The 54,646-nt window shown below is 65.4% G+C and carries 51 protein-coding genes and 1 riboswitch (1 of these 52 running past the window's edge); of the genes, 28 read left to right on the top strand and 23 right to left on the bottom strand.

Features of this window, described 5'->3' with window-relative positions; genetic code table 11:
• Window positions 1–39 precede the first annotated feature (39 nt).
• On the top strand, window positions 40–510 hold the full coding sequence (locus WCE05_RS02120) for a hypothetical protein (RefSeq protein ID WP_225788522.1): 471 nt from the start codon (window positions 40–42) through the stop codon (window positions 508–510).
• A 70-nt stretch (window positions 511–580) separates the two neighbouring features.
• Complete coding sequence (locus tag WCE05_RS02115; RefSeq protein ID WP_225788523.1) at window positions 581–871, top strand: PA4642 family protein; 291 nt, start codon at window positions 581–583, stop codon at window positions 869–871.
• 106 nt (window positions 872–977) lie between these two features.
• On the opposite strand, the gene mqo is transcribed toward WCE05_RS02115, so the two are convergent.
• Together mqo and WCE05_RS02105 are read right to left on the bottom strand one after the other, a co-directional pair.
• Window positions 978–2,483 (bottom strand): malate dehydrogenase (quinone), encoded by a 1,506-nt coding sequence (mqo, locus tag WCE05_RS02110; RefSeq protein ID WP_225788524.1) that lies wholly within the window; start codon window positions 2,481–2,483, stop codon window positions 978–980.
• 605 nt (window positions 2,484–3,088) lie between these two features.
• Window positions 3,089–3,322, bottom strand: coding sequence for a hypothetical protein (locus tag WCE05_RS02105; RefSeq protein ID WP_225788525.1), 234 nt, complete (start codon window positions 3,320–3,322; stop codon window positions 3,089–3,091).
• A gap of 173 nt (window positions 3,323–3,495) precedes the next feature.
• On the opposite strand from WCE05_RS02105, the gene WCE05_RS02100 reads away from it, so the two are divergent.
• Entirely contained in the window at window positions 3,496–4,080 is a 585-nt protein-coding gene (locus WCE05_RS02100) for a YajG family lipoprotein (protein ID WP_225788526.1), read from the top strand.
• 73 nt (window positions 4,081–4,153) lie between these two features.
• On the opposite strand, the gene WCE05_RS02095 is transcribed toward WCE05_RS02100, so the two are convergent.
• Window positions 4,154–4,360, bottom strand: a complete 207-nt coding sequence (locus WCE05_RS02095; protein ID WP_225788527.1) for a hypothetical protein — start codon at window positions 4,358–4,360, stop codon at window positions 4,154–4,156.
• Between the two features lie 159 nt (window positions 4,361–4,519).
• On the opposite strand from WCE05_RS02095, the gene WCE05_RS02090 reads away from it, so the two are divergent.
• Complete coding sequence (locus tag WCE05_RS02090) at window positions 4,520–4,780, top strand: hypothetical protein (protein ID WP_225788528.1); 261 nt, start codon at window positions 4,520–4,522, stop codon at window positions 4,778–4,780.
• 194 nt (window positions 4,781–4,974) lie between these two features.
• Here the strand turns inward: WCE05_RS02090 and WCE05_RS02085 are convergent, their stop codons facing one another.
• Window positions 4,975–6,144 carry a 1-acyl-sn-glycerol-3-phosphate acyltransferase gene (locus tag WCE05_RS02085; RefSeq protein ID WP_225788529.1) on the bottom strand — a complete coding sequence of 390 codons (1,170 nt, stop codon included), beginning with the start codon at window positions 6,142–6,144 and terminating at the stop codon, window positions 4,975–4,977.
• A 122-nt stretch (window positions 6,145–6,266) separates the two neighbouring features.
• Between WCE05_RS02085 and WCE05_RS02080 the strand changes: the two genes are divergently transcribed.
• The 4 genes from WCE05_RS02080 (at window position 6,267) to WCE05_RS02065 (ending at window position 8,267) form a co-directional block, all read left to right on the top strand.
• Window positions 6,267–6,452, top strand: a complete 186-nt coding sequence (locus WCE05_RS02080; RefSeq protein WP_225788530.1) for a CPXCG motif-containing cysteine-rich protein — start codon at window positions 6,267–6,269, stop codon at window positions 6,450–6,452.
• Window positions 6,452–6,712, top strand: a complete 261-nt coding sequence (locus WCE05_RS02075; RefSeq protein ID WP_225788531.1) for a DUF2007 domain-containing protein — start codon at window positions 6,452–6,454, stop codon at window positions 6,710–6,712. Before WCE05_RS02080 ends, WCE05_RS02075 begins: the two co-directional genes overlap by 1 nt.
• Before the next feature lie 12 nt (window positions 6,713–6,724).
• On the top strand, window positions 6,725–7,345 hold the full coding sequence (locus WCE05_RS02070; protein ID WP_225788532.1) for an SOS response-associated peptidase: 621 nt from the start codon (window positions 6,725–6,727) through the stop codon (window positions 7,343–7,345).
• A 106-nt stretch (window positions 7,346–7,451) separates the two neighbouring features.
• Window positions 7,452–8,267, top strand: coding sequence for a M48 family metallopeptidase (locus WCE05_RS02065; RefSeq protein ID WP_225788533.1), 816 nt, complete (start codon window positions 7,452–7,454; stop codon window positions 8,265–8,267).
• Between the two features lie 11 nt (window positions 8,268–8,278).
• Here WCE05_RS02065 and WCE05_RS02060 read toward each other — a convergent pair whose 3' ends face one another.
• The 3 genes from WCE05_RS02060 to WCE05_RS02050 form a co-directional block, all read right to left on the bottom strand.
• Complete coding sequence (locus tag WCE05_RS02060) at window positions 8,279–8,863, bottom strand: TMEM165/GDT1 family protein (RefSeq protein ID WP_225788661.1); 585 nt, start codon at window positions 8,861–8,863, stop codon at window positions 8,279–8,281.
• A gap of 24 nt (window positions 8,864–8,887) precedes the next feature.
• Window positions 8,888–9,074, bottom strand: a riboswitch (yybP-ykoY riboswitch).
• A 39-nt stretch (window positions 9,075–9,113) separates the two neighbouring features.
• Window positions 9,114–10,112, bottom strand: a complete 999-nt coding sequence (locus WCE05_RS02055; protein ID WP_368815368.1) for a methyltransferase — start codon at window positions 10,110–10,112, stop codon at window positions 9,114–9,116.
• A gap of 50 nt (window positions 10,113–10,162) precedes the next feature.
• A complete protein-coding gene (locus WCE05_RS02050; protein WP_368815367.1) occupies window positions 10,163–11,128 on the bottom strand; it encodes a 2-hydroxyacid dehydrogenase in 966 nt (321 codons plus the stop codon).
• A gap of 192 nt (window positions 11,129–11,320) precedes the next feature.
• Here WCE05_RS02050 and WCE05_RS02045 point away from each other — a divergent pair, with 192 nt between their 5' ends.
• The 6 genes from WCE05_RS02045 (at window position 11,321) to WCE05_RS02020 (ending at window position 22,234) form a co-directional block, all read left to right on the top strand.
• Window positions 11,321–13,003: a fatty acid--CoA ligase gene (locus WCE05_RS02045; RefSeq protein ID WP_253081208.1), complete on the top strand. Its 1,683-nt coding sequence runs from the start codon at window positions 11,321–11,323 to the stop codon at window positions 13,001–13,003.
• Between the two features lie 325 nt (window positions 13,004–13,328).
• Entirely contained in the window at window positions 13,329–15,248 is a 1,920-nt protein-coding gene (locus tag WCE05_RS02040; RefSeq protein WP_225788537.1) for a DUF1302 domain-containing protein, read from the top strand.
• A 25-nt stretch (window positions 15,249–15,273) separates the two neighbouring features.
• The gene (locus WCE05_RS02035) at window positions 15,274–16,638 is read left to right on the top strand and encodes a DUF1329 domain-containing protein (RefSeq protein WP_225788538.1); all 1,365 of its coding nucleotides are present in this window, start codon (window positions 15,274–15,276) and stop codon (window positions 16,636–16,638) included.
• A 430-nt stretch (window positions 16,639–17,068) separates the two neighbouring features.
• Complete coding sequence (locus tag WCE05_RS02030; RefSeq protein ID WP_368815366.1) at window positions 17,069–19,780, top strand: LuxR C-terminal-related transcriptional regulator; 2,712 nt, start codon at window positions 17,069–17,071, stop codon at window positions 19,778–19,780.
• A 157-nt stretch (window positions 19,781–19,937) separates the two neighbouring features.
• Complete coding sequence (locus WCE05_RS02025; RefSeq protein WP_225788540.1) at window positions 19,938–21,545, top strand: tetratricopeptide repeat-containing response regulator; 1,608 nt, start codon at window positions 19,938–19,940, stop codon at window positions 21,543–21,545.
• Complete coding sequence (locus WCE05_RS02020; RefSeq protein WP_225788541.1) at window positions 21,542–22,234, top strand: sensor histidine kinase KdpD; 693 nt, start codon at window positions 21,542–21,544, stop codon at window positions 22,232–22,234. Before WCE05_RS02025 ends, WCE05_RS02020 begins: the two co-directional genes overlap by 4 nt.
• A 19-nt stretch (window positions 22,235–22,253) precedes the next feature.
• Here WCE05_RS02020 and dctM read toward each other — a convergent pair whose 3' ends face one another.
• The 3 genes from dctM to dctP all read right to left on the bottom strand — a co-directional run bounded on the left by dctM (window position 22,254) and on the right by dctP (window position 25,225).
• Window positions 22,254–23,537, bottom strand: a complete 1,284-nt coding sequence (gene dctM, locus WCE05_RS02015) for a C4-dicarboxylate TRAP transporter large permease protein DctM (RefSeq protein ID WP_225788542.1) — start codon at window positions 23,535–23,537, stop codon at window positions 22,254–22,256.
• Window positions 23,534–24,166 (bottom strand): TRAP transporter small permease, encoded by a 633-nt coding sequence (locus WCE05_RS02010; RefSeq protein ID WP_225788543.1) that lies wholly within the window; start codon window positions 24,164–24,166, stop codon window positions 23,534–23,536. The genes dctM and WCE05_RS02010 overlap by 4 nt, the downstream gene beginning before the upstream one ends.
• 63 nt (window positions 24,167–24,229) lie before the next feature.
• On the bottom strand, window positions 24,230–25,225 hold the full coding sequence (gene dctP / locus WCE05_RS02005; RefSeq protein WP_225788544.1) for a C4-dicarboxylate TRAP substrate-binding protein DctP: 996 nt from the start codon (window positions 25,223–25,225) through the stop codon (window positions 24,230–24,232).
• A gap of 176 nt (window positions 25,226–25,401) precedes the next feature.
• On the opposite strand from dctP, the gene WCE05_RS02000 reads away from it, so the two are divergent.
• Together WCE05_RS02000 and WCE05_RS01995 are read left to right on the top strand one after the other, a co-directional pair.
• A complete protein-coding gene (locus WCE05_RS02000; protein WP_253101328.1) occupies window positions 25,402–26,046 on the top strand; it encodes an MBL fold metallo-hydrolase in 645 nt (214 codons plus the stop codon).
• 94 nt (window positions 26,047–26,140) lie between these two features.
• The gene (locus WCE05_RS01995; protein WP_368815365.1) at window positions 26,141–26,860 is read left to right on the top strand and encodes an OmpA family protein; all 720 of its coding nucleotides are present in this window, start codon (window positions 26,141–26,143) and stop codon (window positions 26,858–26,860) included.
• Window positions 26,861–26,987: 127 nt separating this feature from the next.
• Here WCE05_RS01995 and pta read toward each other — a convergent pair whose 3' ends face one another.
• The gene (gene pta / locus WCE05_RS01990; RefSeq protein WP_225788547.1) at window positions 26,988–29,078 is read right to left on the bottom strand and encodes a phosphate acetyltransferase; all 2,091 of its coding nucleotides are present in this window, start codon (window positions 29,076–29,078) and stop codon (window positions 26,988–26,990) included.
• A gap of 31 nt (window positions 29,079–29,109) precedes the next feature.
• Complete coding sequence (locus WCE05_RS01985; RefSeq protein WP_225788662.1) at window positions 29,110–29,412, bottom strand: DUF3565 domain-containing protein; 303 nt, start codon at window positions 29,410–29,412, stop codon at window positions 29,110–29,112.
• Between WCE05_RS01985 and WCE05_RS01980 the strand changes: the two genes are divergently transcribed.
• From WCE05_RS01980 to WCE05_RS01970, 3 genes are all read left to right on the top strand, one after another.
• Window positions 29,411–29,896 carry a peptidylprolyl isomerase gene (locus tag WCE05_RS01980; protein WP_225788548.1) on the top strand — a complete coding sequence of 162 codons (486 nt, stop codon included), beginning with the start codon at window positions 29,411–29,413 and terminating at the stop codon, window positions 29,894–29,896. The genes WCE05_RS01985 and WCE05_RS01980 overlap by 2 nt on opposite strands.
• 144 nt (window positions 29,897–30,040) lie before the next feature.
• Window positions 30,041–30,523, top strand: a complete 483-nt coding sequence (locus WCE05_RS01975) for a glutathione peroxidase (protein ID WP_225788549.1) — start codon at window positions 30,041–30,043, stop codon at window positions 30,521–30,523.
• A 197-nt stretch (window positions 30,524–30,720) separates the two neighbouring features.
• Entirely contained in the window at window positions 30,721–31,824 is a 1,104-nt protein-coding gene (locus tag WCE05_RS01970; protein WP_368815364.1) for an NADH:flavin oxidoreductase, read from the top strand.
• Here the strand turns inward: WCE05_RS01970 and WCE05_RS01965 are convergent.
• The gene (locus WCE05_RS01965) at window positions 31,793–33,010 is read right to left on the bottom strand and encodes a glycosyltransferase family 1 protein (protein ID WP_253167672.1); all 1,218 of its coding nucleotides are present in this window, start codon (window positions 33,008–33,010) and stop codon (window positions 31,793–31,795) included. The genes WCE05_RS01970 and WCE05_RS01965 overlap by 32 nt on opposite strands.
• Before the next feature lie 151 nt (window positions 33,011–33,161).
• Window positions 33,162–33,890 carry a sulfate transporter CysZ gene (cysZ, locus tag WCE05_RS01960; RefSeq protein ID WP_225788552.1) on the bottom strand — a complete coding sequence of 243 codons (729 nt, stop codon included), beginning with the start codon at window positions 33,888–33,890 and terminating at the stop codon, window positions 33,162–33,164.
• Between the two features lie 329 nt (window positions 33,891–34,219).
• Between cysZ and trxB the strand changes: the two genes are divergently transcribed.
• Window positions 34,220–35,182 (top strand): thioredoxin-disulfide reductase, encoded by a 963-nt coding sequence (gene trxB, locus WCE05_RS01955; protein WP_225788553.1) that lies wholly within the window; start codon window positions 34,220–34,222, stop codon window positions 35,180–35,182.
• 161 nt (window positions 35,183–35,343) lie between these two features.
• On the opposite strand, the gene nadC is transcribed toward trxB, so the two are convergent.
• Complete coding sequence (nadC, locus tag WCE05_RS01950; RefSeq protein ID WP_225788554.1) at window positions 35,344–36,192, bottom strand: carboxylating nicotinate-nucleotide diphosphorylase; 849 nt, start codon at window positions 36,190–36,192, stop codon at window positions 35,344–35,346.
• A 244-nt stretch (window positions 36,193–36,436) separates the two neighbouring features.
• On the opposite strand from nadC, the gene WCE05_RS01945 reads away from it, so the two are divergent.
• From WCE05_RS01945 to WCE05_RS01930, 4 genes are all read left to right on the top strand, one after another.
• Complete coding sequence (locus WCE05_RS01945) at window positions 36,437–38,611, top strand: DUF1631 domain-containing protein (protein ID WP_368815363.1); 2,175 nt, start codon at window positions 36,437–36,439, stop codon at window positions 38,609–38,611.
• 190 nt (window positions 38,612–38,801) lie between these two features.
• Window positions 38,802–39,368 (top strand): 1,6-anhydro-N-acetylmuramyl-L-alanine amidase AmpD, encoded by a 567-nt coding sequence (gene ampD, locus WCE05_RS01940; protein WP_225788556.1) that lies wholly within the window; start codon window positions 38,802–38,804, stop codon window positions 39,366–39,368.
• Entirely contained in the window at window positions 39,365–40,195 is an 831-nt protein-coding gene (gene ampE / locus WCE05_RS01935) for a regulatory signaling modulator protein AmpE (protein WP_225788557.1), read from the top strand. The genes ampD and ampE overlap by 4 nt, the downstream gene beginning before the upstream one ends.
• A 125-nt stretch (window positions 40,196–40,320) precedes the next feature.
• Window positions 40,321–42,333: a methyl-accepting chemotaxis protein gene (locus WCE05_RS01930; RefSeq protein WP_368815362.1), complete on the top strand. Its 2,013-nt coding sequence runs from the start codon at window positions 40,321–40,323 to the stop codon at window positions 42,331–42,333.
• Window positions 42,334–42,411: 78 nt separating this feature from the next.
• Here the strand turns inward: WCE05_RS01930 and WCE05_RS01925 are convergent, their stop codons facing one another.
• A complete protein-coding gene (locus WCE05_RS01925) occupies window positions 42,412–43,197 on the bottom strand; it encodes a TatD family hydrolase (RefSeq protein ID WP_225788559.1) in 786 nt (261 codons plus the stop codon).
• A 2-nt stretch (window positions 43,198–43,199) separates the two neighbouring features.
• The gene (cra, locus tag WCE05_RS01920; protein ID WP_225788560.1) at window positions 43,200–44,195 is read right to left on the bottom strand and encodes a catabolite repressor/activator; all 996 of its coding nucleotides are present in this window, start codon (window positions 44,193–44,195) and stop codon (window positions 43,200–43,202) included.
• Window positions 44,196–44,483: 288 nt separating this feature from the next.
• On the opposite strand from cra, the gene ptsP reads away from it, so the two are divergent.
• Genes ptsP through WCE05_RS01905 form a run of 3 tightly spaced genes read left to right on the top strand, consistent with a single transcriptional unit; the run spans window position 44,484 to window position 50,006 of the window.
• Window positions 44,484–47,333 carry a phosphoenolpyruvate--protein phosphotransferase gene (gene ptsP, locus WCE05_RS01915; protein ID WP_368815361.1) on the top strand — a complete coding sequence of 950 codons (2,850 nt, stop codon included), beginning with the start codon at window positions 44,484–44,486 and terminating at the stop codon, window positions 47,331–47,333.
• A 1-nt stretch (window position 47,334) separates the two neighbouring features.
• Entirely contained in the window at window positions 47,335–48,282 is a 948-nt protein-coding gene (gene pfkB, locus WCE05_RS01910) for a 1-phosphofructokinase (RefSeq protein ID WP_253081397.1), read from the top strand.
• On the top strand, window positions 48,279–50,006 hold the full coding sequence (locus tag WCE05_RS01905) for a PTS fructose-like transporter subunit IIB (protein ID WP_253081396.1): 1,728 nt from the start codon (window positions 48,279–48,281) through the stop codon (window positions 50,004–50,006). Before pfkB ends, WCE05_RS01905 begins: the two co-directional genes overlap by 4 nt.
• A gap of 52 nt (window positions 50,007–50,058) precedes the next feature.
• Here WCE05_RS01905 and WCE05_RS01900 read toward each other — a convergent pair whose 3' ends face one another.
• Window positions 50,059–50,295 carry a DUF3820 family protein gene (locus WCE05_RS01900; protein WP_253101337.1) on the bottom strand — a complete coding sequence of 79 codons (237 nt, stop codon included), beginning with the start codon at window positions 50,293–50,295 and terminating at the stop codon, window positions 50,059–50,061.
• The gene (locus WCE05_RS01895; protein ID WP_225788565.1) at window positions 50,292–50,429 is read right to left on the bottom strand and encodes a hypothetical protein; all 138 of its coding nucleotides are present in this window, start codon (window positions 50,427–50,429) and stop codon (window positions 50,292–50,294) included. Before WCE05_RS01895 ends, WCE05_RS01900 begins: the two co-directional genes overlap by 4 nt.
• 66 nt (window positions 50,430–50,495) lie before the next feature.
• Between WCE05_RS01895 and WCE05_RS01890 the strand changes: the two genes are divergently transcribed.
• Entirely contained in the window at window positions 50,496–50,972 is a 477-nt protein-coding gene (locus WCE05_RS01890) for a PA2169 family four-helix-bundle protein (RefSeq protein ID WP_225788566.1), read from the top strand.
• 75 nt (window positions 50,973–51,047) lie between these two features.
• On the opposite strand, the gene WCE05_RS01885 is transcribed toward WCE05_RS01890, so the two are convergent.
• From WCE05_RS01885 to WCE05_RS01870, 4 genes are all read right to left on the bottom strand, one after another.
• Window positions 51,048–52,544 (bottom strand): diguanylate cyclase, encoded by a 1,497-nt coding sequence (locus WCE05_RS01885; RefSeq protein WP_253090646.1) that lies wholly within the window; start codon window positions 52,542–52,544, stop codon window positions 51,048–51,050.
• Between the two features lie 180 nt (window positions 52,545–52,724).
• Entirely contained in the window at window positions 52,725–54,053 is a 1,329-nt protein-coding gene (locus tag WCE05_RS01880; protein WP_368815360.1) for an OprD family porin, read from the bottom strand.
• Window positions 54,054–54,258: 205 nt separating this feature from the next.
• Window positions 54,259–54,483, bottom strand: coding sequence for a hypothetical protein (locus WCE05_RS01875; RefSeq protein WP_253167681.1), 225 nt, complete (start codon window positions 54,481–54,483; stop codon window positions 54,259–54,261).
• A 129-nt stretch (window positions 54,484–54,612) separates the two neighbouring features.
• Window positions 54,613–54,646, bottom strand: partial view of a heavy metal sensor histidine kinase gene (locus tag WCE05_RS01870; RefSeq protein WP_225788569.1) — the final stretch only. Its footprint extends 1,379 nt past the window's final position; the window shows 34 of its 1,413 coding nt (coding positions 1,380–1,413); its start codon lies off the right edge, out of view; its stop codon occupies window positions 54,613–54,615.

The following is a 54,646-nucleotide window of genomic DNA, read 5'->3' as shown; positions in this document are numbered from 1 at the left end:
GGGCATGCTAGAGTGCCTCCTCATGCCAAGGAGCCTCACATGCGTGCGATTTTCCCCCTCTTGCTGGCGGTGAGCCTGCCGCTGTCCGCTGCACCGTTGCACAGCCAGTTCCTCCCGCCTGACGACCTGTCCCTGCGCCAGGAAGCGCCGACAGCCCAGCAGCTGCTGCAGGTCACCGACTATTCGGTGGTGGCCGGCATCCAGCGCCAGTCCGACCAGCAACCGATTCCGATCACCTCCTCGTTGCTGCTACGCCTCAAAGGCAAGCCGCTGAGCAAGGGCGCGACCATCGCCCAGGTGCTGGTCAACTTCGACGGCGAAGGCGGCAAGAGCCTGAAGAAGCCGGTCTACGATCCGAAGAAGCGGACCCTGACCCTGAACTACCCCCTTGCCGATTACCGGGTGATCATGGACCTTTTGCGCAACGAGACGTTGTACGTGCAGTTCCTCAGCTACCCCAATGGCCATGTCTGGGCCGACCTGCATACCGGTACCGTACGTACGCGTTGAGGCACGTGGGCCGTGGGGGGTACACTGCCGGCCTTCGAAATGTCCGTGATGGTCCAGTTGGGAGTCGGCGATGCGTAAAGACAAGAAACAGGTGATTGGTGACGAGATCAGCGACGAGTACGTCAAGACGTTCCTGCGGTTCGAGCCGGCCGACGGGGTGACCTCGCCGTCGCTGCACAAGCTGGTCAAGGCCTACCGTGGCCTGCGTGTCGATGACTTCGAGCGGTTCGTGGGTTTCTTCGTCGAGGCCGGCCTGGACCTGGACGGCAAGGACGAGCACGGCAAGACCTTCGTCGAGCTGATCGCCGACCAGCGTAACGCTGCCGAGTACATCGCGATCATCGACAACGCCCGCGGTTGATGTAGCCAGCATTCAGCAGGGCGGCTTTGCAGCCCCGGATGTGACTGAACACCGGACCGCCAGGCATGAAAAAACGCCCCGAGGGGCGTTTTTTCATGGGCCGGTATCAGGCGTAGTGCTGGGCCGGGCTGCTCTCGACCAGTTCCAGTACTTCGTCGTTGTAGGCGCTGATCTTGCGGTACAGGGCTGCGTCGGTGGCGAGCACCTTCTCGCGGGCCGGGAAGATTTCCTTGAGCTTGGCGGCCCAGGCGCCCTTGGCCTGCTCGGGGAAGCAGCGCTCGATCAGCTCGAGCATGATCGATACGGTCACCGAGGCGCCCGGCGAGGCACCGAGCAGGGCGGCCAGGCTGCCGTCCTGGGCCGAGACCAGCTCGGTGCCGAACTGCAGGATGCCGCCTTTCTTCGGATCCTTCTTGATGATCTGCACGCGCTGGCCGGCCACTTCCAAGCGCCAGTCCTCGGCCTTGGCCTCGGGGTAGAAGCGGCGCAGGGCTTCCAGGCGCTGCTCCATCGACTGCATCACTTCGCTGACCAGGTACTTGGTCAGGTCCATGTTGTCGCGGGCCACGGCCAGCATCGGGCCGATGTTGCCCATGCGCACCGACAGCGGCAGGTCGAGCAGCGAGCCGTGCTTGAGGAACTTGGTGGTGAAGCCGGCATACGGGCCGAACAGCAGCGACTTCTTGCCGTCCACCACGCGGGTGTCCAGGTGTGGTACCGACATGGGGGGCGCACCGACCGCAGCCTGGCTGTAGACCTTGGCCTGGTGCAGCTTGACGATCTCGGGGTTGTCGCAGCGCAGCCACTGGCCGCTGACCGGGAAGCCGCCAAAGCCCTTGCTCTCCGGGATGCCGGACATCTGCAGCAGCGGCAGGGCCGCGCCACCGGCGCCGAGGAACACGAAGCGGGCGTCGACCTCACGGCTGCCGCCGCTGTTGACGTCCTTGATGCTGACGGTCCAGCCGCTGCCGTTACGGCGCAGGCCGACGACCTTCTTGCTGTACTTGACCTGGGTCTCGGGGCTGTCGCCCAGCAGTTTGAGCAGCTTGTTGGTCAGGGCGCCGAAGTTGACGTCGGTGCCCTTGAGCACGCGGGTGGCGGCGATGTGCTGGTCGGCCGGGCGGCCCGGCATCATCAGCGGCATCCACTCGTTCATCACGGCCTTGTCTTCGGTGTATTCCATCTCGGCGAAGGCGTGGTGCTGCTTGAGCAGTTCGAAGCGCTTCTTGAGGAAGGCGACACCTTTGTCACCCTCGACATAGCTCAGGTGCGGCACCGGGTTGATGAAGCCGCGCGGCGAGCCGAAGCTGCCTTTCTTGCTCAGGTAGGCCCAGAACTGGCGGGACACCTCGAACTGGGTATTGATGTGCACGGCCTTCTTGATGTCGATGCTGCCATCGGCGGCCTGGGGCGTATAGTTCAGCTCGCACAGGCCGGCGTGGCCGGTCCCGGCGTTGTTCCAGGGGTTGGAACTTTCCGCGGCACCGGAGTCCATCGCCTCGACGACCTCCAGCTTGAGCGTCGGGTCGAGTTCCTTGAGCAGTACGGCCAGGGTGGCACTCATGATGCCCGCGCCTACCAGTACCACATCAACCGATTCGTTCTGCGCCATTAACGCGTCTCCACAATCTACAGCACCTAATTGACAGCATAGGATTCCTGGGGTCGCCAGGATCGCCATGTCCGACTCTTCGCAGTTCTTGCAACTTCCGCGGACACCGCCAACCGGTCTTGGGGTTCGCCTATTGAACGCCCGGAACTGCCGGTGCGGCAATTCGACTTATGGTCAAGGTATCCGTCGTGCGTGATGGACCGGTTTCAGATACCCATCCAGGATGAGCACTGTTGCCGTCTGTTCGGAGCTGTTCGGGACGTATCTTGCGCTTTTGCACATGCCAGACTGTTCATTTGCTCGCCACACTCTTGTGAAGTTGTGAAAAACCCGTTTTTTCACGCTCTTTTGGAGACGTGAACCTCAAAAGGGACTGCGCGATGGCAACCCACAGGTTCATGCAAAGCGGAAGGCCGGGAAACAGCAGGCACGACAGCCGATGCAAGACCTGAGTGGAAGGCTCTCTGTGGGCGAAGCGGTAAAGGTGCCGGGGTCAAGCGGCGGGTGCGGGGCCCGATCAGGAGACGTCCTTATAATCGGGGGGAGATTATAACGAGGTCGCGGGCAGAAAGGTCGTTCTTCGTGGCTTTTTATTGCGGCATTTGTCAGGCCGGCAGGGTGCGTCGCTGCCAGCGATGGCTTGCGCGGGCGCAAACCCGGGCGTTGGCCGGCAGCGACTGGCCCAGCCAGACCAGCCGGGCTTCGCTGACCTGCACCCAGCCGCTGCCGAGCGGTGGCTGGCTGCACTGCTTGAAGGCCAGGCACTTGCCCTCGGCGTCGAGGCGCGCATAGGTGTTGTGGCGTGGGCGATGGAAAAGCAGGGTCCAGAGCGAGGCCATGGCGGGCGTCCTGTCAGGTCGGGTCTGGGGCAAGGATAGGGCTGGGGTATGAAACCCTTGTGACAGCGGCGGGGTGCGCCTTTTGGCGTGCCTGCTTTTTCTTGCCGCTTATCGCTTGCCGCCCGCCGCTGGGTATACTGTGGGCCTTTGCCGCATTTTCTGGAGAAACGCGCATGTTGCAACGTCTGTTGTTCGGTTTGATCGCGGTGGCCAGCCTCAGCCTGGTCGGTTGTGCCCACAGCCCGCAACAACTCAGCCCGCAACCCAAGCTCACCGCCCAGCTCAACCCGGTCGGCCATGGCCAGCCGGTGGTGGTCAAGGTGGTCGACGGGCGTGCCTCCCAGGCCCTGGGGACCCGCGGTGGCATGTATCCGGAGACCAGCACCATCAGCGTCAATGGCAACGACATCGTACCCAAGCTGCAGGCCCAGGCCGAGGCGGCGGTGCGCCTGCTCGGCTTCACCCCGACGCCGAACGCCTACAACGCCCCGCAGTTGACCGTGACCCTGGCCGAGCTGAAGTACCAGTCGCCCAAGGACAACCTGTACGTGACCGAGGCCACCATCGGCGCCACCTTCCGCGCCGATGTGTCCAACGCCAACCGTCGCTACAGCGGCCGCTACGGCGCGACCCTGGACCAGCGCTTCGGCATGGCGCCGAACCAGGAGACCAACACCAAGCTGGTGAGCGACGTGCTCAGCGATGCCCTGACTCGCCTGTTCAAGGACCCGACCATCGGCCAGGTGCTCGGCGAATAAACCTTTCGTCCCTCGTTATGAAAAAGCCCGCTGTCCGGATGGCTGGACAGCGGGCTTTTTCATGTAGGGTGCGTCAGGCGGCTTCGGTGTAGAAATCCAGCAGGCTGATGCCGGTCTGCACGTCGATTTCCGGGAGGTCCTGGTGGGCGTGGCCGCCGAGGGCGCAGTAGACCAGCCACTGGCGATCCTGGACATTGATGGCGAAGCCGTCGATCAGTGCCTGCTGTTCTTCGCTCTGGGCAACGAGGTAGAGGCGGTCCTGGTTTTCGGCGTGCAGCATGACAAGCTCCGGTGAGGGGAAAAGGCCGACAGGGTGGCTTGCCTGGATGACGAGCGTGTTACAGACAAAATTTAGTGACAGTTGGTCGCAAAAAACGGGCGCGCTAGTCGGGCTTGGGTAGAATGCCGGCTTTCGCTGTCGTTATTCCGAGGTTGCGTGATGTCCTTGCAAATGCTCTGGGGGTTCCTGGCCGCCCATCCGACCAAGCTGATCAACCTGCTGGCGCTGTTGATGACCTGCCCTGGCGGATTGCTGCTGCACAGTGCCCGTCGCCGCGAGATCGTGAGCCGTGAGAGCCTGGCCGCCGACGAAGGCGTGGTCGATGCCTTCGACCAGCGCGTGCCACGCTACTACTACATCCTCGGCTTTTCCTGCCTGGCCATGGCGTTGCTGTTGTCCTGGTTCAGCACCTGGGTCTGAGGGCGCGAGTAGGCGCTCCCTGGGCAAACGTAACGCCTTTGATTTAGCGGGAAACCTGCGGGGGCGGGGGCCGGTTAAGAATCTCACCCGCCATTTGGGGCCGTTTCAAGCCCCATCGCCGGCAAGCCGGCTCCCACAGGGGCCCTGCAAGCCGCATCATGTGGGGTCCACTTGCATGCTGTGGGAGCACCGTGTCAAGCCACAGGGCTCTGCAACCTGACCTGGTACTGGTTGCGCACCGGCGTCGCATACTGCTGGATCAGGTAGGGCCGGTGCTCCACCGGGCAGGCATCCAGGCGGCGCTGCCATTCTTCCTTGGCCCGGGCCAGCTCCTCGGCGGGGAACAGCTTCTGCGCCGTCGGCACCTGCAGTGCAGGGTCCGCTGCATCCCACATCCCATAGGCCAGGTAGTGCACCGGGAACAACCGGTAGCCGCCGAGGATCTGCCGGTCGATTTCCTGGGCCAGTTGCTTGGTGTCCTCGTAATACTCGGTCACCGGCGGCGCGAAGTTGATGTGCACCCGCCCCTTGTAGCCGGTGATGCCCAGGGCGATGCTGTTGTCGTCCTCGCCAGGCGCCTTGGTGTAGCCGCCGGTGGTGGCGCGGATGTACAGCTCGCGGGCCTTGGCCAGGTCGCACGGGTCGTATTCGTAGCTGATCGACACCGGGATCAGGTTCAGGCCCTGGATCACCGCGCCGAACGGCTCGTCCTTGCGGCTCATGTGGAACATCTTGAGGATCGCCGAATCGGTACGGTCGTCGCCGTCCTTGGCCCGGCCTTCGGCCTGGGCGATCCAGATCGACACGCAGTCGTTGCGGATCGAGTGATTGATGTAGGCCGACAGCAATTGGTAGGCCGCCAGCTTTTCCCGGCGACCGCTCAGCGAGCGGTGGACGATGAAGCTCTTGTTCAGCCGCATCATGTCGCTGACGAAGGGCTTTTGCAGCAGGTTGTCGCCGATGGCGATGCGTGGCGTCGGCAGGCCGGCGTGATACACCGCGTAGTTGACGAAGGCCGGGTCCATCACGATGTCGCGATGGTTGGCCAGGAACAGGTAGGCCTCGCCCGACTTGAGCTGCTCGACGCCCGAGTAGGTGACGCCGTCGGTGGCGCGTTCGATGGTCTGGTCGACGTAGTACTCGACTTTGTCCTGCAGGGTCGAAACGCATTCGACGCCCGCGAATTCCTTGCGCAGGCGGCGGGCGATCAGCGGTTTGAGCAGCCAGCCGAAGGCGCCCGCCATGCGCGGGAAGCGGAAGTGGGTGAGGATATCGAGGAATGCCGGGTCGCTGAGCAGGCGTGCCAGAACGGCAGGGACCTCAGCGTCGTCGTACGGTCGGATGGCATCGAATTCGCCCATCATGCTCTCTTGTTGGAAACGGCTAGGGTAGTAAGGTAGGGACGGGTCCGAAAAAACGGCTCGGACACACACAGGCCCTGTAAACAGACCGGCAATTATACGCACAAGTCACCGCGGAGGCCGCGATGCTGGAAACCGACTTCTATCGTTGCCCGTATTGCGGCGAATCGGTGGAGACCACCGTCGACCTTTCCGGCGGGGACCAGGTCTATACCGAGGACTGCCAGGTCTGTTGCCAGCCCATCGTGTTCATTCTGCAGGTGCATGGTGACGAATGGATGCTCGAGGTCAGACGCGAGGACGATGCCTGATGCGACGGATCTACGAACCGGAAAGCCTGATGGAGGCCGAACTGCTGCTGGGCATGCTCGTCAGCGAGGGGGTCGATGCGCACCTGGTGGGCCGCGACCTGGTCGGTGCTGCCGGCGAGTTGCCGATGCACGGGTTGCTGGGCCTGGCGGTGGCGGACGAGCAGGCCGGCTACGCACGGCAGCTGATCGATGCGTACAATGCCGCCCAGCCACTTGCCGGCGACGAACCGGAGAGTTTCCCCGGAATCCTGATTTGCTAGGTTTTTATCGCCATGTGTGGACGCTACGCCTTGTTTCGCTGGTCTGCGGCCTTTGCCGCCTTGCCGGGGTATCCCACCGACCAGCGGGCGCAATGGAACATCGCCCCGGGCGGCTCGGTGCTGATCCAGCGCCTGGTCGACGGCCAGTTGCAACTGGCGCGGGCGCGCTGGGGGCTGACCCCGGCCTGGCTCACCGACCTTTCCCGCACGCCTGCCCAGGCCCGCGCCGAGACCCTCGTCGAGCAGCCGATGTTCCGTGAGGCGTTTCGCCGGCGCCGCTGCCTGATGCCGGCCAATGGTTTCTACGAATGGCGTGGCAACGTGCGCAAACGGCCGTACTGGTTGACGCCGGGGGAGGGTTCGTCACTGTTCTTCGCTGCGCTGTGGGAGGCCTACCCGGTGCAGGAGCAGGTGTGGCTGAGCTGCGCGGTGGTGACCCAGGCGGCGATGAACCAGCGTCGGCCGTTGATCCTGGATGAAGCGGGGCAGGCGGCCTGGCTCGACCCCGACACGCCATTGCCGCGCCTGCACGAGCTGCTGGCCAGCCCGCCGGCCGCCCTGCGCGAGCGGGCGCTGGCGCCTTTCGTCAATGATCCGAAGCTCGATGCGCCGGAGTGCCTGACCCCGGCCTGATGCCGTCGTGAGAACGCATGGGGCTGGCGAGAAATCTTCCCTGCGGCTCTGGCGGGGGCTGGCGTCTCGGCCTAGGATACGCCGCATGTACAGAGGGAGTGTTTCCATGCGTAGATCGTTTGTTGTCAGCATGCTGGGCGCCAGCATCCTGCTGGCGGGCTGCCAGGCGGTGAACACCACCAGCGGTGGTGCGGTGGGTGTCGAGCGCAAGCAGTACATGTTCAGCATGCTCTCGACCGATGAGGTCAACCAGATGTATGCCCAGTCGTACCAGCAGACCCTCAGCGAGGCGTCGAGCAAGGGCGTGCTGGACAAGACCAGTGCCAAGGCCAAGCGCGTCCAGGCCATCGCCGACCGCCTGATCGCCCAGGCACCGAAATTCCGCCCGGATGCCGCGCAGTGGAAGTGGGAGGTCAACCTGATCCAGAGCGACGAGCTCAATGCCAACTGTGGCCCCGGTGGCAAAATCATCTTCTATACCGGCCTGATCGATAAGCTCCAGCTCACCGATGCCGAGATCGCTGCGGTCATGGGCCACGAGATCGCCCACGCCCTGCGCGAGCATGGCCGTGAGGCGATGTCCAAGGCCTATGGCGTGGAAATGGCCCGCCAGGGTGCCGGTGCATTGTTCGGCCTGGGCCAGGACAGCATGGCCCTGGCCGACACCGTGGTGAACTACGCCATGACCTTGCCCAACAGCCGCGCGAACGAGAACGAAGCCGACCTGATCGGCCTGGAGCTGGCGGCCCGCGCCGGCTATGACCCGAATGCCGCGATCACCCTGTGGGACAAGATGAGCAAGGCTTCGGAGGGCGCGCCGCCCGAGTTCATGAGCACCCACCCGGCGTCCAGCAGCCGCATTGCCGCACTGCAGGCGGCCATTCCCAAGGTGATGCCGCTGTACCAGGCCGCCCGGAAATAAGCTGCAAGCGGTCAGCCAATCCAGCCACTGGCCCGCATCGCCGAATATACCGCCACTGCGGCGAGGACGAAGAACGCTGTGGCGGCCAGGCGGCGGATCAGGGTCAGTGGCAGTTTCTCGGCGGCGAAGTTGCCCGCCAGCACCACCGGCACGTTGGCGATCAGCATGCCCACGGTGGTGCCGATGATGACCATGATCAGATGAGGGTACTGGGCCGCCAGCATGACCGTGGCGACCTGGGTCTTGTCGCCGATCTCGGCCAGGAAGAAGGCGATCAGCGTGGTGACGAACGGCCCGAAGCGACGCGCGGCGCTATTCTCGTCATCGTCCATCTTGTCTGGAACCAGGGTCCACAGCGCGGTGGCGGCAAAACTGGCGGCGAGTATCCAGTGCAGCACGGTCTCGCTGAAGAAGCCGCTGACCCAGGCGCCCACGGCACCTGCGGCGGCATGGTTGGCCAGGGTGGCGGCGACGATGCCGGCAATGATCGGCCAAGGCTTGCGAAAGCGGGCGGCGAGAATGAGCGCGAGCAACTGCGTCTTGTCACCGATCTCGGCGAGGGCGACGATCGCGGTGGGGACGAGCAGGGATTCCAACATCAGGGTTCCTACGGGGGCGGGCCGACACGGCTATGACACGTACAGCCTCCCCGCCCCGGGTAAGGTGTGCGTGTCATAGGTCTTGTCAAACCCCTTGAGCCGTCTGTGCGGCGATCGGGTCGCACGCGCCATGGCCTGTGGGCCAAGTGTGTTGACGCGTGCCGGGCGAGCGGGGGCTCGCGGGAGACTACTCCCCTAGGACGGTGCGGATTCTGCCTAGGAGAATCCTTTTCGGCAAGCCTTGTTTTTATCCACGTGTTGCCTGGTAGATGCGAAAACCGTCTGCCTCGGCGCGTACCCGGCAATTGCCCAGGGCCCCTTCGATGAGCGGCTGGTAGCGCAGGAAGCTGTTGGCTACCAGGCGCATTTCGCCGCCTTTTTCCAGGTGTTCGCTGGATTTTCTCAGGAGATCTTCCGATGCCTGGTAATCGGTATGGACACCGGTATGGAAGGGCGGATTGCTCAGGATCAGGGCCAGCCCCTTGGGCGCGGCATCGATGCCGTCACCACTGATCACTTCGCCCTCCAGACCGTTGGCCGCCAAGGTCAGGCGGCTGCTGGCCACGGCGAAGGCATCCACGTCGAGCAGGGTCACGTGGCTCTGCGGGTAGCGGCGTTTGACCGTGGCGCCCAGCACGCCGGCGCCGCAGCCGAAGTCCAGCACATGGCCGACCGGCAGCGCGTCCAGGTGCTGGAGCAGCAGGGCAGTGCCACGATCCAGCCGGCCATGGCTGAACACGCCGGGCAGGCTGACCACCTGCAACGGGCCGTCCTCCAGGGCCAGTTCGAAACGTTCGGCCAGGCTCTCCAGCGGCAGGGCCTGTGGCGCCTCTTCCACGGTCACCTGCCAGAGCTGGCAGTGCCGGGCGCTGTCGAGCTTGCGGGGCTTGCCGAAGGCTCGCAATTGCTTGGCCGCGCCTTCGATGCCGCCGCGTTTCTCGCCGACCAGGTACAGCTCGCGCCCCGCCAGGCGAGCCGCCAGGGCGTTGAGCAGGTAGGCCGTCAGTTCGCGGGACTTGGGCAGGAACAGCACGGCGGCCTCGAAGGGCACGTCCGGCACCGTCACCCCATAATGGCTGCGGCCGGCGAAACGGCCATCGAGCAAGGCCTGGTCTCCGGCATGCCAGGCCCAGCCGTTGGCCTGCGGCAACTGGCCGAGCAGGTCGTCGGCGGGCAGCCCGGCGAGCAGCAGCGGGCCCTGGAACAGTTCGGCCTGGCGAAGCAACACTTCACTGCGCGGGTCCATGGACGACGTCTCCTGAAAAAATGGCGCAGTGTACCAGAGCCTCCTGGGCGTCAGCCGACCACTCGCCGTGGTTGGCCGGCGAAGAAGGCCTGGGCGTTCTCGCTCAGCTGGCCGACGATGCGCTGGCGTGACTCCACCGCGCCCCAGGCGCTGTGCGGGGTCACGATCAGGCGTGGTACGTCCGGTTCGAGCAACGGGTTGCCATTGGTTGGCGGCTCGACGCTCAGCACATCGGTGGCAGCGCCGCCCAGGTGACCGCTGCGCAGGGCATCGGCCAGCGCCTGCTCGTCGATCAGGCCGCCACGGGCGGTGTTGACCACCAGGGCGCCGGGCTTGAGCAGGGCCAGTTCGCGGACGCCGATCATATGCCGGGTGTGTTCGTTGAGTGGACAGTGCAGGGTCAGGGCGTCGACCTGGGGAAGCAGCTCGTCCAGGGGCAGGCGCTCTGCACGGGCCGGGCGCCCGGGGATCTGCCCGCTGAGCACGCGCATGCCGAAGGCCTCGGCCAGCCGCGCCACGGCACCGCCCAGTTCGCCGTGCCCGAGCAGGCCAAGGGTCTTGCCTTGCAGCTCGACGATGGGGAAGTCCAGCAGGCAGAACTGGCTGGCCGTCGCCCAGCGTCCCTCGGCCACGGCCTGGTTGTAGTCGCACAGGCGGGTCGCCAGGGCCAGCAGCAGGGCCAGGGTGTGCTGTGCCACCGATGGCGTGCCGTAGCCCTGGCAGTTGCACACCGTGATGCCTTGGGCGCGTGCGGCCTGCAGGTCGACATTGTTGGTGCCGGTGGCCGCGATCAGGATCAGTTTCAGCTGCGGGTTGGCCGCCAGGGCAGCGGCGTCGAGCATCACCTTGTTGCTGATCACCGCCGTGGCGCCTTGCAGGCGTTCGGCGACCTGCTCCGATGTGGTCGCGGCGTGCAATTGCAGGCTGTCGAACTGTTGTGCCAGGGGCGAGAGGTCGAGGTCGCCGAGGTCCAGGGATTGATGGTCGAGAAAGACGGCGTGGCGCGGGCTGGGCATCCGGGGGCTCCGAGGGCTGGGGTCATGGGGCGATGCTGATGCCCCAACCTGAAGCCGGGCTCTCGAAGTGTCAAGTCGGCCACTCATACCTTGGGCGGCGCAAATCATTCCTTCGGCTGATTTGACCGGCGCGTCACCGATCTAGAGTAACCCCCTGACTTGTCCGGCCCGCATTGCAGAAAAGGGATCCCCATGTTGCAGACGCGTATCATCGAGCCCGCCGAGGGCGCCTACACCTTCCCGTTGCTGATCAAGCGCCTGCTGATGTCTGGCAGCCGCTACGAGAAGACTCGCGAGATCGTCTACCGCGACCAGTTGCGCCTGACCTACCCACAACTGGTCGAGCGGGTCGCCCGCCTGGCCAACGTGCTGACCGAGGCCGGGGTCAAGGCCGGTGACACGGTGGCTGTGATGGACTGGGACAGCCACCGCTACCTGGAGTGCATGTTCGCCATCCCGATGATCGGTGCGGTGGTGCACACCATCAATGTGCGCCTGTCGCCGGAGCAGATCCTCTACACCATGAACCACGCTGAAGACCGTCTCGTGCTGGTCAACAGCGATTTCGTCGGCCTCTACCAGGCCATCGCCGGGCAGTTGACCACGGTGGAAAAGACCCTGCTGCTGACCGATGGCCAGGACAAGACCGCCGACCTGCCCGACCTGGTCGGCGAATACGAGCAACTGCTCGCCGCCGCCAGCCCACACCATGACTTCCCCGACTTCGACGAGAACTCGGTGGCCACCACCTTCTACACCACGGGCACCACCGGCAACCCCAAGGGCGTGTTCTTCACCCATCGCCAACTGGTGCTGCACACCCTGGCCGAGGCCTCGGTGACCGGCAGCATCGACAGCGTGCGCCTGCTTGGCAGCAACGATGTGTACATGCCCATCACGCCGATGTTCCATGTGCATGCCTGGGGCATTCCCTATGCTGCGACCATGCTCGGCATGAAGCAGGTCTACCCGGGGCGCTACGAGCCGGACATGCTGGTCAAGCTGTGGCGCGAGGAGAAGGTGACCTTCTCCCACTGCGTGCCGACCATCCTGCAGATGCTGCTCAACTGCCCATCGGCCCAGGGCCAGGACTTCGCCGGCTGGAAGATCATCATCGGCGGCAGTGCGCTCAACCGTGCGTTGTACGAAGCGGCCCTGGCCCGTGGCATCCAACTGACTGCGGCGTACGGCATGTCCGAGACCTGCCCGCTGATTTCCTGCGCGCACCTGAACGACGAACTGCAGGCCGGTAGCGAGGACGAGCGCATCTCCTACCGGATCAAGGCCGGTGTGCCGGTGCCGCTGGTGGAAGCGGCGATCGTCGACGAACAGGGCAACTTCCTCCCCGCCGATGGCGAGACCCAGGGCGAACTGGTACTGCGTGCGCCCTGGCTGTCGATGGGCTACTTCAAGGAGCCGCAGAAAAGCGAGGAGCTGTGGCAGGGTGGCTGGCTGCATACCGGTGACGTCGCCACCCTCGACGGCATGGGCTACATCGATATCCGCGATCGCATCAAGGATGTGATCAAGACCGGTGGCGAGTGGATCTCGTCCCTCGACCTGGAAGACCTGATCAGCCGTCATCCGGCCGTGCGTGAAGTGGCGGTGGTCGGGGTCGCCGACCCGCAATGGGGCGAGCGGCCATTCGCCTTGCTGGTGGTGCGCGAGGGGCAGAGCATCGACGCGCGCAGCCTCAAGGATCACCTCAAGCCTTTCGTCGAGCAAGGTCACATCAACAAGTGGGCGATTCCCAGCCAGATCGCCGTTGTTACTGAAATTCCCAAGACCAGTGTCGGCAAGCTCGACAAGAAGCGTATCCGCGTGGATATCAGCCAGTGGCAGGCCAGTAACAGCGCCTTCCTGTCGACCCTGTAACACCTGCGCGGGGCGCGACCGTCCAGGCGCGTCCCGCATTCCAGAGCGGCTGCGGCCTTGTCAAACGGCAAATATGCGCCATGCTTCTTTCCTGTCGGCAGGCAGGCGCCTGCGGGGTGGGCGCTGGCAGGGTGCGCAAATCACACTTTAGAGGGATCAAGCGCCTGTGCCTGCTGGCTATAGTCGGGGTCAGGGGATTTTCAGGAATGGGGAGGGCGAGGCGCACAAGCCGCTTCGCCGCGGGCGCAAGCCTGCTGCACCGGTCTCGGGGCCGTTTCTGAAAAGGACTCACTGCCATAACAAAAAAGTACATGGAGTAGCGTCGATGACATCTGCAAACCAGTTCTGGCGCCGGGCGAAGCTGCCCTTGGCCGTCAGCCTCGCTTCCACGCTCGCAAGTCCCGCATTCGGTGTCAGCTTCAACATCGGGGAAATCGAAGGCCAGTTCGATTCGTCGCTCTCCGTCGGGGCCAGTTGGTCGACAGCCAAGCCGAACAAGAACCTCATCGGGGTCAACAACGGTGGCCGGGGCCTTTCGCAGACTTCCGACGACGGCCACCTGAACTTCAAGCGCGGTGAAACCTTCTCGAAGATCTTCAAGGGTATCCACGACCTCGAACTCAAGTACGGCGACACCGGGGTGTTCGTCCGCGGCAAGTACTGGTACGACTTCGAGCTCAAGGACGAAAATCGCCCGTTCAAGGACATCAGCGACTCCAACCGCAAGGAAGGCGCCAAGTCTTCCGGTGCCGAGCTGCTCGATGCCTTCATCTACCACAACTACAGCCTCGGCGACCTGCCGGGCACGGTGCGCCTGGGCAAGCAGGTGGTCAGCTGGGGGGAGAGTACCTTCATCGGCAGCGGCATCAACGCCGTCAACCCGATCGACGTCTCGGCGTTCCGCCGGCCCGGTGCCGAGATCAAGGAAGGCCTGATCCCGGTCAACATGTTCTACCTGTCCCAGAGCGTCTCCGACAACCTGTCGTTCGAGGGCTTCTACCAACTGGAATGGGACCAGACCGTCGTCGATAACTGCGGCACCTTCTTCTCCCAGCCGGATGTGATCGCCGATGGTTGCGACAACAACCTGGCGGTACTGGCCACCCAGTCCACGCTGGCCGGCAGGCTCGGCCCGCTGGCCGCTCCGGTGGGGGCCACGCTGGCGGGGCAGGGCGTGAACTGGGGCTCGCCCGACGAAGGGGTGATCGTGCGTCGTGGGCCCGACCGCGATGCACGGGACAGCGGTCAGTTCGGCGTGGCCCTGCGCTACATGTACGAGCCGTTGAACACCGAGTTCGGCGGTTACTTCATGAACTACCACAGCCGTGCGCCGATCTTCAGTGGCCGCGGCGCCGATGCCCAGTACTACGACCCGAACAGGCTGGGCGCCGCCTTGATCGGTGCGGGCGTGCCTGCTGGTGCGCTGGGTGCGCTACTGCCTTCGTTGATGCCGCTGGTGGTCGCGGGCAATTCCAGCTACTACGTGGAATACCCGGAAGATATCCGCCTCTACGGTCTGAGCTTCTCCACCACGCTGCCCAGCGGCACGGCGTGGAGCGGTGAAATCAGCTATCGCCCGAACGCACCGGTGCAGTTGAACACGACCGATATCCTCTATTCGGGCCTGACGCCGCTCGACCCTGACGCTTCGGTGTTGCAGGGTAGGCCGGGCACGGACCAGCCGGGCTATCGCCGTAAGGAAATCACCCAGCTGCAAACCACCTTCACGCACTTCTTCGACCAGGTGATGGGCGCCGAGCGCCTGACCATGGTGGGTGAAATCGGCTGGACCCACGTCGGTGGCCTGGAAAGCACGTCCAAGGCTCGCTACGGGCGTGATCCGGTCTACGGCCCGGGGCCGCTGCCCAATGGCCGTTGCCAGTCGTTGAACGCCAGCACCGTGGGCACCGGGCCGCAGAACAACGTGTCGCGCTACTGCGAGAACGACGGCTACACCACCAGCGATTCCTGGGGTTACCGCGTTCGGGCCATCTGGGACTACAACAACGTCTTCGCCGGCGTGAACCTGCGCCCGAGCGTGGCCTGGTCCCATGACGTCGATGGCTACTCGCCGGGCCCGGGCGGCAACTTCGAGGAAGGGCGCAAGGCGATCAGCCTGGGCCTGGATGCCGAGTACCAGCAGACCTACACGGCCAGCCTGTCATACACCAACTTCTTCGATGGCAAGTACACCACCGTGGATGATCGCGATTTCATCGCCCTCAGCTTCGGCGTGAACTTCTAAGAACACTGATCCAGGACGACACAGAATGAACAAGACCAGAAGTCTGCTGCAAGCCGGTGTGCTGGGCCTGTCCCTGCTGGCGACCAGCGTCATGGCTGCGGTTTCCGCCGACGAGGCGGCCAAGTTGGGCACCACCCTGACCCCGATGGGGGCGGAGAAGGCGGGCAATGCCGATGGTTCCATCGGCCCGTGGGAGCCGTTGTCCAAGACCGCGGGCAGCGCCGATGCCAAGGGGTTCCTGTCTGACCCATACGCCAGCGACAAGCCGCTGTTCACCATCACCGCGCAGAACGTCGACCAGTACAAGGACAAGCTGTCCCCAGGCCAGGTGGCGATGTTCAAGCGCTATCCGCAGACCTACAAGATCCCAGTGTACAAGACCCATCGCGGCTCGACGGTGCCCGATGAAGTCTTCGCCGCCATCAAGGAGAACGCCACCAAGACCACCCTGGTCGAGGGCGGCAACGGCCTGAACAACTTCCGTACCGCCATCCCGTTCCCGATTCCCAAGAGCGGCATCGAGGTGATCTGGAACCACATCACCCGCTACCGGGGCGGCAGCGTGACCCGCCTGGTGACCCAGGCCACGCCGCAGCAGAATGGCTCCTACAGCCTGGTGTACTTCCAGGACCAGTTCGTCTTCCGTGACCGGATGAAGGACTACGACCCGAACAACCCAGGCAACGTGCTGTTCTACTTCAAGCAGAAGGTGACGGCGCCGGCGCGCCTGGCCGGGACCGTGCTGCTCGTCCACGAGACCCTGGACCAGGTCAAGGAGCCTCGCAAGGCGTGGATCTACAACGCCGGCCAGCGCCGCGTGCGCCAGGCGCCGCAGGTGTCCTACGACGGGCCAGGTACTGCCGCCGACGGCCTGCGGACGTCCGACAACCTGGACATGTACAACGGCGCACCGGACCGCTACGACTGGAAGCTGGAAGGCAAGAAGGAGATGTACATCGCCTCCAACAGCTACAAGCTCGACGATCCGAAGCTCAAGTATGCCGACATCCTCAAACCGGGCCACATCAACCAGGACCTGTCTCGCTACGAGCTGCGCCGTGTGTGGCATGTGGTCGCCACCCTCAAGCCGGGGCAGCGGCACATCTATGCCAAGCGTGACTTCTACATCGACGAGGACACCTGGCAGGCCGCGGTGATCGACCAGTACGACGGGCGCGGGCAGCTGTGGCGCGTGTCCGAGGCCCATGCGCAGGACTACTACAACGTGCAGGTGCCGTGGTACACCCTGGAAGCCATCTACGACCTGCAATCGGGGCGCTACCTGGCGCTGGGCATGAAGAACGAAGAGAAGCGTGCCTACGACTTCGGCTTCAGTGCCAGCAAGAGCGACTTCCAGCCAGCTGCGCTGCGCCAGGAGGGGGTGCGTTGAGGCGGGTGTGATGAACCTTGTGTGATCTCCCGAAAACGCCCCGGCTTGCCGGTAATGCTGTTCACTTAAGCCATTGGGGCCGCCTTGCGGCCCTTCGCGGGCAAGCCCGCTCCCACAAGTACGCTGCAAACCTCAAGGAATGCACGCTCCTGTGGGAGCGGGCTCGCCCGCGAAGGGCTGCAAGGCAGCCCCTATCGATGTCACATCAGACTTAAGTGAACAGCATTACGGCTTGCCGGGGCGTTTTCGTCATGTGCCTTGGTCGGCTATGGGAAGCAGCTCCTATCCTAAAGAACTGTAAGCACTGTTTCTTTTTGTCGTAGTCTTTTTCAGCGCAAACCCACCCCATCATCTTCAAATGCGCTGCGTTACCCGCTAGTCTCGCAACCATCCATACCGCCGAAATTCTTCCAATCAGAACGAGCCGGCCATGACAGATCTGTCCCGTACGCATGGATTCGCCAGTCAGGCCATGGGCCTGCTGGACGGGCGTTTCTTCCGGCCGCCCCTGCCTGATGGCCATGTGCCCAGGGCGCGGTTGTGCCAACGCCTCCAGTCCGGCCTGAGTGGCCGTCTGCTGCTGGTCAACGCCCCGGCGGGTTTCGGTAAGAGTTCGCTGGCCATCGAGTTCTGCCAGGCGTTGCCTGGCCACTGGCGCAGCCTCTGGCTCGGCCTGAGCCAACGCGATGCCGACCCCGGCCGTTTCCTCGAGCGCCTGCTCGAAGGCCTGCAGCAGTTCTGTCCGGCCCTGGGTGGCCAGGCCATGGGCTTGCTGAAGATGCGCCAACGCCACCAGCCGTTCGCCTTCGAGGAGTGGCTCGATGGCCTGCTCGACGAGCTCGCCCTCTACCTGCAAGCCGATACCCCCCTCTTGCTGGTGCTGGATGACTATCACCTGGCCCAGGGGCCGGTCCTCGACCGCTGCCTGCAGTTCTTCCTCAATCACCTGCCAGGCGGGCTGGTCCTGCTGGTCACCAGCCGCCAGCGGCCGGACTGGCACCTGGCGCGGTTGCGCCTGTCGCGTCAACTGGTGGAGCTGAACGAACAGGACCTGCGCCTGACCCCCGAGGAGGCCCTGGCCGTGATCGGCCGCCAGCCCACCGGCCTGCGTGGGCAAGCGCTGGACAACCTGATCCAGCGCAGCGACGGCTGGGTCGCCGGGCTGCGTTTCTGGCAACTGGCGGCCAGCGAGTCCGGCGACGACAATGCCTTGCCCCAGGCCCTGCACGGCGGTGAAGGGCTGATCCGTGACTACCTGCTCGAGGAAGTCATCGAGATCCTGCCCACGGATGTGCAGGCCTTTCTCTACGACACGGCCTGCCAGGAGCGCTTCTGCGCCGAGCTGTGCGACGCCCTGCGCGAGCGCCAGGACAGCGCCAGCATCCTGCGTTACCTGCAGGCCCACCAAGTGTTCCTGGTGCCGCTGGACGAGCATGGCCACTGGTTCCGCTACCATCACCTGTTCTCCGACCTGCTGCGCAGCCGGCAGGCCAGCGAACCCCTGGCGGCCTTGCACCTACGCGCCTGCCGTTGGTTCCAGGCGCAGGGGCTGCTCGACGAGGCGGTGGAACAGGCATTGCGCGCCGGCCACCTGGATGTGGCTGCCGACTTGGTGCAGAGCCTGTCGGAGGAGCAACTGCTGGCCGAGCAGAATGTCGGCATGCTGCTGCGCTGGAAGATGGACCTGCCCGACAGCCTGCTGATCAGCACCCCTCGGTTGATCGTCCTGTACAGCTGGGCACTGGGGTTGGCCTGCCAACTGGACGCGGCCGAGGAGCTGGCGGCCTACCTCAGCCGCTTCCTGCCAGCCCCGTCGGCCACGGCACAGAAATCCATGCTCGCCCAGTGGCTGGCCCTGAGCGGGGTCATCGCCCGTGGCCGTGGCGATCGCCAGCGGACCCTGGCCTATTGCGGCGAGGCGCTGCAGAGCCTGCCATACAAGCGCTATGGCCAACGCCTGGTGTGCCTGTCGACGCTGTCCAACCTGGCGATCGCCGATGCCGACTTCTGGCGGGCGCGAGGCTGGAACCGCGAGGCCCTGGAGCTCGCCCAGCGGGTCGGCAACCCGCTGTTCGAAGCCCTGGCCCACTATGACCGGGCGCGGGTCCTGCATGCCCGGGGCGAGGTATTGCGTGCCCTGGACGAGGTGCGCCAAGGGCTGCAACGCCTGCAGGGGTTGTCGGCGCAGCGCCTGTATGCGGTACGCGCCAGGCTCACCTTGTACGAGGGCTACCTGCTGGTGGCGCGGCTGCAACCGGCCCAGGGCCGCACACGGCTCCGCGCCGGGCTCAGCGAGGCACGTGCCTGCCGCGACATCAGCGTGTTGATCGGCCATTGCGTGATCGCCTCGCTCGATGGGCGTGAAGGCTGTTTCGCCGAGGCCTTCGCCGAGCTGGCCGAGGCCGAGCGGTTGATGCATATCTGGGACGTGCCACCGATCTTCTACCTGGCCATGATCACCCTGGTGAAATGCGAGCTGTGGCTGGCCCAGGGGCGTACGGATCTTGCCGAGTCCTGGCTGTTGCGCCTGGGCCAGACCTACGGCGGCGAGCAGCCTGCGGCCGCACCGGAGTTCCACCCCCTGCTGCCGTTGCACATCGAGTTGCAGCAGGCCCTGCTGGAGCGTGTCCTGGGGCGTCCGGACGCGGCCGCCGAACGCCTGCAGGCGCTGGTCGAGCGTGGCCTGGCCAGTGGCGGGATGATGCTGGCGGTCAGTGCCTTGTGCCAGTGGACCGCCCTGTCGCTGGGCGAGGGGCGCGAGCAAGAAGCCGCCAGCGTGCTGCCCAGGGCACTGGAGGCGGCCCAGGGCGGCGCGTTGCAGCCGTTCCAGCGCTTGATCGAAGACCATCCCCACTGGTTGCGCGAACAACTGGTCGCGCGCCCGGCCTGCCTGGTCCAGGCTGAGCTGCTGGCGCGCCTGCCGCGGCCCCAGGCCAGCGACGCGGCCGAGGCCCTGAGCGGCCGGGAGCTGGCCGTGCTGGAACTGATTGCCCAAGGATGCTCGAACCAGCAGATCAGCGAGCGCCTGTTCATTTCCTTGCACACCGTCAAGACCCACGCCAGCCACATCAACAGCAAGCTCGGTGTAGAGCGGCGAACCCAAGCGGTGGCCAAGGCCAAGTCCCTGGGCCTGTTGGCCTAGCTCCCGGAGCGTGGGGGCGGTAAAATAGTGGCATTAAGCCATTGCTGCTGGCGCCGTCTATTCCGGGCTCATCTTTCCCGACCCGCTGCCGATACGCTGTTCGGCGGTACGCATCGCCACGCGCCATTTTCCACCCACTCCACTACAGGTCGTGTTGATGCTGCAGTACGGGCAAAAAAGCTTTCTGATCGTCGACGACTTCACCGACTTCCGTACGTCGACCCGTTCGATGCTCCGTGAGCTGGGCGTGCGTGATGTGGACACCGCCGACAGTGGAGAGCAGGCCCTGCGCATGTGTGCGCAGAAGCGCTACGACTTCATCCTCCAGGACTTTCACCTGGGCGATGGCAAGAAGAATGGCCAGCAGGTGCTCGAGGACCTGATCCTCGACAAGCTGGTCAGCCATGAGTGCGTGTTCATCATGGTCACTGCCGAGAGCAGCCAGTCCATCGTCCTCAGCGCCATCGAACATGAACCCGATGCCTACCTGACCAAGCCGTTCAACCGCGTCGGCCTGGCCCAGCGCCTGGAGAAGCTGGTGCAACGCAAGACCTTGCTCAAGCCCATCCTGCAGGCCCTGGACCGTGAGCGTCCGGCCGAGGTGCTGGCGGCCTGTGCCGAGCTGTGCCGGAAGGACCCGCGCTTCGCCCCGTTGTGCCTGCGCTACCGGGCTGACGCCTTGCGCAACCTCAATCGTTTCGACGAGCTGGAGAAGTTCCTCAAGGCCATTCTCGCCAGCCGGCCCCAGCCCTGGGCGTATTCGGCGCTGGGCAGCCTGCTGCACAAGCGTGGCCAGCATGCTCAGGCCCAGGGGGTGTACGAACAGGCGCTCAAGGCATTCCCGATCATGCCGGGGCTGTACGATGGCATGGCCGAAGTGCTGGTGGCCCAGGGCGAGACCCGGCGAGCCCAGCACATGCTCGAAGAGGCGGTACGCCTTTCGCCCCTGGCGGTGCGCCGCCAGGCGGCGCTGGGCAAGCTGGCGCTGGACAACCAGGACTTCGAGAGCGCCTCGAAGGCCTATCGCCACGCGGTGAACCAGGGCCAGAGCTCACGCTACAAGAACCCGGAAAGCAACCTGGGCCTGGTCCAGGCATTGATGAGCAAGAACATCGGCAATGGCCTGGATGCGCGAACCCGCGTCGAGATCAACACGGTGCTCAGCGAGGTGGCCAAGGAGCATGTCGAAGACCAGGGGTTGCAGGTCCGTGCGCGCTTGATGAAGGCCGCCAGCCTGCAGCAGGCTGGCGACCCGGAGACGGCCGCCAAGCTTACCGACCAGGCCATGCAGCGGCTGGAGAAGATGGACCAGTTCTTCTCCGTCGAGGCGGCGCTCACCGTGGCCAAGCAGTTGCAGGCGCTCGGCCAGCCGTCGGCGGGCACCACGATCCTCAAGGGCTGCGTGGAAACCTATGGCGACGATCCCAAGGTCATGCAGAGTGTCGCCAAGCTTACCAGCGACCCGGTGGTGCTCGGTGCCGTCACCGAGGCGGTCGACCTCAACCGCCAGGGCGTGCGCAGCTACCAGGCCGGTCAGCTCACCGAGGCCCTGGAGATGTTCCGCCGGGCATTGTCGTTGCAACCGAAGAACATCAGCATCGCTCTCAACACCACCCAGGCGCTGTTGCGCATTGCTGGCCAGAGCCCATCGCCTGCGATCATGCAGGAGTGCCGCGACTGCCTGCAGAGTGTCGCTGGGATTCCCGCTAGCGACAGCCGCTACGAGCGCTACCGCAAACTGCATATCCGGGTCTTCGGCGCATGAACCACAACGACCAGGGGCTGGATTTCTCCACGGTGATCGCCTCCACCGTGCACGACATGAAAAACTCGCTCTCGGCCCTGATCCAGGCCCACGACCAGTGGCTGGCGCGCTTGCCCGAGGCCCTGCGGGGGGGCAGCGAGCAGGGGGTGATGGAGCACGAGTTCCGCCATTTGAACGGCATGCTGGTGCAACTGCTGGGCCTGTACAAGCTGGGGATCAACCAGTTGCCGATCTGCCCTGACTACCACGAGTTGGACGACTTCATCGAAGCCCAGCTCGCTGTCCACCAGGAGGTGCTCGAGCACCGCGATATCCTTGCCACCTGGCGTGTCGACAGCGATAACCCGCTGGGCTTCTTCGACCGTGAGCTGGTCGCCTCGGCGGTGTCCAACGTACTCACCAATGCCATCCGCTACGCCAGCCATGCCCTGTTGATCAGCATCGAGGAAGAGGGGGAGCAACTGGTGATCAGCATCAACGATGACGGCGCAGGGTATCCCGCGCGCATGCTCGAGCCTGAGCAGGAGCATGCCCTGGGTATCGACTCGCGCACAGGCAGCACCGGCCTGGGGCTGTACTTCGCCGCACGCATCGCCGCGCTGCATGAGCGCGACGGCATGCGGGGGCGGATCGAGATCGCCAACGGCGGGCCGCTTGGCGGTGGGTTGTTCAGGCTGTACCTGCCATAGCGTCCCGACGCGATAGCCTTCAGCCCATGCCCAGCGCGTTGGGCAGCACCAGCGAGATCCACGGCACATAGGTGACCAGGATCAGGAACAGCAGGAGCAGGAGCAGCCAGGGCGCCGCTGCGCGTACCGTCGCCGTCAGGGGCATGCCCGTCACCGCTGAGGTGACGAACAGGTTCAGCCCAACCGGTGGGGTAACCAGGCCGATCTCCAGGTTGACCACCATGATGATGCCCAGGTGGATCGGGTCGATGCCCAGTTGCATGGCGATCGGGAACAGGATCGGCGCCAGGATCAGGATGATCGCCGAGGGTTCCATGAAGGCCCCCGCCACCAATAGCACCAGGTTCACCACCAGCAGGAAGGTCACCGGCGTCAGGCCTGCATCGAGAACCCAGGCGGTGATCTGCTGGGGGAGCTGCTCGGTGGTCAGGACATGGGCGAAGAGCATGGCGTTGGCGATGATGAACATCAGCATGATGCTCAGCTTGGCGGACTCGAGCAGCACCTTCGGGGCTTCTCGCACGCTCATGTCACGGTAGACGAACAGGGCGATGAACGCCGAGTAGACCGCGGCCACCGCTGCCGCCTCGGTAGGGGTGAACATGCCGGTATAGATGCCGCCGAGGATGATCACCATCAGCAGCAACCCCCAGATCGCCTTGCGCGCCGTACTCAGCCATTCCCGCAGGGTAGCGCGCGGCAGGGCGGGGAGGTTTTTCTTCACGGCGATGATGTAGATGGCGATCATCAGGATCAGGCCGAGCATCAGGCCAGGCACCACCCCTGCCATGAACAGCTTTCCGACCGACGTCTCCGTGGCGGCGGCGTACACCACCATCACGATCGAGGGCGGGATCAGGATGCCGAGCGTACCGGCGTTACAGATGATGCCTGCGCCGAAGGCTTGTGGATAACCGGAGCGGACCATACCCGCGATGGCGATCGAACCGACCGCCGCCACGGTGGCGGGGCTCGAGCCGGAGAGCGCGGCGAACAGCACGCAGGCCAGCACCGCGGCGATCGCCAGGCCGCCCCGTACATGGCCCACGCACGCGTTGGCGAAATCGATCAGGCGCCTGGCCACGCCACCGGTAGTCATGAAGGCACCCGCCAATAGGAAGAACGGGATTGCCAGCAGGGTATAGTGCTCCGAAGTCTCGAACAGCTTGATCGCCAGCGAGCGCACCGAGTCCTGGCTGTACAGCATGATGGTCAGCGAGCCCGCCAGGCCAAGCGAGATGGCGATGGGTACGCCAATGAACATGAGGGCGAACAGCGCGACGAACAGAAAGAGGATGGTCATGGCTTGTCGTCCTCGTGCTCGGTCAGCTTCACTGCCTCCGCTGCCTCGTCCGCCAGGCCCAGGCCGGTCTGGCGACCCTTGAAGATTCGCACCAGGATCTCAGCGAAACGGATGAACATCAGGGCGAACCCCACTGGCACGATCAGGCCGATGTGCCATTGCATGACACCGAAATGCCCCAGGTCCTCGGCGCCGATGCTGGCCTTGAGCAGGGTCTGGATCCACTCCAGGCTGGCGATGCTCAGCAAGGCGGCATAGGCCAGGCAGCACGTGCAGGCCAGCAGGCCGAGGTAGCGCTGGAGGGGTTTGCTGGCCAGCTTCACCAGTGCATCGACACCGATGTGGCCGGCGGTGCGCACGCCATAGGACAGCCCGAAGAAGATCAGCCAGGCGAACAGTGCCTTGGTCAGCGCATTGCTCCATGTCATGGCCTGGGCGGCATCCATGACATGGTCGCCTGCGGCATTGAACAGGTCGGCGCCGGCGCTCCAGTGCTCGGCAAGGCTGTAGAACACGGTGTAGAGGTTGTTGAGGATGACATAGACGAATGTCACCAAGGTCATGGCGGCCAGGAGAAAGACAATGAAGCCTTCCTCGAAATGCTCCCAGATACGTCTCAAGGCATTCATGGGGGGACTCTCCGGTGCGTGACGATGGCTGGCGGCCGGGTTCGGCACTGCCAGCCAACGGGTTCATTGCGCCTGATTGGCCGCTTGGGCCGCTTCGATCAGGTCGGCACCGATATCACCTTCGAATTTCTTCCAGACCGGCCTCATCGCCTGGCGCCACTCCTCGCGTTGCTCCGGCGTCAGGGTGATGATCTCGGTCGTCTTGGCGTCCAGGATGCGCTGCTTGTCGCCCTGGTTGAGCGCTTCGGCCTCTTTGTTCACCTGCGCGGTGACTTCGCTGATGATCTTCTCGAGCTCTGGTTTCACATCCGGCGGTAATCCATTCCAGAACTGCGTATTGGTGATCAGCATGTAGTCCAGTACGCCGTGGTTGGACTCGGTGATGTACTTCTGCACTTCGTGCATTTTCTGGCTGTAGATATTCGAGTACGGATTCTCCGCGCCATTGACCACGCCTGTCTGCAAGCCTTGGTAGACCTCGGCGAAGCTCATCTTGCGCGGGTTGGCGCGCACGGCCTTGAACTGTTCCTCGAGCACTGCGGAAGCCTGGACGCGGAATTTCAGGCCACGGGCATCCTTGGGTTCGTGCAGCGGCTTGTTGGCCGACAGTTGCTTCATGCCGTTATGCCAGTAGGCCAGGCCGGTGATGCCCTTCGACTCCATCGACTTGAGCAGGCCCTGGCCGGCAGGGCTCATCTGGAAGCGGTCGACGGCATTGATGTCGTCGAACAGGAAGGGCAGGTCGAAGAGCTGGACCTGCTTGGTGTACTGCTCGAACTTGGCCAGGGAGGGCGCGATGATCTGCACGTCGCCCAGCAGCAGTGCCTCCATTTCCTTGCCGTCGCCAAACAGCGAGGAGTTCGGGTAGACGTCGACCTTGACCTTGCCTGGCAGGCGTTCTTCTACCAACTTCTTGAACGCCAAGGCGCCTTGGCCCTTGGGGGTGGACTCGGCGACGACATGGGAAAACTTGATGGTGATCGGGTCGGCTGCCTGCGCCAGCGTGGCGCAGCAGAGCGTCAGGGCGCAGCACACAGCCTTGAGTGTGGGAGTGAACATCCAGGTACGTCCTCTTATTGTTGTAGTGGCGAGTTGACCATAAGAGTCTAGGCGTCATTTCCAGGGGTGTTTTGCCTGCGATCAACGATAGCGCCATTGCAGGCTGGCCAACCGAGGCGATCAAGGGTATTAACAGGGGTTGGTTCAACCCCACTGCGTGACTGACGAAGCTGACCATGCCTGACAATGACACCCCACTGATCCGCGAAACCTTCCCCGTCGGTCCCCTGCAATGCAATTGCACCCTGATCGGCGACCCGCTCAGCAAGAAAGCCATCGTCGTCGACCCGGGCGGTGACCCGGAACAGATCCTCGCGCGCCTGCAGGCCCATGGCCTGACCCTGGTGAGCATCATCCACACCCATGCCCACTTCGATCACTTCCTCGCCTCGGGCAGGCTCAAGGAGCTGACCGGCGCGACCTTGCACCTGCACAAGGACGACCAGCCGCTGTGGGACAACCTGCAGATGCAGTGCCAGATGTTCGGCGTGCCCTATACCCCGGTGCCGCCGCCGGACCGCTGGCTGGACGATGACGAGGAGTTGGCCTGCGGCTGCGGCGTGGCCCTGCATACGCCTGGGCACACGCCGGGTTCGATGAGTTTCTGGTTCGCCGACGCCAAGTTGCTGATCGCCGGCGACACCCTGTTCCGCCGGGGCGTTGGCCGTACCGATTTGTGGGGTGGCGACCAGCGGGCTATCGTTCGCTCCATCAAGGAGCGGCTGTACCGCCTGGATGAAGAGGCGATCGTGGTGACCGGCCATGGCCCGGATACCCGCCTCGGCGAGGAAATGCGCGAAAATCCATTCGTACGGGCCTGAGGATCAGGGAATTTTTCCGTTAGACCATGATCCAAGGCTGGCACAGGTCCGCCCGCGATCCGCTGCACTTTCGAATTTCTGTAGGAGCTTGTCCATGTTCACCATGCGTCGTCTGATTATCGTCGCTACCGCTGCTGCCCTGATGACGGGTTGCGCCAACCAGAACCCCTACGACAACCAGGGGCAGGCGCAGGGTTCCACCGGGATGAGCAAGACCGCCAAGTACGGCGGCCTGGGCGCGCTGGCCGGCGCCATCGCCGGTGCCGCCATCGACCACAACAACCGTGGCAAGGGTGCCCTGATCGGTGCTGCCGCCGTGGGCGCCGCCGCTGCCGGCTACGGCTACTACGCCGACCGCCAGGAAGCGGCCCTGCGCGAGAGCATGGCCAACACCGGCGTCGAGGTGCAGCGCCAGGGTGATCAGATCAAGCTGATCATGCCGGGCAACATCACCTTCGCCACCGACTCGGCGAACATCGCCCCGAGCTTCTATGCACCGTTGAACAACCTGGCCAGCTCGTTCAAGCAGTTCAACCAGAACACCATCGAAGTGGTCGGTTTCACCGACAGCACCGGTAGCCGCCAGCACAACATGGACCTGTCCCAGCGCCGCGCGCAGGCGGTGAGCACCTACCTGACGTCCCAGGGCGTCGACTCGTCGCGCGTCTCGGTGCGCGGCATGGGCCCTGACCAGCCGATCGCCAGCAACGCCGATGCCAATGGCCGGGCGCAGAACCGCCGGGTCGAGGTCAACCTCAAGCCGATCCCGGGCCAGCAGTACGACCAGCAAGGGCAGGTTCAGCAGTATCCGTAAGGCGTCGATAGCAAAAGGGGGCCCTGCACTAACGCTGTTCACTTAAGCCATTGGGGCCGCCTTGCAGCCCCAATCGATGTCACATCAGACTCAAGTGAACAGCATTAGCGCGTAGCGGCCCCTTTTTTCACCGCACCGTGCTGGCCTGTATCGCGGTCAGGGCGATGGTATGCACGATATCGTCCACCTGCGCCCCGCGCGGCAGGTCGTTCACCGGCTTGCGCAGCCCCTGGAGCATCGGCCCGAGGCTGACGCAGTCGGCGCTGCGCTGGACCGCCTTGTGGGTGGTGTTGCCGGTGTTCAGGTCGGGGAACACGAACACCGTCGCACGCCCGGCCACCTGGCTTGCCGGGGCCAACTGGCGGGCGATCTGCGGGTTGGCCGCGGCGTCGTACTGCAGCGGGCCGTCGATCAGCAGGTCGTGCTCGGCCTGTTGGGCCAGGCGGGTCGCCTCGCGGACCTTCTCCACTTCCTCGTCGCTGGCCGCCGAATCGCTGGAATAGCTGAGCATCGCCACCCGCGGGGCGATGCCGAAGGCGGCGGCCGACTCGGCGCTCTGCCGGGCGATCTCGGCCAGCTCCGCGGCGCTGGGGTGCGGGTTCATCACGCAGTCTCCATACACCAGCACCTGCTCGGGGAACAGCATGAAGAACACTGACGACACCAGGCTGCAGCCCGGTGCGGTCTTGATCAGTTGCAGGGCCGGGCGAATGGTATTGGCGGTGGAATGCACCAGGCCCGAGACGAGGCCATCGACTTCATCCAGGGCCAGCATCATGGTGCCGATCACCACCGGGTCCTCGAGCTGCTGCTCGGCCATGGGGGCGTTGAGGTTCTTGCTCTTGCGCAGGTCGACCATGGGCTCGACGTAGCGTCCACGGATCAGCTCGGGGTCGAGCACCTCCAGGTCGGCCGGCAGGGTGATGCCCTGGGCACGGGCCACCGCCTCGACGTCCTCGGGCTTGGCCAGCAGCACGCAGCGGGCGATGCCGCGGGCCTGGCAGATCGCCGCGGCCTGCACCAGCAGCGGCTCGGCGCCTTCGGGCAGGACGATGCGCTTGTTGGCCTGTTGCGCGCGCTGGATCAATTGATAACGGAACACCGCCGGTGACAGGCGCAGTTCGCGTGGCGTGCCGCAGCGCTGGTGCAGCCAGGCGGCATCGAGATGGCTGGCGACGAAGTCGGTGATGAACTCGGCACGCTCGCGGTCGTCCACCGGGATCTCGCGGTTGAGTGAATTGAGCTGGTTGGCGGTGTCATAGGAGCCGGTGCTCACCGAGAGGATCGGCAGGCCGGCCTGCAGGGCGCCTCGGCACAGCTCGAGGATGCGCGGGTCAGGCTTGCTGTCGCTGGTCAACAGCAGGCCGGCCAGGGGCACGCCGTTGATCGCCGCCAGGCTCACGGCAAGGATGATGTCGTCGCGATCGCCCGGGGTCACCACCAGGGTGCCGGCCTTGAGCAGCGGCACGGTGTTGGCCACGGTCCGGGCGCAGATGATGATGGTGTTCATGCGCCGCTGCTCGTAGTCACCGGCATTGAGCACCTGGGCACCGAGCAGTTCGGCCACGTCACGGGTACGCGGGGCGTTCAGGTCGGCCTGGTAGGGGATGCAGCCGAGCAGGCGGAAGTCGTCGCCGCGCAGCAGCGGCGAGTGCTCGCGCAGGCGGGTGGCGAAGTCGGCCATGCTCTCGTCGGTGCGGACCTTGTTGAGGATCACCCCCAGCACCTTCGGGTCGCGCGGGCCACCGAACAGCTGGGCCTGCAGCTCGACACGCCCGGACAGCTCGCTGAGCACCTCGTTTTCCGGGGCCGAGACCAGGATCACCTCGGCGTCCAGGCTCTTGGCCAAGTGCAGGTTGACCCGTGCTGCGTAGCTGGCGTGGCGAGTCGGGACCATGCCCTCGACCACCACCACGTCGTTGCCGACGCAGGCTTGCTGGTACAGCCGGATGATTTCCTCGAGCAACTCGTCCAGCTGGCCGTCGCCGAGCATGCGCTCGACGTAGGCCAGGCTCAGCGGCGTGGGCGGCTTGAGGCCGTGGGTGCGGGCCACCAGCTCGGTGGAGCGCTCCGGGCCGGTGTCGCCGGGGTGGGGTTGAGCGATCGGCTTGAAGAAGCCGACCTTCAGGCCCCCGCGTTCAAGGGTGCGTACCAGGCCCAGGCTGATGGAAGTCAGGCCGACGCCAAAATCGGTCGGCGCGATGAAAAATGTCTGCATGCGTGCTTCTCGGAATAAGCGGTGCAAGGAATCAACGGCCAAGGGTATCGCTATCGGCCCCCTGAGCGCACCAGCCGCAGGCGAACGCCTGGCCGATGCGCCGCTCGCGTTCGCGTCGATCGAGCACCCACGGGCGTGCCTGCCACGGTGGCTGGTGGCGCAGGTGCTGGGTATGGCCGCAGGACAGATCGACCACCCAGTGGCCGTCCTCGTCCTGGTGGAACCCGATGATCCGACTGATGGGGCGCTGCTCGTCCGTCGCGCGTTCGCATTCAGGCGGTGCCTTGGTTACACTTGTTCGCTCTACATTCTTTTGCAAAAGGTCTTGCCCCATGCTGATCGCCGCCAACAAGGCTGTCTCCATCGACTATACCCTGACCAACGACGCCGGGGAGGTCATCGACAGCTCCGCCGGCGGTGCGCCGCTGGTGTACCTGCACGGTGCCGCCAACATCATCCCGGGCCTGGAGAAAGCCCTGGAAGGCAAGCAGGCTGGCGATGAGCTGAACGTCACCGTCGAGCCCGAGCAAGCCTACGGCGAGTACCTGGCCGAACTGGTCAGCACCCTGAACCGCAGCCTGTTCGAAGGCGTCGACCAACTGGAAGTGGGCATGCAGTTCCACGCCTCGGCGCCGGACGGCCAGATGCAGATCGTCACCATCCGCGACATCGACGGCGACGACATCACCGTTGACGGCAACCACCCGCTGGCCGGCCAGCGCCTGAACTTCAAGGTCAAGGTGGTCGATGTGCGTGATGCCAGCGACGAAGAGATCGCCCACCGCCACATCCACGGCGAAGGTGGCCATCACCACTGATCTTTCTGCGCTAAGCTCAGGAAGTCGCCAGGCGCTCGGGCAAGCCGGACTCCCCTCGACGAGGGTGAACGGTTTGGCCGCGCGCCTTTTTAGTGGGCGGGATTCGCCCCTGCGGCAACCAGGAACCTGAGAGGGGAGTTCATCATGAGTGCATTTCACGACCTGACACTGCAGGCGCTCAACGGCGGGGAACTGCCCCTGGCTCCGTTCAAGGACCAGGTGGTGCTGGTGGTCAATGTCGCCTCCAGGTGTGGCCTGACCCCACAGTACAAGGCCCTGGAGAACCTGTACCAGAAATTCAAGGACAGGGGGTTCAACGTTCTTGGCCTGCCGTGCAACCAGTTTGCCGGCCAGGAGCCGGGCAGCGAGAAGGAGATCCAGGAATTCTGCAGCCTGAACTACGGCGTGAGCTTCCCCCTGGGCGCCAAGCTGGAGGTCAACGGCCCGCAGCGTCACTCGCTGTACCGCCTGCTGGCGGGCGAGGGGGCGGAGTTTCCTGGCGACATCACCTGGAACTTCGAGAAGTTTCTGGTCGGCAAGGATGGCCGCGTCCTGGCCCGCTTCGCACCGCGCACCGCACCAGACGATCCGAGCGTGGTGCAGGCGATCGAGAAGGCGCTGGGTTGATTCCCACAGGGACCGGGGCGATCACACATGATGTGGCTTGCAGGCGCCTTGGGCTTGCACCGGGCCATTGAGGTTGGGGCTGCTTGCAGCCCCAGGTTCCCAGCCCATACCTGCCAATCACCCGAATCAATGATGCTGGGCCTGCCACTCCCCTCGCCCTAAGCTCAGGCGCATTTCTTCATCCCTGGGAGCGCCGCATGTCCCCCCACCCCCTGTTCCAGCCCTTCACCCTCGGCACCCTCGAATTGTCGACCCGTGTGGTCATGGCCCCGATGACCCGCACCTTCTGCCCCGGCGGCGTGCCCCACGAGGGCGTGGTGGAGTACTACCGACGCCGCGCCGCGGCCGGTGTCGGGCTGATCATCAGCGAAGGCACCACGGTCGCGCACAAGGCCGCCAACGGCTATGCCAACGTCCCGCGCTTTCATGGCGAAGACGCCCTGGCCGGCTGGAAGAAGGTCGTCGACGCGGTCCATGCCGAGGGTGGGCGCATCGTCCCGCAGCTCTGGCACGTCGGCAGCGTACGCCGCCTGGGCACCGAGCCGGACGGCAACGTGCCGGGCTACGGGCCGAGCGGCAAGGTCAAGGATGGCAAGGTCCTGGTCCAGCAGATGAGCCATGAGGATATCCGCGAGGTGATCGCCGCCTTCGCCCAGGCCGCCCGCGATGCCCAGGCCATCGGCATGGACGGCGTGGAGATCCACGGCGCCCATGGCTACCTGATCGACCAGTTCTTCTGGGCGGCGAGCAACCAGCGCAGTGACGAATACGGTGGCGACCTGGCGGGTCGTTCGCGTTTCGCCATCGAGCTGATCCAGGCCGTGCGTGCGGCAGTGGGCCCGGATTTCCCGATCATCTTTCGCTTCTCCCAGTGGAAACAGCAGGACTACAGTGCCCGCCTGGTCGAGACGCCCGAGGCGCTGGGGGCGTTCCTCGCGCCCCTGGCCGAGGCCGGCGTGGATATCTTCCACTGCTCCACCCGACGCTTCTGGGAGCCCGAATTCCCAGGGGCGGCGCTGAACCTGGCCGGCTGGACCCGCCAACTCACCGGCAAGCCCACGATCACGGTCGGCAGCGTCGGCCTGGAGGGCGAGTTCCTGCAGTTCATGGTGGACACCGACAAGGTGGCCAAGCCCGCCAGCCTGGAGGGGTTGCTGCGTCGGTTGCAGGACCAGGAGTTCGACCTGGTGGCTGTGGGCCGCGCGTTGCTGGTCGACCCGCAGTGGGCGCAGAAGGTCCGCGACGGCCGTGAGCAGGAGGTGCTGCCGTTCAGCCGCGAGGCGCTGTCGAGCCTGGCTTGATCGCCAGAGGCGTGGCCGTGGCCTGGCGCTCCGGGGTGCTCGCCTGCCGGCAGGCGCTGTACAGGTGCCCCTCGAACTGTTCGACGATCGCCGACCAGCCCTGACGGCTGGCATGCTGGCGGGCATTGAGGCGGACCCGGCGCAAGGTTTCGCTTTCTTCCAGCAGCCAGCACGCGGCATCGATGAACGCCGCTTGGTCGCCAGGCATGGCCAGGGCCCCGCTGTGGCCGTGGCGGATATGCTGGGCGGCCGCGGCCTCGTCGTAGGCGACGACGGCCAAGCCCGAGGCCAGCGCTTCGAGGACCACGTTGCCGAAGGTCTCGGTCAGGCTGGGGAACAGAAACAGGTCGCCGCTGGCGTAGTGTTCGGCCAACACTTCGCCGCGTTGCGCACCGCAGAAGACGGCATCGGGCAACTGCTGCTCGAGCAGCTCGCGCTGCGGCCCGTCACCCACGATGACCAGGCGCATGCGCCGTTGTGGATAAGCCTTGCACAAGGCCTCCAGGCAAGGGCGCAACAGGTTGAGATTCTTTTCCGCGGCCAGGCGGCCGACATGCAGCACGGCAATGTCGTCCGGGCCCAGGCCCCAGCTATCACGCAGTGCCTGGCTGCGTTTGGCCGGATTGAACAGGCAGGCATCGACGCCACGGGCCATCAGGGCCAGGCGCTCGAAACCGCGCCGCTCCAGCTCCAGCCGCTGGCTGGCGCTGGGCACCAGGGTGGTCGCGGTACGCCGGTGGAACCAGCGCAGGTAATGGGTGAGCAGGCGGGTCAACAGACCCAGGCCGTATTGCCCGGAATACTGCGGGAAGTTGGTATGGAAGCCACTGACCACCGCGATGCCCAGGCGCCGTGCGGCGCGCAGGGCGCTGAGGCCCAGCGGCCCCTCCGTGGCGATGTACAGGACGTCTGGCCGCTGCCGGCGCCAGCGTCGCAGCAGGGTATGCATGGAGATCTCGCCCCATTGCAGGCCCGGGTAACCGGGCAGTGCCCAGCCTCGGCAGAGCAGCAGGTCGTCGTCGCCGTGGGCGGCAGCGTCGCTCGCCTGGCGTGGGCGCACCAGTGCCACCTGATGCCCGCGCTGGCGCAAGCCCTCGCTCAACCGGCCAAGGGTGTTGGCCACGCCGTTGATCTCGGGTGGGAAGGTCTCGCTGACGAGGGTGATGCGCAGGGCCGGTGTATTCATGGCGAAAAGTGTCCGCCTACAGGGTTGCGGCCCTGTGACGGTCTTGTGATGGACAGGTTACAGGGGCCTGCAAAGCCACATCATCTGTGATCGACTCGGCGCCCTGTGGGAACCGGCTTGGCGGCGATGGGCTGCACAGCAGCCCAGGATTTCAACGACGCTCACGCACCCAGAACAGCGTGGCCCCGGCCACCGCCGCCGGCATCATCAGCACGTTCACCAGCGGGATCATCAGCGCCAGGTAGGTGATCCCGCCAAACCCCAGCGACTGCCAGCGTTTTTCGCGCAGCCAGGCGAGCATGTCCTGCCAGCTCATCTTGTTGTTGTCCGCCGGGTAGTCGATGTACTGGATAGCCATCATCCAGATACCGAAAATCAGCCACAGGGGCGCCGCGATCACGTTGACCACCGGAATCAGCGACAGGATGAACAGGCCGATGGCCCGTGGCAGGAAATAGCCGAGCTTGCGCATCTCGCGGCCGAAGGTGCGCGGCACCATGGCCGCCAGTTCGCCCCAGCTGAAGGCCGGGAAGTTATCTTCGCCGCGCACCACCACCTCGACCTTCTCGGCGAGGAAGCCGTTGAAGGGGGCGGCGATCACGTTCGCCACCAGGGTGAAGGTGAAGAACACCATCAGGATCACCAGGACGACGAACAGCGGCCAGAGGATGTAGCTGAGAAAGCCCAGCCAGTCCGGCAGGCTCGGCATCAGTGCGTCGACCCACAGGCTGAACTGGTGCGCGGCGAAGTAGATCAGGCCGCCGAACAGCAGCAGGTTGACCGCCAGGGGCAGCAGGACGAACAGCCGCAGGTTCGGGCTCATGACCAGTTTCAGCCCTTCGCGCAGGTACTGGGGGCCAGAGAGGACGGGGGCTTGCATCGAGACGCTCCGGATAAAGGGAAAACGCGCTGACCTTACCGAGTTTGCCGCGCCGACGAAAGGTGTCAGGGCATGGGGAAACGGGCTGTAACAAAGCACAGCGGTCGGTTTCCATCGGTTTTGTCTGTAGATAGAGGTTGTCTATAAGGTGGATTGTCGAAGGATATTTCCTTAATCTCTGCCACCTCGCTAAAGTGCGCTCAACTTTAGGTTTCCGGGCCTGCGCGTAGTAGCCTTCCCCAAGTGCTGCGCGGGCCCCTTTTAATTCCAGCTGGTGCCACCGGCACATCGATGCCGGCCTCGTGCGTCCCGCTCCACAGGAGTTCGACATGTCTGAAGTACGTCATTCGCGCGTCATCATCCTCGGTTCCGGCCCTGCCGGTTACAGCGCTGCGGTCTATGCGGCCCGTGCCAACCTCAAGCCGTTGCTGATCACCGGCATGCAGGCCGGCGGCCAGTTGACCACCACCACCGAAGTCGACAACTGGCCGGGCGACCCCCATGGCCTGACCGGCCCGGCCCTGATGCAGCGCATGCAGGAACACGCCGAGCGTTTCGAGACCGAGATCGTCTTCGACCACATCAACGCCGTTGACCTGGCCAGCAAGCCGTTCACCCTGCAGGGCGACAGCGGCACCTACACCTGCGATGCACTGATCGTCGCCACCGGTGCCAGCGCTCGCTACCTGGGCCTGCCTTCGGAAGAAGCGTTCATGGGCAAGGGCGTTTCGGCCTGCGCTACCTGCGACGGTTTCTTCTATCGCAACAAGCCGGTGGCCGTGGTCGGTGGTGGCAACACTGCCGTGGAAGAGGCCCTGTACCTGGCCAACATCGCCAGCAAGGTGACCCTGGTGCACCGTCGCGATACCTTCCGCGCCGAGAAGATCCTGGTCGACAAGCTTCACGCCCGCGTGGCCGAAGGCAAGATCGAGCTCAAGCTCAACGCCACCCTGGACGAAGTGCTGGGTGATGACATGGGCGTGACCGGTGCGCGCCTGAAGAACAACGACGGCAGCAGCGACGAGATCAAGGTCGACGGCGTGTTCATCGCCATTGGCCATACCCCGAACACCTCGCTGTTCGAAGGTCAGCTGACCCTCAAGGACGGCTACCTGGTGGTCAACGGCGGCCGTGAGGGCAATGCCACCGCCACCAACGTCGAGGGTGTGTTCGCCGCGGGCGACGTGGCCGACCACGTCTATCGCCAGGCGATCACCTCCGCTGGCGCCGGCTGCATGGCCGCGTTGGACGTCGAGCGTTACCTGGACGGTCTGGCGAACGCTTCGTTCTGAGTGCCAGCCCCTTCAAGGGGGCTGGAGCCAGGCACCTGATAGGGCTGTTTTGCAGCCCTATCGCGACACAAGGCCGCTCCTGCGGATACCGCGCCGCTCTGCAATCGAGCGCCGTATCCGTGGGAGCGGCCTTGTGTCGTGATGAAGGTGCGCAGGTCAGCTCACAGGCTCAGGCGCATGGACAGGTCCACCGCCTTCACATCCTTGGTCATCGCGCCAATGGAGATGTAGTCCACCCCCGTCTCGGCAATCACCCGCAGGGTGCTCTCGTTCACACCGCCACTGGCCTCCAGCTTGGCTTTGCCAGCGGTGATGCGCACGGCTTCGCGCATTTCGTCGAGGGTCAGCTCGTCGAGCATGACGATATCGGCCCCGCCCGCCAGTGCCTGGCGCAGCTCGTCCAGGCTCTCGACTTCGATCTCCACCGGCTTGCCCGGGGCGATGCGGTGCGCCGCGGTGATCGCCTCGGCGATGCCGCCGCTGGCGGCAATATGGTTTTCCTTGATCAGGAAGGCGTCGTACAGCCCGATGCGGTGATTGTGGCAGCCGCCGCAAGTGACCGCGTACTTCTGCGCCAGGCGCAGGCCGGGCAGGGTCTTGCGGGTGTCGAGCAGGCGCACCTGGGTGCCTTCCACCAGGTCGGCGAGCAGGCGCGCCCGGGTCGCCACACCCGAGAGCATCTGCAGGAAGTTCAGCGCCGTGCGCTCGCCGCTGAGCAGCGAGCGAGCCGGGCCTTCGAGGTGGAACAGCGCCTGGTTGGCGCTGGCCCGCTCGCCATCGGCCACCTGCCAGTGCACTGCCACCCGAGGGTCGAGCTGGCGGAACACCGCATCGACCCAGGCGGTACCGGCGATCATGCAGTCCTCGCGGGTGATGATGGTCGCCTTGGCCAGGCGCTCGGCCGGGATCAGCTGGGCGGTGATGTCGCCGCTGCCGATGTCTTCCAGCAGTGCGCGGCGCACGTTGGCTTCGATTTCGGCGGTCAGGTCGGCGAGGCGTAGGTTCGGCATGGTCGGCTCCACAAGCTAGGTGCCGGCGATTATAGGGCAGGGGGGGCTGCTGTACAGCAGCCTGGGCCGTGACCTTTGGTCAGGATGAATGAGCGTTTGCCGGAATTCATGGTCAGTGTGGGGCGTGCGAACTGCGCGCTGGAAGCTGTCGGATTTTTTTCTGATAATGGCGCCTTGTATTTGGCGTCATGGCTTTGACGGCTACCTGTCCCATTGAACAGAATCATCCAGCAAGGAGTCCGGGATGCATGAAGACGGCAAGGTGGTGCCCTTGGCGGCCGCCATCGACCGGGCGGCGCATACGCCCTTGCCTTGCCTTCCGGTGCTGCTCCTGCAGGTGCGCGACCAGGCGGCGTTGCAACTGCGCCGGGGGCTGCAGGTGCTGTTCGACAACGCCGACGACACCCTCTTCGAAATGGCCGACAAGGCCGGCGAGCGCTTCGAGCAGAACCTGTACTTCGAAGCCATGCGCGACGTAAGGCTCAAGCGCAAGAGCATCGAGCGGGGTTTTCTCGACAGTTTCTACGACACCTTCTCGCGCCTTGGCCAGGCGGATGCCCGGCAGTGCCTGACGGCGGCCGACGCGTCGCAGGGCAGGGTGCAATTGGAGCGCACCGCTGCCGTCGAAGCGATGGTCGCCCGGGTGCTGTCCGGTGAGGGGGTTGCGCTCGAGCAGTTGAGGCTGCGTTTCCAGGCACTGCTCGGCCAGGCGTTGGAGGCGCGCTGCAACCCTCTGGGGCCGGACAACCTGTGCGGCTATTTCCTGGCGGCCGGGCGAAACCTGGGGGTAGGCCCGCCGGTCAAGCTGATCTTGCTCAGGCTGTTCGAGCGCTATGTCCTGCGCGATGTCGATCTGCTCTACGAACAGGCCAACCAACTGCTTGCCGCTGCCGACGTGCTGCCTGCACTCGGGCCGCCACCGCGCCGCCGTGCCGATGACCACCGCCCGGTGCCCCGACGTGGGCCGGCTAGCCTACCCAGCGCTGAAGAGGTGGAATTGGACAACGCGGGCCAGGCCTTTTTCGATTCGCTGCAGGACCTGCTGGCGCCCACCCGCGGGCGTGTCGCCCCGCGCCTGCAGCGCGTTGCCACGGCGCAACCGATCAGCACCGCCGACCTGCTACGCCTGCTCTCACACCTGCAGCACTACGTGCCGGCGACTACCGAGAACGATGACTTCGACCTCGGCCAGCAGTTGGAGCAGTTGCTCCTGCGTGTCAGCGTGCGCAGCGGTACCCGTCGCTGCATCGCCACTGCGGACGAAGATACGATCAACCTGGTGGGCCTGCTGTTCGACTTCATCCAGGCCGACGCCAACCTGCCGCCGAGCGTGCGCGCCCTGCTCGCGCGGCTGCATATCCCCCTGCTCAAGGTGGCCCTGCTCGACAAAGGGCTGTTCAGCCGTGCCAGCCATCCGGCCCGGCGGCTGCTCAACGAGATCGCGATGCTCGCGATCGGCGGGGAGGACAATGGCGAAGGCCTGCGCGACAGCCTGCACCTGCGCGTGGAGCGTATCGTCCAGCGCCTGCTCAACGACTTTGTCGACGATCTGGCGTTGTTCGCCGAGCTGCTCGAGGACTTCCTCGCCTTCAGCCATGAGGAACGGCGCCGCAACGAGTTGCTCGAACAACGTACCCGCGATGCCGAGGAGGGCCGTGCCCGCACGCTGCTGGCGCGCCAGCAGGTGCAGCAGGCGCTCAACCAGCGCCTGCACGGCAAGTGCCTGCCGCAGGTGGTTGTGCAGATGCTGGTGCAGGGCTGGAGCCAGGTCCTGTTGCTGGCCTGGCTCAAGCAGGGCGAGGCGTCCGCGGCCTGGCGCGCAGGGCTGGCGACCATGGATGCGTTGCTGGCGAGCATTGCCCCGCACCGGGAGGCCCAGGCGCGCGAGCGGCTGTTGCAGCAGGTGCCCGGCCTGCTCAAGGCGTTGCGTGATGGGTTGGCCGGTGTGGTGCTGGACTCGGCGGCGACCCGCGAATTCTTCCTGCAACTGGAGCAGTTGCACCTACGGGCCCTGGCCGGGCCAGACGTGTCGCCAGCGGGGGAGGGGCTGTCTGTGCCGCAGGTGCTGGTGGCCGAGGAAATCGTCCTGGCCATCGCCGAAGAGTCGGCTTGCGGCCCCTTGTTGCAGCCGGACGAGCAAGGGCCCGAGTGGCGGCAGGTGCAGCGCCTGCGCATCGGTACCTGGGTCGAGGTGCTCGACGAGCAGCCGCCGCTACGTTGCAAACTGGTGGCGCGGATCGATAGCAGCGAGCGTTTCGTCTTCGCCAACCGTACCGGCATGAAGGTGCGCGAGTGGAATCGTGCTGGCCTGGCCTTGGCCCTACGCCGGGGGGAGGTACGGGTGCTGGACGATGGGCTGTTGTTCGAGCGTGCCCTGGAGGCGGTGCTCGACAGGCTGCGTTGCCAGCAGGCGTTGTGAGAGGGGCCGCTGCGCGCCCATCGCCGGCAAGCCCACACAGGGGCCCTGCAAACCGCATCGGGGCCCCTGTGGGAGCGGGCTTGCCCGCGAATGGGCTGCAAAGCGGCCCCCGAACGATCATTTACATGCAACCACGCCAGCCTCCGGGCATACTGGCAGCCCATCCCTGGCGACTTTCAGGATCTGCTCCATGCAATTGGACCGTGCGACAGGCTGGTTTTCCGGCGTCACCCACTGCCCTTCGCCAAACTTCAACGCCCGCCCCGAAGGCGAAGCCATTTCCCTGCTGGTCATCCACAACATCAGCCTGCCGCCGGCCTGCTTCGGCACCGGCAAGGTCCAGCAGTTCTTCCAGAACCGCCTCGATCCGGCCGAGCATCCCTATTTCGAAGGCATCCGCCACCTGACGGTGTCGGCGCACCTGTTCGTCGAACGTGACGGCGCGGTGACCCAGTTCGTGTCGCTGCTGGACCGGGCCTGGCATGCGGGCGTTTCATGCTTCGATGGGCGAGAAGGGTGCAACGACTTTTCCATCGGCATCGAGCTGGAAGGCACCGACGAGCTGCCCTATACCGATGCCCAGTACGCCGCCCTGGAGCAGTTGACCCGGGAGATCCGCCGTGCCTGGCCGGTCATCGGCCTGGGCCGCATCTGCGGCCATAGCGATATCGCCCCGCAGCGCAAGACCGATCCGGGCCCGGCTTTCGACTGGCGCCGCTACCGTGCAGCGCTGCAAGACAACGAGGACAAGGCATGAGTTTTCTGGTGTTGGTGCTGATTCTCTGGGTCGAGAAGTTCTCCGCCCTGCGTCAGCGTTTGCAGCGCGATGGTTTCTTTCTCGGCGAACTGGTGCGCCTGGAGCGCAGCGGCAAGGTGCACCCCTGGTGGACCCTGGCCATCCTGGTCCTGGCACCGGTGGCGCTCCTGGTGTTGCTGCTGCATGTCCTGGAACCGGTGGCCTATGGCCTGCTGGCGTTGCCGGTGCACCTGCTGGTGCTGATCTACAGCCTCGGCCGTGGTGACGCCAAGGCGGCCCTCGGGCCATTCCGCGATGCCTGGCGACGCGGCGACGAACAGGCCGCGCTGCATGTGGCCGAGCGTGATCTGGGCCTGGGCGCCGACGATCCCCAGTGCTTGATGACGCGGGTCCAGGGCTACCTGCTGTGGCAGGCGTACCAGAGCTTCTTCGCCGTGATCTTCTGGTATTTCCTGCTGGGGCCCGGTGCGGCCCTGGCCTATCGCCTGCTGGCCCTCACGGCCGGCAACAGCCGCCAGCCGGCGCTCAAGGAGCGGGCCGAGCAACTGCGCCATGCCATGGACTGGCTGCCGGTGCGGGTATTGGCGCTGAGTTTCGCCCTGGTCGGCAACTTCGTCGCGGTGATGCGCCTGATGCTGCACGAACTGCTCAATTGGCACATCAGCGCCGGCCACCTGGTGGCCCGGGTAGGGCGGGTGGCGGACGACATCCCCGACGAGGAAGACAGCCAGCGTGGCCTGGGGCGGCTCGACAGCCTCTGGGAACTGCTGCTGCGTTGCGCGGTGCTGTGGTACGCCTGCTTTGCGTTGTGGACGGTGCTGGTCTGAGCGGCGTGCCAGGCCGCTTAACCTTAAGTTACAAACCTTGGGTTCGATCTGCGTTATACAAGGTGGCAGGCCCTTGATGGCTTAGTGCTACCCCGTATAACAACAAGAATCCAAGGAGGTGACCCGTGAAGCATCTGCTCCATCCGGCCATCGCACTGATGAACCGGCTGAGCTTCGGCCTGAAGTTCAGCCTGATCAGCGCCCTGTTCTTCCTGCCCATGCTGGTCACCAGCTTCTACCTGGTCCGCGACGCCTACGACCAGTTCCATGTCACCCGCACAGAACTTCAGGGGCTCGCGCCCCTAGCCAGCGTCCTGACCCTGCGTGGTGACCTGGAGGCCCTGGGCAACCTCTTGCAGATCAATGCGGTGCTCGGCCAGTCGGGCCAGGCCGGCGATGTGGAGAGGCGCATAGCCGCACTCCAGGACAAAGTCGCCGCCGAGCTACAGGACTTGTCGGTGAGCGACCCGCAGCTCGAGGCCAGGCGCGGGGAGCTGGAGGCGCTCTTCGCCCGTGCGCGCAACGAGTCCTCCCTGCAGAACAAGGCGGCCTGGTTCGACAAGCTATTGGTCCAGGCCCTGGTCCTGGCCAAGCAGGTGGCCAGCCAGTCTGGCCTGAGCCAGGACAGCCAGGCCTCGGTGCGCCAGTTGAGCGAGCTGCTCGGTAGCGCCACCGCCCAGGTCACCCAGACCCTGGGCGAGGGCCGGGCGATAGGGGCCATGGCCTTGGGCCGTGGCTTCATCGACTCCTCCGGCAGTGCCCGCTTCGAAGACCTGCTGCAACGCCTGGAGCGCCTTGCGGCCGATTACGCCGTGCGCCTGGAGGATGCCCTGGCCAGCGACGAGCGGGTCAGGGCCGAGCTGGCCGGGCAGGCACAAGCCAGCCAGGCCTCGGTGAAGCAGGCCGCCACGATGTTCGAGGATCAGGTGGTGGTCGCCGAGACCCTGGATGCGCCCTGGCTGGGCTTCTACCAGCAGGCCAGCGAGCTGATGGGCCAGACCTACCGCCTCAATGACGCCATCCTTGCCCACTTGCAGGTGCAACTGCAGGACCGCCTGGGCGAGCATCGCCTGCGCATGGGCGCCCTGGTCGCCGCGTTGGCTACGGTGCTGGCCCTGATCACCTACCTCTATGGCGGCTTCTACGTGTCCATCCGCCAAACCCTCGGCCGCCTGGGCACGGCCATGGACAAGCTCGCCGCCGGCGACATGACCGTGAGCCTCCAGGCCAACAGCCGCGACGAGTTGGGTGAGCTGGGCCAGGGGTTCAACGAGACCGTGCGGCGTATCCGCGAGCTGATCGGCCAGGTCGGTCGGACCGTGTCGCTGGTCGAGGAGCAGGCTGGCCAGGTGCTGGTGGTCTCCGAGCGCAGCAACCAGGCGGTCAGCGGCCAGCGCGAGCAGATCGAACAGGTCGCCACGGCGATGAACCAGATGAGCGCCACGGCCCTGGAAGTCGCCCGCAGCGCGGCACTGGCCGCCGAAGGCGCGCAACAGGTCAATCGCGAGAGCGCCACAGGCCGTGGGCTGGTGGCCAGCCAGCAGGACAGCATCGCCCGCCTGGCCGGGGAGATCGACCAGACGGTGGTCGCGGTCAATCAACTGGCCAGCGACAGCCAGGCCATCGGGCGGGTGCTGGAGGTGATCCGCAGCATCGCCGAGCAGACCAACCTGCTGGCGCTCAACGCTGCCATCGAGGCGGCCCGGGCGGGCGAGCAGGGCAGGGGCTTTGCGGTGGTCGCCGACGAGGTACGCACCCTGGCCCGGCGCACCCAGGACTCCACCGAGGAGATCGCCCAGATGATCCAGCGCCTGCAGGCAGGTGTCGGCGCGGCGGTCGAGGCGATGGGCAGCAGCCACCAGATGGCGGCGGGCACGGTCGATGAAGCGCGTCAGGTGCAGCAGGCGTTGGGCAACATCCTCGGTGCGGTGGGCGGTATCGTCGAGCAGAACCAGCAGATCGCCGCGGCTGTCGAGCAGCAGACCGCGGTGGCCCACGATATCGACCAGAACATCGTGGCGATCAACCGCGCCGCCCAGGACACCACCGCCGGTGCTTGCCAGGCCGAAGAAGCCAGCCGTGCATTGTCGGAGCAGGTGTTGGAGCTCAAGCGCCTGATCGGGGCGTTTCGCGTCTAGTTGTCTTGTCTGTACCGGCCCAATCGCCGGCTTGTCGGCGATTGGGCTGCAAAGCAGCCCAGGATTACAGAGTCCCGCTTAACTGAAAGACCAACCAAACAGCTCACAGGCATTGCGGCTGCTGGCTTCAGCCAGCCGTTCGGCTTCGATGCCGATCACGTCGGCCAGCGCCCCGGCAATCTCCGGCAGGTGCTCCGGGCTGTTGCGCATGCCGGGAAACATCGCCGGCGCCATGTCTGGTGCATCGGTCTCCAGCACGATGCTCTCGAGCGGCAACCGGGGCAGCGTCCTGCGCAGGCGCAGGGCCTGGGGCCAGGTGGCGGCCCCGCCAAGCCCGAGCCTGAAGCCCAGCTTGATGTACTCGCGGGCCTCCTCGTAGCTGCCGGCGAAGGCATGGATGATGCCGGCGCGTGCAGGCTTGTAGCGCTTGAGGGTGGCGATCACCTGGGCGTGGCTGCGGCGTACGTGCAGCAGGGCCGGCAGCTCGAAGTCGCAGGCCAGTTGTAGTTGGGCCTCGAACAGCGCCTGCTGGCGCGCCGTGTCCAGCTCTGGCAGGTAGTAGTCCAGGCCGAACTCGCCCACCGCGCACAGGCGCGGGTCGCCGCGCAGGCGTTCGAGCCAGTCGCGCAACTGCGCCAGGTGTTCGGGGCGATGCTGCTCCAGGTACACCGGGTGCAAGCCGAGTGCCGCATGCAGGTTGCCGTGCGCGCAGGCCAGGTCCCACACCCGCTGCCAGTTGGCCTGGTACACCCCCAGCACCACCAGGCGCTCTACCCCGCGTGCCGCCGCGTTGGCCAGCAGGCGCTCGCGGTCGGCGTCGAAGTCGGGGAAGTCCAGGTGGGTGTGGGTGTCGATCAGGCGCATGCTCAGCCTGCCGTGATGCGTTGCTTGAAGGTGCGGGCCACGGCATGCACGCCCGGCTCGTAGCGTTTGTGCTCGATCGCCGCCAGGGCCAGCTCCAGGGCGGTGGCGGCGATCAGGCCGTGTTGCTGGGCCATGGCGTTGACCGGCAGTGGCAGGAAATCGAGCAACTGGTTGTCGCCGAAGGTACCCAACTGTAATTGGCGCGAATCGACCGGGCGTGTCTGCAGCGTGTCGAACACCCCTTGCAGCAGCACATAGGAGGTGGTCACCAGAGCATCCGGCAGACCGCCCAGCTCTTCGATCAGTTGCTGCATCAGGCGCTGCCCGCACTCACGGCTGAAAGCCTCGCCCTGGTAGCGCCGCACGTCGCCGTCGAACGCCTGCAAGGCCTCGTCGAAGCCGCCGGCACGGGCCTGGCTGACCGACAGTTCCGGGCGCGCGCCGATCAGCGCGATGCTGCGTGGGCGGGTGGCCAGCAGGCTCTGGGCCAACTGACGGCTGGCATCGCGGTCGTCGCTGATCACCGAGCAAAAGTGCGCCGGGTCCAGGCGACGGTCGATGGCGATCACCGGCAGGCCCTTGTCCTGCAGTTCGCGGTAGCTGTCGTCCTCTGGCGGCAAGCAGCTGGCGACGAACAGCGCATCGCAGCGGCGGGCGCGGAACAACTGCTGCAACTGGTGCTCGCTGTCAGGCTGGTCGTCGCTGCTGGCGATCAGCAACTGGTAGCCACGGGCGCGGGCACCCTGTTCCAGTTGCTTGGCGATACGGGCGTAGCTGGGGTTCTCCAGATCCGGGAGAATGAAGCCCAGGGTACGGGTGTGCCGGCTGCGCAGGCCGGCGGCCTGGGGGTTGGGCGTGAAGCCATGGGCCTCGACCACCGCGCGCACGCGCTCGACGGTGCTGTTGCTGATGCGCTGCTGTTCGGCCTTGCCATTGATGACGTAGCTGGCGGTGGTCACGGACACACCGGCCAGACGGGCGATATCGCTGAGTTTCACCGAATTTTCCTTGTTATTACCAGGGCTGGCTGCGAAGCCTGGCTGGGTAGTTTCCCCGAAGGCCAGGCCCGGGCGCAGACGACCATTGTCGCAATTGTCCGACAGAATGGGGCTTTTTCGTCAGGAGATTATCGAGTAACGTGGCCACCTGGTCAGATTAAACGTTTCAGCAGGCGTATTCACTGCCGTCGTCAGCGCCTGCCATCGTGGGGTTGCCCGCGATGATCGTTTGCGTGGATTGCACAACAATACCTCAGTCCCCGAATGGGGCTGCAAAAGGAGAAGGTCATGCTGGAGCTCGCCAAGGAGCAGATAGCCATGGGCCAGGTAGCTGCCGACAAGGCCGAGGCATTGCGCCTGCTGGCCGAGCGGCTGGTTGCCGATGGCCTGGTCGCCGAAGGTTACCTGGAAGGGCTATGCGCCCGCGAGGCCCAAGGCTCCACGTTTCTTGGCCAGGGCATCGCCATCCCCCATGGAACGCCACAGACCCGTGACCAGGTGTTCGCCACCGGCGTGCGCCTGTTGCAGTTTCCCGAGGGGGTCGATTGGGGCGACGGCCAGATCGTCTACCTGGCCATCGGCATCGCTGCCCGCTCCGACGAGCACCTGCGCCTGCTGCAACTGCTGACCCGTGCCCTGGGTGAAACCGACCTGGCCGAGGCCTTGCGCCGGGCGAGCTCCGCCGAGGCGCTACTCAAGCTGTTGCAGGGCGCGCCCCAGGAGCTGGCGTTGGATGCGCAACTGGTGGGCCTGAACCTGCCCGCCGAGGACTTCGACGAGCTGGCCTGGCGCGGCTCGCGCCTGCTGCAACGCGCCGGCTGCGTCGATGCGGGCTTTGCCAGCCAGTTGCAACAGGCCGAACCCTTGCCGCTGGGCGAGGGTTTGTGGTGGTTGCACAGCGAGCGGCAGGTGCGTCGGCCGGGCCTGTCGTTCGTCACCCCGCAGCAACCGTTGCGCTACCGCGACCAGCCGCTCAACGGTCTGTTCTGCCTGGCCAGCCTCGGTGCCGCCCACCAGGCCCTGCTCGAGCGCTTGTGCGAAGTCCTGATCGAAGGCCGTGGGCAGATGCTCTACCAGGCCACCAGCAGCCGTGCCGTGCTCGAAGTGCTGGGGGGCGAGGTGCCGGCCGACTGGCCGAGCGTGCGGATCGTGCTGGCCAACCCCCACGGCCTGCATGCCCGACCGGCCAAGGTGCTGGCGCAGCTGGCCAAGGGCTTCGACGGCGAGATCCGTGTGCGCCTGCTGGATAGTGCGCAGCCGGCGGTGTCGGTCAAGAGCCTGAGCAAGCTGCTTGGCCTCGGCGCTCGGCGTGGCCAGGTGCTGGAGCTGATCGCCGAGCCGAGCGTCGCCGAGGATGCCTTGCCGGTGTTGCAGGCGGCCATCGAAGAGGGGCTGGGCGAGGCGGTGGAACCCCTGCCGGAGGTCGCCCAGCCGGTCGCCGCCCCGGTCGAGGTGTTGCAGGTGCCGCCGGCTGGCAGCCAGGTCCAGGGTGTCGGCGCTGCGCCGGGCATCGCCAGTGGCCCGGCCCATGTACATGTCGAGCGAGAGATCGACTACCCCCTGCGTGGCGAATCCACACCCCAGGAACGCCTGAAGCTGCGTCGTGCCCTGGAGGCGGTGAACGCGCAATTACAGGCCCTGGTGCAACGCAGCGACAAAGCGATCGGCGAAATCTTCGTTACCCACCAGGAAATGCTCGCCGACCCGGCCCTGGGCGACGAGGTCGAGCTGCGCCTGGCCCAGGGCGAGAGCGCCGCGGCGGCCTGGATGGCGGTGATCGAGGCGGCGGCGCGTCAGCAGGAGGCATTGCACGATGCCTTGCTCGCCGAGCGCGCTGCCGACCTGCGCGACATTGGCCGCCGGGTCCTGGCGCAACTGTGTAGTGTGCAGGACGTGCCCGAGCCCGAACAACCCTATGTGCTGGTGATGGCCGAGGTTGGCCCGTCCGATGTGGCCCGCCTCGACCCGGCGCGGGTGGCCGGTATCGTGACCGCCCATGGCGGTGCCACCGCCCACAGCGCCATCGTCGCCCGTGCCCTGGGTATTCCGGCGGTGGTCGGCGCGGGGGAGGCGATCCTGCTGCTCGAGCCTGGCACGCCGTTGCTGCTCGATGGGCAGCGCGGCCGGCTCGTCGTCGCGCCGGCGGCGGATGAGTTGCAACGAGCCCTGGCCGAGCGCGATCTGCGCGAGCAGCGCCTGCAGGCCGCCTGGGCCAATCGCCACGAACCGGCGGTGACCCGCGACGGCCATGCTGTCGAGGTGTTCGCCAACATCGGTGAAAGCCGTGGCATCGACCGGGTGGTGGAGCAGGGCGCCGAAGGCATTGGCCTGCTGCGTACCGAACTGATTTTCATGGCCCATCCCCAGGCGCCGGACGTGGCCACCCAGGAGGCCGAATACCGCCGCGTGCTCGACGGCTTGGACGGGCGCCCGTTGGTGGTGCGCACCCTCGACGTGGGCGGCGACAAGCCCTTGCCCTACTGGCCGATCGCCCCGGAGGAAAACCCCTTCCTCGGCGTGCGTGGTGTGCGCCTGACCTTGCAGCGCCCACAGGTGATGGAGGATCAGTTGCGGGCCTTGCTGCGGGCAGCGGGTGAGCGGCCCTTGCGCATCATGTTCCCGATGGTCGGACAGGTTCACGAATGGCGTGAGGCCAAGGCCATGGTCGAGCGCTTGCGCCAGGAACTGCCGGTCGCCGACCTGCAACTGGGCATCATGGTCGAAGTGCCCTCGGCTGCCTTGCTGGCGCCGCAGTTGGCGCGCGAGGTGGATTTCTTCAGCATCGGCACCAACGACCTGACCCAGTACACCCTGGCCATCGACCGCGGCCATCCGAGCCTTTCGGCCCAGGCCGATGGCTTGCACCCGGCGGTGCTGCGGCTGATCGACATGACCGTGCGCGCCGCCCATGCCGAGGGCAAGTGGGTCGGTGTCTGCGGCGAACTGGCCGCCGACCCGCAGGCGGTCGCCGTGCTGCTCGGGCTGGACGTGGACGAGCTCAGCGTCGCCGCTCGCAGCGTCGCCGAAGTCAAGGCACTGGTGCGCCAGGCCGATCACCAGACGGCCCGCGCCCTGGCGCACGAGGCTTTGCAACAAGACAGCGCCGCGGCGGTCCGGGCGCTGGTGGAGCGTTATTGAAATGGCCAAGATCCTCACCCTGACCCTCAACCCGGCGCTGGACATCACCGTCAGCCTGGATGCCCTGCGCCCAGGGCACGTCAACCGTAGCCAGGCCCAGCACAGCCATGCTGCCGGCAAGGGCCTGAACGTCGCCCAGGTACTGGCCGACCTGGGGCACAGTGTCACCGTCGGCGGCTTCCTCGGGCGTGACAACCTGCAGCCGTTCGATGCACTGATCGCCCGGCGCGGTTTTACCGACTGCTTCGTCCGCGTAGTGGGCGAGACCCGCAGCAACATCAAGCTGGTGGAGGCCGATGGCCGGGTCACCGATATCAATGGCCAGGGGCCGGACGTCGGCGAGGTCGCCCGGACTGCGTTGTTGCGCCGCCTGGAGAAGATCGCGCCGGGGCATGACGCGGTGGTGGTGGCCGGCAGCCTGCCTCGCGGCATCGATCCGCAGTGGTTCGGCCAGTTGCTGCTGCAATTGCAGGCCCAGGGCCTGAAGGTCGCCCTGGACAGCAGCGGCGAGGCCTTGCGTGTTGGCCTGCGGACGGCGCCGTGGCTGGTCAAGCCGAACACCGAGGAGCTGGGCGAGGTGCTTGGCGTTGCCGTGCACAGCCCGGCCGAGCAGCGTGCCGCCGCCGAGCGCCTGCTGGCGACCGGCGTGCAGCATGTGGTGGTGTCCCAGGGCGAGCAGGGCGTGAGCTGGTTCGCCAAGGGCCTGGCCTTGCATGGGCGACCGCCGCAGGTGCAGGTGGCGAGTACCGTGGGTGCCGGTGACTCGCTGGTGGCTGGCATGGTCCATGGCCTGCTGCTGGGCGAGGCGCCTGCGCAGACCCTGCGCCGCGCCACTGCCATCGCTGCCCAGGCGGTGACCCAGGTCGGCTTCGGCCTCTGTGATCGCGAGCAACTGGCCCACCTGGAGGCCGCCGTGCAACTGACAGAACGACAAGAGGGTTGCCGATGAACATCGCCATCGTCACCGCCTGCCCCAACGGCCAGGTGTCCAGCGTGCTGAGCGCACGCCTGCTGGCGGCCGCCGCGCAGCGACGGGGCTGGAGCACCAGCGTCGAGGTGCAGGCCGACGAACAGCCCGAACGCCGCCTGACGAGCGCGCAGATCGCCGAGGCCGACTGGGTGCTGGTGGTCAGCACCGGCCCGGTGGACCTGGCTCGTTTCGTCGGCAAGCGCCTGTACCAGAGCACCCCGGCCCAGGCCCTGGCCGACCGGGAAGGTTTTCTCGACGAGGCCGCCGCCAAGGCCCAGGTGCAGGAAGCCGTGGGCGCCGTCGAAGCGCCGCAGCCCAACGCGCAGCCGAGGATCGTCGCGGTCACCGCCTGCCCGACGGGCGTGGCCCACACTTTCATGGCCGCCGAGGCCCTGCAGCAGGCGGCCCAAGAGCTGGGCTACCTGCTCACCGTGGAAACCCAGGGTTCGGTCGGGGCGCGCAATCCGCTGCCGGCCGAGGCCATCGCGGCCGCCGACGTGGTGCTGCTGGCCGCCGACATCGAGGTGCCCACCGCGCGTTTCGCCGGCAAGCGCATCTACCGCTGCGGCACCGGCGTCGCGCTCAAGCAGGCGCGCGGCATTCTCGACAAGGCGTTGGCCGAAGGCAAGGTGGAGAACGCCGGTGACGCCACCGGCGAGGCGCCCAAGGCGTCTGAAAAGAGCGGTGTCTACAAGCACCTGCTCACCGGCGTGTCGTTCATGTTGCCGATGGTGGTGGCGGGTGGCCTGCTGATCGCCCTGTCGTTCGTCTTCGGCATCGAGGCCTACAAGGAGCCCGGTACCTTGCCAGCGGCGCTGATGCAGATCGGCGGCGAGGCCGCGTTCAAGCTGATGGTGCCGTTGCTGGCCGGCTATATCGCCTGGTCCATCGCCGACAGGCCGGGGCTGGCGCCTGGCATGATCGGTGGCCTGTTGGCCAGCACCCTGGGCGCAGGGTTCATAGGTGGCATCATCGCCGGCTTTCTCGCCGGCTACAGCGCCAAGGCCATCAGCCGCTGGGCGCGCCTGCCGAGCAGCCTCGATGCGCTCAAGCCGATCCTGATCATTCCGCTGCTGGCCAGCCTGTTCACCGGCCTGGTGATGATCTATGTGGTCGGCCAGCCGGTGGCGGCGATGCTCGAGGGGTTGACGCAGTTTCTCGACAGCATGGGCACCACCAACGCCATTCTCCTGGGGTTGCTGCTCGGTGGGATGATGTGCGTCGACCTGGGCGGGCCGATCAACAAGGCGGCCTATGCCTTCTCGGTGGGGCTGCTGGCTTCGTCCAGCTATGCGCCGATGGCGGCCACCATGGCCGCTGGCATGGTGCCGCCGATCGGCCTGGGCATCGCCAGCTTCCTGGCCCGGCGCAAGTTCGCCCAGGGTGAGCGCGAGGCGGGCAAGGCGGCGTTGGTGCTGGGCTTGTGCTTCATTTCCGAAGGGGCGATCCCCTTCGCCGCCAAGGACCCGTTGCGGGTGATCCCGGCGAGCATCGCCGGTGGCGCGCTGACCGGGGCGCTGTCGATGTACTTCGGCTGCAAGCTGATGGCGCCCCATGGCGGGCTGTTCGTGCTGCTGATCCCCAATGCGATCAACCATGCGCTGCTGTACCTGCTGGCGATCCTGGCGGGCAGCTTGTTGACGGCGGTGGTGTATGCGCTGATCAAGAAGGGCGAGCGGGTGGAGTTGGCGGTGGCGTCCTAGCGGGGGGATGAGCCGCAAGCTGCAAGTTGCAAGAGGCGCTGGGGCTGGCTTCTTATGGTTTGCGGCTTGTGGCTTGCAACTGGGATCGCAATGGCGCCAGCAACTCGCCCAATCCGTTGTGATCGATTTCGTACATCAAGGCCAGCAAGCTGCCCAACTCACCGGATGGGAAGCCCTTGCGGGCGAACCAGGCCAGGTAGTCGCCTGGCAGGTCGGCGATCAGGCGGCCCTGGTACTTGCCGAAGGGCATGGTGCGGGTGAGCAGTCGTTGCAGGGATTCGGGCTTCATGGGCGGGCCTGGCGGGTGAAAGGCTCCGACCATACTGCAATCTGCACGAAGCCCCAAGCGGCGATCATGCAGAACGCCTCGTTCGGTCTTTCCTTGCCTTTGGCTATCTGATTGATTTTGGATGGTTTTTTCATGGGGTTTGGCTTGGCACGAAGGCTGCTCCAACCTTGGTGACTATCACCTGCCAAGGAGTTTGTGCCATGAGCAATCCGAACAAAGACGTGATCGACGTGCTCAACGACCTGATCGAATACAGCAAGGACGGCGAGAAGGGGTTCAAGGAGTCGGCCGATGATGTCAAGAATGCCGAGCTGAAGGCCTTTTTCGTCCAGCGGGCCGGGGAGTGCGCCAATGCCGCCGCCGAGCTGCAGGGCGAGGTGCGTCGCCTGGGTGGCGATCCGGAAACCTCCACCAGCCTCAGCGGCGACCTGCACCGGGGTTGGGTCAACTTCAAGTCGATGCTGACCGGCAAGAGCGAGGAGGCGGTGCTCAACGAGGTCGAGCGTGGCGAGGACTTCGCCCTGAAGGCCTACAAGGACGCCCGTGAGAAGCTGGTCAAGCTCGGCCGTACCGCCAGCGACGAGACCTATGCCCTGGTGGAGAGGCAGTTGCAGGGCGTGCAACGCAACCATGACCAGGTCAAGGCTCTGCGTGATGCTGCGCGTGCACGCTCCTAAGGCCAGTCCAGCGGTGAATCGATGGGGCTGCTACGCAGCCTTTGCCAGGCCCAACGGTGTACGAAAGGCCTAGGTCTACTCCAGTGGGCCCTCCACCCGGTTGCGGCCATTGGCCTTGGCCCGGTAGAGGGCTTCGTCCGCCGTGCCCAGCAGGCCTGCCAGGTCTTGCTGGGTACCGGGGGTATAGAGGCCGATGCCGATGCTGACGGTCACTGGCCGGGCATCACTGTCGAAGGACGGCATTTGCTGGACGCTGGCGCGGATGCGTTCGGCCAGCAGGCGGGCGCCGGACAGTTCGGTTTCCGGTAGCACCACTTGGAATTCCTCGCCGCCGTAGCGTGCCGCCAGGTCCGCGGGACGGCGGATGCAGCGCTCTATGGTTCGGGCCACCTCGCGCAAGGCATGGTCGCCGCCGGCGTGGCCATGGCGCTGGTTGTACGCCTTGAAATGATCCACATCCACCATGAGGATCGCCAGCGGCTGGCGATTGCGCTGGGCGCGTGCCCATTCCTGGCGCAGCACCTGGTCCAGTTGCCGGCGGTTGGCCAGGCCCGTGAGGCTGTCGGTGGCGGCCAGGGCCGCGAGGCCTTGCTCGGCGTCGTGGCGGCGGCGCAATTCGCGGGCCAGCAGCAGGGTCAGCCAGAGGATGCCGATGCACAGGATGCCGGTCGCCACGCTGACCAGGGCTGCCGTGCGCCGCCACGACTGGAAGACCTCGTCGGTGGAATGCGCCACCAGGACGATGAGCGGCAGGTCGCCCACCCGGGCGAAGGTGTACATGCGCTGGGCGCCGGAAGCCCCGGAAGGGGCCGTGAAGCTGCCGCTGTGTTCGCTGAGGATGCGCTGGAAGTTCGCACGTGCGCTGAAATCGCTGCCGATCAGCGGGGCCTGCGGGCGGCTGGGTTGGCGCGCCAATAGCTGGCCATCGGTATTGAGCAGGTTGATGCTGCTGTCGGTGCCGATGTCCAGGCGCTCGAACAACTGGCTGAAATAGGACAACCGCAGCACCCCCATGGCCAACCCGGCGAATTCGCCATCGGTCCTGGAGATACGCCGGCTGAAGCTGATGCACCAGTCGAGGTTGCCCCAGCGGGCCTGGAAGGGCGGGCTGATGAACAGGCCCAGGCCTGGGTTGTCGCGATGGGCCTGGAAGGCTACGGAGTCGGCGAGGCTGGCCTGGCGTGGCACCACGTTGAGCGAATCACCGCGCACCTCGCCCTTGGCGTCGAGCCAGAGGATGTTCCCGCGCACCGGCGCGGCGAAGGTCTGGTTGAACAGGATCTGTTGGCGTAGCTGCGAGCGTACCTGCAGCAGGTCGGGGTGCTGTACCGCCCAGATCAGCCTGCGCAGGGACTGGTCGTAGAGTTCGACGTTGCGCAGGATATCGCTCTCGATGAGTTGGACGATGTTGCTCGAGGAGCGCTTGGCCGATTGCTCGACGCTGTCCCGCTCGCGGGCCAGCAGATAGCTGACGATGGCGACGATGGCGAGCACGGCCAGGCAGCTGCCCAGGTTGAGGATCAGCTCGGGCTGCGATCTGGACAGGGAGGAACGCGGTGATCGAGTAGGCAACGTCATGCTCGCTACTGCATAAGCCCCTCTGTCCGTGAGGGTAGGGCTATTACGCGGCGGCCTCATTCTAGGCAAGCGGCAATGGCCGGACAAGAGCTAGCGCGGCTGTCCGACGGAATGAGCGGGTTGACGTGGTGTGGGGCTGCGAAACAGCCCCAAAAGCCGCTGAGCGTCAGCCGGTCAGAACACGTTCAGTGGGTAGTCGACGATCACCCGGTACTCGTCCATGTCACGGTCCACCGAGGAATAGCCCTGGCTGCCACGGTGGCTGGCATAGCGCAGCAGCACCGAAAGGTCCTTGAGGCTGCCTTCCTGGAACACGTACTGCACGTCCAGGTCACGTTCCCAATGCATGGCGTTCTTGCCGTCGGGATTGTAGTAGTCGTAATGGCGGTTGCCCGGGGCGGGCTTGGTCAGGTCCAACTCACCGCGCGAATACGACAGCGACGAACTCAGGCCCGGGATACCCAGGCCGGCGAAGTCATAGTCGTACTGCAGCTTCCACGAACGCTCGTTGGGGCCGTTGAAGTCCGAGTACATGCGCGAGTTGTCCAGGTACACGCTATCGCCCAGGTTGATGTAGTCGAACGGCGTGTCGCCATTGACCCGCTGGTAGGCGGCGGTGACGCTGTGGTACCCGGCATTGACGGTGAAGTGCACGCTGTAGGTGTTGTTGTCGATGTCGCCGAGCAGCGCCTGGCCGGTGTCCTGGGTGTGGTAGAAGTGCAGGCCCGGATTGAAGCTGACCAGGTCGTTGACCACGTAGGTGTAGTCGAAGTCGAAGTAGTACTGGTTCCAGATGTCCTTCAGCTCGGCGGCATACAGGTTGCTGGTGATGCTCTCGCTGCCGCTCCAGGACGCACCGGCCCAGGTCAGGTGCTGGCTCTTGGTGCCATCGTCGAGCGTGCCGTAGTAGGTGTCGATACGGCGGTGGCCGCTCTGGTTGTACGGCTTGGTGAAGCTGACCTGGCCACCTTCGAGCAGCAGGCCGTCGATGCTGGTGTTGGTCAGGCTCACGCCACGGAAGGTCTGCGGCAGCATGCGCGTCTCGCCACCGGCGATCACCGGGTTGGTGAGGAACAGGTCACCGGCCTTGAGTTCGGTGTCGAAGGCCTTGAACTTGACGGCGGCGCCGGCGGTGGAGAGCGAGTGCGGCGCGGCGCCCAGCTCACCGTCGTCCTCGATGTGCTCCGGCAGGAGGCTGGTGCCGGCATGCCCGCCGCCACCATCGAGCTTCAGGCCGAGCATGGCGTGGGCATCGAGGCCAAAGCCGATCACGCCCGGGGTATAGCCGGACTCGAAGCGGGCGACGAAGCCCTGCCCCCATTCACGGTTGTCGTTGTGGCCGCGGTCCAGCTGGTTGCGGTGGAAGTAGGCGTTGCGAAAATGCAGGTTCAGGGACGCGCCTTCGATGAAGCCCTCAGCCTTGTCTTCATCGGCCTGTGCGGCAAACGGCATCGTTGCGGCCAATGCAACGAACAACGGGGTGAAACGAAACGCGGAAGACACCGGTACAAGCTCCTTTGGTCTGGCGGTGGGGCAGTTTTTATTGTCGGGTTTACAACTTTCTTATGAAGTACGTAACAGCCTGGCTGAGAGTTTCGAGCACATAAAAAAAGCCGCTGATCGGCAGCGGCTTTGAAAGGCTAACATATCGACACGGGCAATGCCCATGGAGTAGCCAAGGGAAAAAGGAGAGCGTTCGAAGTGCCGATCAGCTATCGGCATTATCGTCGGTAACGGCCTTGGATGCGGTCTGTTGTGCGTCTTTCACGCTGTCTGACTTCTGCGCGGCATAGGCTTCGCGGGCTTGTTGGTGAACAGCGGAAAGTGCGGCGTTACGGGCAACGAAGGCCGGCGATTCTTCGGCCATGGCCAGGGGCGACAACAACAGGGAAGACAGGACGAAAACGCTGGCAACACCCATACTGTTGGACATTTGGAACAACCTTCTTGCGGGGCAAGTGCTAATTGAGACAGGCGTAAGTTAGCCCCGTCGACGCCCTGGAAACAGAGCGAAGTTGGATAAGCACCGTTGCGTAAAAGGTAATGATCGAGTGGCCAACGTTCAGGCTTTTGTCGCAAACCCGCGCAGTTGAGCG

It is taken from the genome of Pseudomonas sp. I2, from assembly GCF_040984075.1.
Lineage (GTDB): Bacteria > Pseudomonadota > Gammaproteobacteria > Pseudomonadales > Pseudomonadaceae > Aquipseudomonas > Aquipseudomonas guariconensis_B.
The sequence above is the reverse complement of the archived record's forward strand: the minus strand, read 5'-3'. Positions and strand labels throughout refer to the sequence as shown.

Coding starts and splice junctions, on each gene's coding strand:
- WCE05_RS02120 (WP_225788522.1), top strand. CDS start 40: ATGCGTGCGATTTTCCCCCTCTTGCTGGCGGTGAGCCTGCCGCTGTCC.
- WCE05_RS02115 (WP_225788523.1), top strand. CDS start 581: ATGCGTAAAGACAAGAAACAGGTGATTGGTGACGAGATCAGCGACGAG.
- mqo (WP_225788524.1), bottom strand. CDS start 2,483: ATGGCGCAGAACGAATCGGTTGATGTGGTACTGGTAGGCGCGGGCATC.
- WCE05_RS02105 (WP_225788525.1), bottom strand. CDS start 3,322: ATGGCCTCGCTCTGGACCCTGCTTTTCCATCGCCCACGCCACAACACC.
- WCE05_RS02100 (WP_225788526.1), top strand. CDS start 3,496: ATGTTGCAACGTCTGTTGTTCGGTTTGATCGCGGTGGCCAGCCTCAGC.
- WCE05_RS02095 (WP_225788527.1), bottom strand. CDS start 4,360: ATGCTGCACGCCGAAAACCAGGACCGCCTCTACCTCGTTGCCCAGAGC.
- WCE05_RS02090 (WP_225788528.1), top strand. CDS start 4,520: ATGTCCTTGCAAATGCTCTGGGGGTTCCTGGCCGCCCATCCGACCAAG.
- WCE05_RS02085 (WP_225788529.1), bottom strand. CDS start 6,144: ATGATGGGCGAATTCGATGCCATCCGACCGTACGACGACGCTGAGGTC.
- WCE05_RS02080 (WP_225788530.1), top strand. CDS start 6,267: ATGCTGGAAACCGACTTCTATCGTTGCCCGTATTGCGGCGAATCGGTG.
- WCE05_RS02075 (WP_225788531.1), top strand. CDS start 6,452: ATGCGACGGATCTACGAACCGGAAAGCCTGATGGAGGCCGAACTGCTG.
- WCE05_RS02070 (WP_225788532.1), top strand. CDS start 6,725: ATGTGTGGACGCTACGCCTTGTTTCGCTGGTCTGCGGCCTTTGCCGCC.
- WCE05_RS02065 (WP_225788533.1), top strand. CDS start 7,452: ATGCGTAGATCGTTTGTTGTCAGCATGCTGGGCGCCAGCATCCTGCTG.
- WCE05_RS02055 (WP_368815368.1), bottom strand. CDS start 10,112: ATGGACCCGCGCAGTGAAGTGTTGCTTCGCCAGGCCGAACTGTTCCAG.
- WCE05_RS02050 (WP_368815367.1), bottom strand. CDS start 11,128: ATGCCCAGCCCGCGCCACGCCGTCTTTCTCGACCATCAATCCCTGGAC.
- WCE05_RS02045 (WP_253081208.1), top strand. CDS start 11,321: ATGTTGCAGACGCGTATCATCGAGCCCGCCGAGGGCGCCTACACCTTC.
- WCE05_RS02040 (WP_225788537.1), top strand. CDS start 13,329: ATGACATCTGCAAACCAGTTCTGGCGCCGGGCGAAGCTGCCCTTGGCC.
- WCE05_RS02035 (WP_225788538.1), top strand. CDS start 15,274: ATGAACAAGACCAGAAGTCTGCTGCAAGCCGGTGTGCTGGGCCTGTCC.
- WCE05_RS02030 (WP_368815366.1), top strand. CDS start 17,069: ATGACAGATCTGTCCCGTACGCATGGATTCGCCAGTCAGGCCATGGGC.
- WCE05_RS02025 (WP_225788540.1), top strand. CDS start 19,938: ATGCTGCAGTACGGGCAAAAAAGCTTTCTGATCGTCGACGACTTCACC.
- WCE05_RS02020 (WP_225788541.1), top strand. CDS start 21,542: ATGAACCACAACGACCAGGGGCTGGATTTCTCCACGGTGATCGCCTCC.
- dctM (WP_225788542.1), bottom strand. CDS start 23,537: ATGACCATCCTCTTTCTGTTCGTCGCGCTGTTCGCCCTCATGTTCATT.
- WCE05_RS02010 (WP_225788543.1), bottom strand. CDS start 24,166: ATGAATGCCTTGAGACGTATCTGGGAGCATTTCGAGGAAGGCTTCATT.
- dctP (WP_225788544.1), bottom strand. CDS start 25,225: ATGTTCACTCCCACACTCAAGGCTGTGTGCTGCGCCCTGACGCTCTGC.
- WCE05_RS02000 (WP_253101328.1), top strand. CDS start 25,402: ATGCCTGACAATGACACCCCACTGATCCGCGAAACCTTCCCCGTCGGT.
- WCE05_RS01995 (WP_368815365.1), top strand. CDS start 26,141: ATGTTCACCATGCGTCGTCTGATTATCGTCGCTACCGCTGCTGCCCTG.
- pta (WP_225788547.1), bottom strand. CDS start 29,078: ATGCAGACATTTTTCATCGCGCCGACCGATTTTGGCGTCGGCCTGACT.
- WCE05_RS01980 (WP_225788548.1), top strand. CDS start 29,411: ATGCTGATCGCCGCCAACAAGGCTGTCTCCATCGACTATACCCTGACC.
- WCE05_RS01985 (WP_225788662.1), bottom strand. CDS start 29,412: ATGGGGCAAGACCTTTTGCAAAAGAATGTAGAGCGAACAAGTGTAACC.
- WCE05_RS01975 (WP_225788549.1), top strand. CDS start 30,041: ATGAGTGCATTTCACGACCTGACACTGCAGGCGCTCAACGGCGGGGAA.
- WCE05_RS01970 (WP_368815364.1), top strand. CDS start 30,721: ATGTCCCCCCACCCCCTGTTCCAGCCCTTCACCCTCGGCACCCTCGAA.
- WCE05_RS01965 (WP_253167672.1), bottom strand. CDS start 33,010: ATGAATACACCGGCCCTGCGCATCACCCTCGTCAGCGAGACCTTCCCA.
- cysZ (WP_225788552.1), bottom strand. CDS start 33,890: ATGCAAGCCCCCGTCCTCTCTGGCCCCCAGTACCTGCGCGAAGGGCTG.
- trxB (WP_225788553.1), top strand. CDS start 34,220: ATGTCTGAAGTACGTCATTCGCGCGTCATCATCCTCGGTTCCGGCCCT.
- nadC (WP_225788554.1), bottom strand. CDS start 36,192: ATGCCGAACCTACGCCTCGCCGACCTGACCGCCGAAATCGAAGCCAAC.
- WCE05_RS01945 (WP_368815363.1), top strand. CDS start 36,437: ATGCATGAAGACGGCAAGGTGGTGCCCTTGGCGGCCGCCATCGACCGG.
- ampD (WP_225788556.1), top strand. CDS start 38,802: ATGCAATTGGACCGTGCGACAGGCTGGTTTTCCGGCGTCACCCACTGC.
- ampE (WP_225788557.1), top strand. CDS start 39,365: ATGAGTTTTCTGGTGTTGGTGCTGATTCTCTGGGTCGAGAAGTTCTCC.
- WCE05_RS01925 (WP_225788559.1), bottom strand. CDS start 43,197: ATGCGCCTGATCGACACCCACACCCACCTGGACTTCCCCGACTTCGAC.
- ptsP (WP_368815361.1), top strand. CDS start 44,484: ATGCTGGAGCTCGCCAAGGAGCAGATAGCCATGGGCCAGGTAGCTGCC.
- pfkB (WP_253081397.1), top strand. CDS start 47,335: ATGGCCAAGATCCTCACCCTGACCCTCAACCCGGCGCTGGACATCACC.
- WCE05_RS01905 (WP_253081396.1), top strand. CDS start 48,279: ATGAACATCGCCATCGTCACCGCCTGCCCCAACGGCCAGGTGTCCAGC.
- WCE05_RS01900 (WP_253101337.1), bottom strand. CDS start 50,295: ATGAAGCCCGAATCCCTGCAACGACTGCTCACCCGCACCATGCCCTTC.
- WCE05_RS01895 (WP_225788565.1), bottom strand. CDS start 50,429: ATGAAAAAACCATCCAAAATCAATCAGATAGCCAAAGGCAAGGAAAGA.
- WCE05_RS01890 (WP_225788566.1), top strand. CDS start 50,496: ATGAGCAATCCGAACAAAGACGTGATCGACGTGCTCAACGACCTGATC.
- WCE05_RS01875 (WP_253167681.1), bottom strand. CDS start 54,483: ATGTCCAACAGTATGGGTGTTGCCAGCGTTTTCGTCCTGTCTTCCCTG.